Source organism: Lysinibacillus telephonicus (assembly GCF_003966145.1).
Lineage (GTDB): Bacteria > Bacillota > Bacilli > Bacillales_A > Planococcaceae > Ureibacillus > Ureibacillus telephonicus.
Map to the genome: position 1 here is coordinate 1 of NZ_RXNR01000032.1, position 46,622 is coordinate 46,622.

Sequence of the window (46,622 nt, forward strand, 5' to 3'; positions counted from 1 at the left end):
TGACTTAATTTTATCAGAAGTGGTCCTTATTTTTTATTTAAAATAATCAAAGCCGGTGAAATTTTACTTATCGTAAAATTTCACCGGCTTTTTCATCAGAGACGGGTTTTGTCCCAGCCTCATTTCCATTTATGTTTTTAACCCTTATTTAAGGAAGAGTGACAACAAAGTCTTCAAATACAAAATCCGTATCTTTAAAAGGGGGGAGTTCAGTTATTACTTCTTTGCCTGCAGCATCGATTTCCACACTACTTCCTCCCTGATGGAATTTAAAATACGGAATAACTGTTAATGTCTTAACATCAGCTGTAACTGAATCAAATAATCGTGTACCCGTCATTTGTTCCTTTCCATTGATTGTTTGAATTTTGCTGCTACCTGAATAAGACAATAGTTCTTTTCCTTTATCATCGATTACTTCAAAATCTAAATATCCATTAGACAAGTAATTTTTTTCTGCATCTGAACTTGCACTAAAAGTAAATTGAAACCCAGTTGGACCTATTTTTAAATCTGTAACAGCAAGTTCAATTCCTTCAACTTCCTGGGAATGATTAATGGCAACAGATTGAACATTTGCTTTTACATTGACTGGAGTCGAAAAATCCCACTGCTTGCCGTCTTTACTTATAAAAGTAACTCCAAGTGTAAATTCCTCAGGTAAATCATCAATTGAATCTATGTTAATAATGCCAGTTCGATAGTTTGGTGATATTTCCGTCTCCCGATAAGTACTAGCATTTGAAAATCCTTTTCCATTTATAGTGATGTTAGGTCCAGAGGATAAATAAAATTCCTCAATCGGATTGTCAGATGTCATTGAAAATCCTATCGTTAAACGTGTCTCGTCATAAAAGACTTCGTCGAGTGTAATAGACATTCCGCCAATACTCTTTGTCGCACCTACTACATTTGTTAAACCTTGCTCATTTACATGCTCTAACCCTGGCTCCCCAGACTCACTAAATACTGTTCCTATAATCGGAATCTTTGAAACAATATTCGCCATAGCAGGAGAAAAAGATGCTGAACTCATTAGCAAACCAAACCCAACAATAGCAGCACTAGCGCAATAAGCAGCTTTCTTTCGGAAAGACCTTCTTCTTTTCTGCTTATTTGTTTGAACCGTTTTTAATATGATTTCATCCAATTTATCAACTGGAACTTGGATACTATCAATCTCTTCTTTAAACAACCGAATTTTGTCTGTCATCAAAATATACCCCCTTCAACTTTGACCTTAGTACTTCTAATCCGCGCCGAATATTCGTTTTTACCGTACCTTCAGGACAGTTAAGAAATGCAGCTATTTGCTTAACTGTATAATCCTCGTAAAAACGCAGCAGCAAGACCGTTTTGTATTTCTCCTCAATTTCATCCATAGCCTGAAGAAGATCAAGCTGTTCTTCATTTTGTAAATGCTCAGTAGTTCCTATATATTCAAGAGCTTCATTACTTAGTGAAACTAACTTTTGCTTCTTCTTTAATGCTGCTATCGCTGAATTAATTAAAATTTTCATTACCCAAGTTGAAAAATAATCGTTATTTCTCAGTGTATGAATCGAAGTAAGGGCTTTACAAAGACTTTCTTGAAACACTTCGAGAGCATCGTCTTCATTTCGCATATACATATATGCCATTCTATACATCTTTTCTTTTTCTTCGTGGATCAATGTTTGAAATGCTTCAAAATCTCCTTTCTTAGCACGCTTTACTAACTTTAATTTTCTTTCCAATCCACACCCTCCTTTCTTCTTACTTATTAGAGAAATTGGTGCATCAAAATGATTCAAATTTAATAAAAAAAACGGCATCCATTATTGGAAGCCGTTTTTTAAAAAGACTTAATTTTGTGATCGCCTTTTCACTTTTATAAGAAACAATAAACATATTATTATAACGATTAAAATAATGATAGGTACAACGTTGGTAAATAAATTCCTCCAATGAAAAGGCGCTTTTTGGATATATACTGCCTTTTGCCACACACCGTCTTCTACTTCAACAGCAATTACAGAAGAAGTTGGTATGTCATTAATTTTAAAATACTTTGTACCTTTTGGATAACTATTTGAAGCATTTCCATAGTAATCTCCGGACATATCATTCGGTCTTGTTTCTACTTCCCCAATACTCTCGCCTATTTCACTTTCTAGGAGTTTTTCTTCGGTAACTTTATAAACTTTCCCATCCCATACAACAAATGCATATGCCCAGCTGAGAGCCTGAACAGACGATGAATACATAAATATAAATAGTAAGAAAAACAATACTACTTTTTTCAAAGTTACCAACTCCCCTTTATGAGCCAATCCAAATTAATTGCTTCATATATATCATTCTACAAAAAGAGCATTTTTCCTTGATTAGAATAAAAACAATCTATAAATGAAGATTAAACTTTACAAATATTAGTTTTTGAATAGCTAAAAGGAATCCCCAAGAGGCAACTCCTGCTAAAAATGCAATAAGGAAGGAAAAGGAGTTTTTCAACATCACATATATGACAAGCAACATTATAATCGTTGCCGGCAACCCGATAATAACTCCCATTGTAAAAGTTTGAATTTGCTTTATTGTTTCACCTTGTATAGTTAGCCAAAATATACTGAGAAGGCTGATTAGCGGCAGTGCTGCGATAATACCGCCATAAAGAGGGAATTTTTTAGCAAACTCAGTTACAAGTGCAATGATGACAGCTGACGTAAAAAGTTTAATCCATACCATTATTTCGCTGCCTCGCTCAACAACCGAAATGCTTGTAAAATTAACTGTTGATCCTCTTCACTTAGCTTATTCAATGTTGCTTGTAATTTTTGCTCATCTAATTCAGTGTTTTGCTTAACGATTTGTAACCCTTCCTCAGTTAACTGCAAGTAAACTTTTCGTTGATCCTCTTCTGAGCGCTGTTTTATAATCCAGCCATGATTCACGAGCTTTTTTACATGTTCTGATGCCGTGTTATGCGAAATCCCCAATGCTTCTGATAAAAAACGAACGGTTACGGAATGTTCTTTTTGAACTATTTGCAAAATCCGTACGCTTTGGTGGGAAATCATCTGTTCATGCTTTGGATGAAGATGATAATAAATATCCGTAAAATAAGTGTTAAGTTCCATATAGCACCTCTCAATTACATCGTTACAACAGATTATATCGTATAATGCGATATAATTGAAGCTTTTATTAATCTTAAGTACTATAAAAGCCGAATTTCTCCGTATTAGAACGAGAAATTCGGCTTTTTCAATCTCTAGCTTCACTTGAAAGAATTATTTAATATAAACTTTAATAGTTTGAGTTTTATCGTCAATTGTTAATGTAAGATTGAATGAATCACCTATAGTAAGTCCATCTTCACCTAACTTAATTGTCATACTAGTAGTACCATTTGAAGAAACGATATTTTTATCATTATCTGAAATAATATCAGTAATAATCGGTTTAATATAGTCCGAAGTTCCGTCATAGAATTCTACTTTGCCAGTAGAATTATTAATTGAAATAGGTTTATTATTATACTGATCCTTTATTTCAATTGTTCCTTCTTCAACAAGCTCTTCAATGATTTCGCTAGCTGTTAATATTAGATCTTCAGAAACATCATTATATTCAATTTCTATCTCTTCTAAAGTTTTTTTAGTTAGTCCACTAGTATCATTAACCTTGAAACTATTTGCGATTGCATCTTCACGAGCAAGAGTTAAAGTATATCTAATCGTCTCTCCTGTGTCGTTGATTGTAACAACAATATCAGCTTTATATTGATCCGTTTCATTATCTAATATGTCATCAGCTTCAATTGTTGCAGTATCTGCAGTTACTTTTTTGCCATCGGTACTTAAATATTCGCTTTCAGCATGTATATTATATTTACTGTTTGGAATATCAACTTCACGATCTCCGATGAGGCCAACTACTTTGATTCCTGCATCATCGACTTTGACAAATTCATCTCCACCGTATAGAAGTTTATCACTCTTTACTTTAAATGAATCGAAATCTTCCATTTCAATTGAACGGAAGGTAACATCAAATTTATCTTCAATTACATTCCCTTCAACATCACGAGCTACTAACTTAAATTGGATTGTAGCACTACCTTCTTCATGAGACTTTACCACGAATTTATGTGATGTATTCGTAACAGTGAAAATGTCTTTATTAGATGAAGTTGCACTTATTTCATAGTATTGGTAGCCGTTCACACCACCAGGCTTTTCAGCAGTACCTACTGATTTTTTATTAAAAACGCGACCATATTGATCTTCCAGAACTAACTCTTCATCTCTTGAATCACCTAATAAAACATAATTATGAACTAAACTTTTCACACTTGTGATTCTTGCTGGATGTGCATTAGGTTCCACTAGTAATGTTAATGTATTTTCAATCCCTGATTGATCTACTTCGATATCAATATCGTAATCTTCTGCTTCATCGGTGAAATTATCAGCAGTTTCAAATTTTAAATATACTTTTTCTTTTTCTTTTACAAAAGTAAACACACTTGAAGCCTTGCCTGATAATTTGGTTAGACCGCTATCCCAATCGATGATAATTTTTTCATCCTTTAAATCTTCATTCAACGCTTTTATATCTGTAATTAACTCACCATTTTGATCAGTTGCAGTAACAGGTAATTTTACAGTTTCATCACCAGCAATCACTTCACCTGGTGAACTTAGTTTAATCTCATATACTTCAGAACTGTGTTCAACCGTGTAGGTTTTACTTGTGATCTCACCTGTAGCCTTCGCACGGAATTCTACAATATTTTCTCCGCCAACTAAATCTTCTGGGTCATCAATTACTAATTTCAATGCAAAATAGTATTCTCCATCAACATTCATAACTTCGATTTTATCTTCGTCTTCTAAATCGAAAATATCCTTATTTGATACACTTGCACGAATTCCTCTTTGTACTTCATCTAAAATTGTTGTATCGCTTGTTGAAGATGAAGATTTAACATCATCTGCAAATTCAGCATCAATATCGACTCCATACTGATCTTTAACATTGAAAAGTAAGTAAAATTCTTCTACTGCATTTTGACCAGCAGCGTCTTTAAGGTTTTTAGTAGTTAATTCTTTATTGCCTGAATTATAAATACTTAATAATTCTACTGAACCCGGCTCACTTATGTCTGATAATTGTACATCTTGATTTACATCAATCTCAAAGTCACCATTTTTATATGTAAATTCTACTGAACCAGTTTTATCATCATCTTCGTCTTTTTCAACCCATACAATGAATTTTCCATTTTCAACAGTGATATCATCTTTGTTAACATCGATACCACGAACTCGTTCATCCACAAAACGGTTAGCATTAATATTTTTTGTTATATCTTCACCGTATTGGTTTAAGGCTTCAAAAGCGATTACTGCTTGGTTATAATCACCTTTTGTTTTACCAGTAAACACTAATTTATTTGATAAAAAATGAATATCTGATACCTCTTCACGAGATGTTGTTACTGAAGCAGTTAAATCTTTTTTTGCAACACCACTTACTGTTAAGCTATAAGTTCCGTCAGAGAATTTATGGTCAACTGTTATAACTGCTTTCGTTTTTTCTTCGTTCCACTCAACTTTGCCTACTGTAATCGCCGTAGTACCACGAGTTACTGTAAATTTAGCAGTGTCTGCGGATGTTACTGCACCGTCAAATTCAACTGTTAATTGACTTACAGCAGTTGCCGCTAATGATTTAATTGTAACTTCAGCAGCTGGTTTAGCAGAAGCATTTAATGTACGATTTAAAAATGATGCAAATTGTGCACGAGTCACCGTTTTTTTCGGTTGAAAGTTGTCTACGTTAGAAATGCCAATGTTACGCAAAGCTTGAATTACTCCACGAGCTTCTTCCTTGGCTGCTGCCAAGTCAGCAACAGTTAAGCTTTCCGAACCTGCTGCTAATTCCACTAAAGATTTGCCATAAACCACTTTGTAGGCACGGTCAAAAGTAAGAGCCATGTTTTCACGAGTAATGCTGTCTGCAGCGTTTAAGTTGCCGTCAGTGCCGATGAATATACCGTTATCTTTAACTAGTGCAGCATATTTCACCAATTCTTGGTCAACTGCATCTACAGCAACATCATCGAAACGTTGAACTGTATTATAATCAGCTGGGAATTCGAAACCTTGAGATTCGACCCATTTACCAAGCATTTTAACAACCTGACCACGAGTTAATTCCGCGTTTGGTTTAAAAGTTCCGTCCTCGTACCCATTGATAATGCCAGCTTCAACTAATGCGCTAATATTCTCGGCATGCGAGTTTGCTGCATCAACATCTGGAAATGTTGATGCAGCCGAAACAGCTGGTACAATCGCAGACGCTACTAAAGAAGCTGTTGCCGCAGTTGATAGGAATTTTTTGTATTTTTTTGGTTGGTTAGTCATTAGAGAAATTCCTCCTGTATTTACTAGATTTAATAATGTTATCGATTCGTATTTAATTACCACTTATTCTATGTATGACTTCTCAGTTGATATTGATAATCATTATCATTAAGAATGATTATAGCATTCCTTTTGTTTTCGTCAATACTTTCCAAATTTTTATTTTCTAAAAAATTGTTTTAAAGAATGCTAGAAATCAAGCTAAACTGTACATATAAGAGTAATTCGAATTTCTCATTCTATTATGTCCCGATAAGGGGGGAATTCAAATAACAAATCGAAATTTTTAACCAATTATTTACAATCTGTTTAATTATATAAGGTTGAATCTATTTTTACATGATGCTTTATCACTACACTTGTTATAGTACTTTATTTCGAACTAATAGTTTTAATACTGCATAGCCAAGGACAGCCCCTACAAATGAACTTGCAATAAAGGCTGGAAGTAAGCCAAATAATGTTGTATCCTGCCCTAACAATAATACTCCAATCGGATAAGTAGCCATCGCTCCTAAAATACCCGTCCCTATAACTTCCCCTGTTGCTGTCAGCTCTAAATTTTTTGTTTTCGTATATAGTACGCCAGCTAACAAAGCACCAATCATGCTGCCTGGATAAGCAAATAAACTCCCAGTCCCTAATAGATTTCGCAATGTTGATGTTAAAAAGGCTTGTATTACAGCATATGCAGGTCCTAGCAATACAGCTGAAATAACATTAGCTAAATGTTGAATTGGGAATGCTTTAGCAAATCCAAGTGGAATATAAATTGTTGTGCTAGCTGCTGTTGTTATTGCCGAAATAATTGCTGTGTAGGTAATCCTTTTCGTTTTATTCATCCATCTTTCCCTCTTTCTTTTGTTAAGCTAAACCACTATCCTGATTAGGATCACAATTCTTTCAACAAAAAAACTATTTACAGAACGTAAATAGGGAAAATGGCAAAAAACGTGTACACTTCCCTACGTTAGTCCTAACTAAATCAGGTTCAAAGGGTACTTCTCAGCCTGTTGGCGCCCCTAGTGTTTAGCTATTTAATTATATTTATCTTAACAATTCCCAGGAATTTTACAACATTATCTAAAATAACTTTGGTTTTTCCCTAATGTTGTTGGGGTTAATATACTTTGTTATTTTTACGCGGTTTCACATACTTTTTACGCGGTTTTTTGTTGTTTTTACGCGGTTTCACATACTTTTTACGCGGTTTTTTGTTGTTTTTACGCGCTTTCGAGCGATATTTACGCGCTTTTACTGCTTTTTTACGTGCTTTGTTATTTTTACGCGGTTTCACATACTTTTTACGCGGTTTTTTGTTGTTTTTACGCGGTTTCACATATATTTTACGCGGTTTTTTGTTGTTTTTACGCGCTTTCAAGCGATATTTAAGCGCTTTTACTGCTTTTTTACGTGCTTTGTTATTTTTACGCGGTTTCACATATTTTTTACGCGGTTTTTTGTTGTTTTTACGCGCTTTCGGACGATATTTACGCGCTTTTACTGCCTTTTTTACGTGCTTTGTTATTTTTACGCGGTTTCACATATTTTTTACGCGGTTTTTTGTTGTTTTTACGCGGTTTTTTCACGTTCTTCGGACGATATTTAAGCGTATTTACTACAATTACATTTTCAATTTTTATGTAGTTTTGTAAATATTTAAATGTTAGAATCATTAACATATTTCAAAATGAAAGAGGTAAAAATTATGGAGACTTGTGCAGATGTTTTAATCGTTATCGATTTGCAAAATGGCGTATGTTACAGTGGAGATCATTTATTTGATTTAGAAATTTTACTTACTAAAGTAAATAATAGAATCGCCTTATATAGAAAATTACATAAACCAATCATTTTTGTTCAGCACTGCGATGAAGATTTGGTGCCTGAAGGAGAACTTTGGGCTATTAATGCCCATCTAGATGTACAAGAACAAGATTTTTTTGTAAGAAAAACTCATGCAAACTCTTTTTACAAAACGAATTTAAAAAATCTTTTAGACCAATTAGCTGTTCACCATATTGAATTTTGCGGCGCCCAAACAGAATACTGCATGGATGCTACGATTAAATTTGCACATGGATTAGGATATAAAAACTTCATGGTACAAAAAGCAACCTCTACTTTAAATAACCCATATATGTCTGCCAAAGAGACAATAGATTTTTATGAGAATATTTGGAACCACAGATTTTTAGAATTGATAGAAGATGAATCTTAGAGGATTCATCACTTTTTTTATGTAGTACATGAAATCCTATGCAAGCAAAATAAGTGTAATATTGTGTAATCGCGATAAAATTATTTAATTTTAAATCCCAAAACGCATTACACCGTCAGCATCTCTGGACGGTGTAAAAATAAAATTGTTTAATTTTTGGTGCAATTGCTGAATAACACGTCTTAGATGTTACAATAAGGTCGTTTGAAACTCTCAGTTTTATTCAACAATAGCGCCCGATGTTGAACAACTTATGGAATTTCTTTATGTTTTATAGCATCAAGATTATTAACTCCCATTTGTTCAAATCTAATTACTAACCAAGGAATCACTATAAGTGTAATTTTATACTTGTATTTTCAACTTGAACTTTTAGTAAAAAAAGCACAATTCTTTTTAAAGAATGGCACTCCCAAAACGATTCCATATACAAATTGTTACTGATGAAAGGCTATTAGCTAAAAAAGGAATTTCATCTGCTATAGATCCAGATGCCCGATTTGGACGTAAGTCCATATCAAAATCCTTTTTCGGATATAAAACACATTTAACAATGACAGAAGAAGAAATTATTACAGATTTAGTTGTTACATCTGGGAATGAAGATGATGGAAGGCAATTACAGACTTTAGTAAATAACTCTCGAAACAAACATCTGACTATAAAAGAAGTTTTTGCAGATACAGCATACTCATCAAAGGATAACTTATCTTTCCTACAAACAGAAAACATAAAGGCCAATATTCCACTAAATCCAATTGTTTACGGTCAACGCAAAGGGACCCATAAACGAATTGAACATAAAATGCTGAACTTAAGAACGCACATAGAATGACCAGGGCAAAATACCGTGGTCTATTTGGCATGAAAATGCAAGCGTATCTCACTGCATTTGTTGTAAATGTAAAAAGAATGATAAAACTACAGGAAGCCAACTAAGGGCTTTTTATAGGCAATAATGACAAAAAAGTCTCTGGTAATAAAAAATTTAAATTACTAGAGACTTTTTTGTAGTATTTTTTAAAGTTTCTTTCTTTTTGCAGTGCCCTCTTTTAAAAGAATTACGCTCGATTATGGGAGCCGTTAATTAAGCTAAAGTAACTGTTACTTCAATAACGGTTTTTGTTAGACTCATTTTGAATCCCACATTTAATCCTCTAAATAATCAAATTTTCTCGCGTGTTCTACTTCCCGAATGGAAACTTGACGTGTTAATTCATCTGTTTCAGAGATGTGGTAGGAATCCCATTCGTCATTAACGGCAATTTCTTCCGGGTCTTCGTATAATTCATCATAATTATCAAAATCCCCTTCAAAATCAGACGGTGTTTCGGATGTTCCATATTTTGCTACAACTTGAAACGTATCTTCATAATCATGAATATCATCCTTGTCATCTCGGCCAGAAAAAGAATTGTCAACTGGAGGAAGAATCACCTGCTCTTCAACCGGTCGATCTGTTGGTATATCTTTTGCATCCGTATGTTCAATACAAAAAGAGGTATAGGGCAGTGCCACCAATCTTTCATATGGGATATCTTGAAGACAAACTTCACATACGCCATAGGTTCCATCCTCAATCTTTTGTAAGGCAGTATTTACTTTTGCTAACTCATCATCGTCATGGACTTTTAACGCCATATCTTTTTCACGTTCGTATAATTCGGTACCTAGATCTGCAGGATGATTATCGATTGTTGACAACTCATCAACAGAATCCCGTAGACTACCACGTTCTAAATATTCATCATCTGTATCCATTTTTCGTTGGAGCGAGTATTTTTGCTCAATTAGCATATTTTTTAACTTTGTTATCTTCTTCTCGTTTAGAATAGTCATCACGTCCTTTTTATTATTATGAACAAATTTTGATTGGAGTATTTGTCTAAGGAAAAGTTTAAATAAAGACAAGAACAATTTATAAAATTCACAACATCTTCAAGGCTTTCAACTAGAAATCAATTATCTTTAAAGGCGTTGCTTCAACATCAACCCTTAAACGGAAAAAGACACATTCCTTGTAAAGAAATGTCCCAGATTGTTGAATATCAAAAAATAAAGCTGTTAAATGGTAATAATAAAAACGAACGCTCATCCTTTTTCAAGAATAGCGTTAGTTTAGATTTGGAATTTAAATTAATGATTTTATACTCCGAAGGTAGGACTCGAACCTACGACCAATCGGTTAACAGCCGATTGCTCTACCACTGAGCTACTTCGGAAAGGTGTTATGGCCTTTATTTCCTACTTGATTATACTTGCCAAACATAAATCAATTTATACTATTAATTCTTTTTGTTAAAGAGTTTCTGTAAATCCTTGTTTTTCAGATATTTCCCTCGAGGATTTTATACTTCATTACGGAGAGCAATCCATTCGATTATTAAGATATTCTTTTAGTTATCAAAAATAATAAAAACCCAGAATAATTTATGAAAAAGCGAAATTATTCTGACGTCAGATAAGCGTAATTATACAACTTCTCGTTAATCTATAATATGTTTAATTACCGCTTGTTATTATGGTTGTCATTGTTGTTACAGCCAAATCTTCAGCAAACTCCTCACGGTTGTTACGGTTGTCAGCATCATTTTTTTGATGGTTGTTACGCTGGTTGTTGTTGTTTCACCTCCACAATTAAATATAATTTGAAAGTTTATTACTATAGGTAGGCAATTAATAATGGGTATACAATTCCATGCTTTTAACTTCGAATTTACTCCAAGGTTGTTTTCTCCACTGATTGAGTGATGAATACTTTACGTCTAATTGTTAGTATGTTTTTCATGCTTCTGGTATCAATTGTAGCTAAAGTAGTTTATTCCGCAGTATGGCTCAATTGTTGAATAACATGACTGGAGTTTTTTATTATAAATTAAACGACTTTACTGTAAATTAATTATATATCTGTACAAATATCTTATCGGAAAATTTTATTAATAAAAAACTACCAAAAATCAGTATACCCGCCCTAAATAGCCTTTTTTTAAGGTGACAAAACTGTTTAATCCTATAAACAATTAGTGTGATAATTAAGCCAAATAAAAAATGTACATAACTAAGTTGATTTTAGTTATGTACACTTTTATCTTTTCCCTAATGAGGCTTAGCAGTTCCCTAACAAATTAAAGTGTTGTCTGTTGAACTTCTTCTTTTTTATCTTTCGACATGAACCAACCTACTGCAGCAATTATGATTAACACTGCATAGAAGATTAGTTTCCATTCAGTAGAGTGAGCAAAATCATGGGATATAACCCCGATTTCAGGGTGACCCAGCGTTAACACCGCTAGCTTTACTCCTACCCATCCAACAATTGCAAAAGCTGCTATTTCAAGACCTGGTCTCGATTGTAGCAATTTAACAAACAAGTTTGCTGCAAAGCGCATAATGACTAAACCTATAAATCCACCAATAAAGATGACAAGGAACTTTCCTCCGTCCATTCCACCAATCTGTGGGAGATTTGTGTTTGGAAGTGTCATTGCAAGGGCTACCGCTGCGAGAATAGAGTCGACTGCAAAAGCGATATCAGCTAACTCAACTTTTATAACTGTGCCCCAAAACCCTGACTGTTTCTTCTCTTTTTCTTCTGTCTCCTCTTGCTCTTCCTTCTTTTTAAACACCAGTTTCCTCACGATATGGTTAATAGCAATGAATAGAAGATATAATGCTCCGATTGCTTGAATTTGCCATACATCGACAAGGAAGGAAATAATAAATAATGAAGCGAAACGGAAAACAAAAGCTCCAGCTAACCCATAAAACAGTGCTTTTTTCCTTTCTTGTTCTGGAAGATGCTTCACCATAATCGCTAAAACAAGTGCGTTATCAGCTGCAAGCAATCCCTCAAGAGCAACTAATAATAATAATACCCAACCATACTCCATTAAAATCGATATATCCAACGTATTAATCCTCCTTAGGATAGTTTATACACAAATCCATTTCCATTTCTCAAATTTAATTCAAAACACTTACGAAAATTAATTTATCCTACCTTCATCTATCATCTCCATTTCAAAAAATTCACATATTGAATGTTCTAATTGATCTGACTTAGATTTATATAAACAAAAAACCTTTACCAGACATGGTAAAGGTTTTAAAAAAACAAAAGACCTTTACCTTATTTAGGTAAAGGTCTTGCTAACAATGAGTTCATTGCCAACGAAGCCGGGAAGAAGAAATCTTCCGAAATGACGACTTGGTTGTAAAAGCTACTCCCCTTTAGGAGAACTATTCAAATATTAACTTAAATATATGATAATAATGATCCTTTGTCAATAGTATATCAAAAATTACATTTAGGACTACAAAAGGGATAAATTCACATTCAAATTTACCCATAAAGTTTTTTTAGTATCATTTTTAATTGATTTTGGACCTAATCGGATGTTGATTTTAACTTTATTTTTATAAAATGGTAATTTATACCTATCCCCTTTTTAAGAAAATATGTAATTATAATTTATATATTATATTGTAAAAAAATGTAATTGTATTTAGAAGATTTTATTTACTGGAATTAGAACATTTGGATTATGTTTAAGCAGGAACAGATTTAACTAATGACTGTTAATTCAAGAGATATCTCATCTATACAACATTATTCCATTGATAAAAAGTAGGGGGAAGGTTAGAATGATTGAACATATTGCTAAATGGTTATTGCTTGCTATACTTATCATCTCATCAATTAGTTTGGTTATTGTCTTTCAATTAGATTACGTAGCTGAGGCGTTAATTGCTAGGGCGCTTCCATTATCTATTGTGATTGGCCTTTCTTCAATAGCTACTTCCATAATTTTTCGGAAATAGAATAATTATATGTATTAAGGGAGCTTTTTAGGGACCTTTCACTTTTTAAATGTATAGTAAATATAGATGATTTACTCAGGGGGGCGTGTTATTGTTCATCCAATATAATATCTTGACTTTATTTACCTCAATTTGTTCAATTATTAATTGAACATGTTCTACCTCATCAACTTAAGATTCTAATATAACTTTTCAGTCTTTTGATAATTTTTATCACTCCCATTAATAAATGACAATGACAAATTTTTAATCAAGATAATGAATTACGATTTGAATAACGATAATTATAGCGGTATCCATATTATCATTTCGCTTATAGTCAAAATGGATTGTTTAGGATTATCTGAATATCTCCACTCAAAAAATGCCTTTACTGCAAAATCAATTGTAGTAAAAATGACTAGTACAATTAGAGAAAGTATTGCAGGATATTCCTGAAGCTCTATAGAGTAAAAAACTAGTAGAATTAAAATTATTGATGAAGAAATTCTAATTCCCCAATCCACTTTTTTATGTAATTCGTTTATATGGTTATATGAAAATAGTTTCTTTTCCTCTTTTTCAATATTGAATATTTTTCTTAATACCAACTTAACAATTGCAATTAGAATAAATATTCCTAATGCACTTAGTGCAAACAGTAACCAAAACATTATTTTCCCCCTTAATTATTTAGAAAGGCTAAATGTTTTTTTTCTATTAATCTATGGATTATCATCAGAAGGAAGCAAATGAAATAGACGATACATGGTGCGATAAACCATGCAAATATTCCAGGAGTAAATGATAGATATAAACTAATTGGAAAAGACCAAATGAAAGCAATTAGCATAAAATATTGTTTATACATTACAGAAGAAATGAATGCTAAACAGGCAGGAAGGCACAACATAACAAATGTATTACCTGCGACATCAGCAGTTGATGATGTATAAGGGTTATAAAAAACCAGTACGATCCACAATAAAATACTAAAAACACTAGCAGTAACGCCCAAAACCAATGCTGCTATTTTCACTTAATAACCCCCTCTTTTTAATCTATATTTCTAAAAGTTTAATTTCCCGTTGTAATAGAGAAATTAACAACACCTATCTTTTATTAGCTACTTTATTGCAAATCAGCCTTAAGATATCCACTGACAACATACCTTCATCTAAGAATTTCAATCAACTACAACTCTTCCCCTTTATTATATTAAAAACTAGGGCCGTAAAGTAAAAATATGGTACTAATAATTTAATAAAATAAAAACAGTCCCATTACTATACGAATAGAACTGCTAAAGGTAAGCTATTTATTGTTTTTCAAGGATATCTTTTATTTTCTTCAAGTCTTTCATATTGGCTTTCCTCATCATGGTGGCAATAAATGGAGAGAGTAGTTTATTAAAACCCGTAGGATTGCCTTTATTTGATAGTGTCATACGCGTTCTTTTATCATCAATAGCCTGCCAGGTATAAGTAGTTTCCATTGGGAAGGGACCATTTACAGTTTTCATGACTAATTTCTTTCCTGGCTTGAATTCGACAATCTCATAGACATAAGCAAGTTCACGTCCAAGAAACTTTGCTTTAAACGCAATTTGTGATCCTAAAGCGAGTGGTTTCGGCGTTTTCCATTCTGCTGAATGAATATTAACATACCATTCTGGTGCATGATCTGGGTTCGCTGCATATTCTGACACTTTCGAGATTGGGCTATTAATGGTTATTTCAGTAAATACATCCACCATGTTTTTAACTCTTTTCTACGTAATTTTTTAATAATGTGCCAAGAAGATAATCCCAGCCTTCTAAATGCTCTTGTTCCCATTGCTCATGAATTACTCCAGAAGCTGTGTGAGAAAGTTGAAGCAGTGTTCCTCCATCTTTTTCCAGAAGGCGGTAAGTATAGGCGCTATTTACAGCTCCTTTCATGCCAAGATGACCAAATAGGCGAATTTCTGTAGGAAAGTGGACATAGTAAACTTTGCCCCATACAGCTCCCTCATTTTCGCCCCAGTTTTCAATAAACTTTCCACCTGGAACCGGATCAAATGTAAAGAAAGAGGATATCCCTTTAGGAGCGATACGAAACTCCCACCAATCCCCCACATTTTTCGTTAATGCCTTAAAAACCTCTTCACGCGATGCATCGATAAATTGCTCTAGTTCAATGCGAAATTCACCCATATTAATTTTCCCTCCTTTTTGTTCCACTGTTGAACATAAATTTATAGAGAGCCTGCCGACTGCATCTATTTCCCTGCCCAGTTGTTTTACATTTCTTGAAAAGGTATCGCGTTTAGTAATTGTGTAACCTAAAAGCAATAGGATGATGAAGCATAATCATTCAACTATACTTATATAATTCCCAAACAGCGATTTTCACATTCCAACAATAAAAAGACGCTATCTCATTTGAGACAACGACCTTTTTCTAAAAATATTTGTTAGTGCATTAGTTCCTGTATTTTACTTACTACTAGATGAGTAGCAATAAATGCTAGAAAATAAACTATTACTTGCATTTCTTCAGGCACTAATGCTAAACCTCGAATCATGGCAGTTATTAAAAAAGGAATTAATATTATACATCCTAAATATACTTTTAACCTTAAATTCATTTTAACGACCCTTTCATTTTCAAAAGAGGATTTGGATAATCATACTAAAATTTATCATTTTGGTATATTAGTAAACATATTTTTATAAATTCAAAATGACAATCGAAAAAAGAAGCCCTTTTTGAACAAAATTGTTCTAAAGGGCTTCATATAGGGGGCATCAAAACTAGTTTTTTTAATTCTCAAGTTTAAACTTCATATACATTTATTTATGCAAACTTCTATTCCATGCAATCGCTTCGTTCGTAATTGCTTCCCAATTTTTTGATTGGAGCCATTCTTTTTTTATAAGATCACTGCCAGCTCCGACAATTTGTGCTCCTGCATCTATATATGATGATGCTGTTTCGAGATTAATACCACCAGTTGTCATAATTTGAATATGCGATAATGGTCCCTTTACATCTTTAATGAACTTGGTTCCTAGAGAAGAGGCTGGGAAAAGCTTTATTATTTTTGCTCCTGCACTATATGCAGTTTGCATTTCAGTTGGTGTAAATACACCTGGAATAACTGGAATATTCTTTTCAAGACATTTGTTGACTACATCCAAATTTAATGATGGGGAAACGATAAATTCTGCACCTGCATCAATAGCTTTTTCACAATCTTCCACTGTTAAGACTGTTCCTGCACCAACTACTAAAGTACCGTCATTTTGTTGCTTCACTTCACGAATCATTTCAACAGCGTTTTCAGAATCCATTGTAATTTCTACGGCTTTTATTCCACCATCCTTCAACGCTTTCACTAGTTCTTGGCAAAGCTCATACGGTATCTTTCGCAAAACTGGTATTAACTGAATACCTTGTAATTTACTATACACGGCCATCTTCCTATCGTTCGATATTTTCGCGTGTTCCTAAAAATACTTCAACATCTTCTAAATAAGGTAACCCTTCATTATCTCCTTCAACTTGAACAACCATTGCTCCAACAGCATTTGCTAAATGAATAGATTTTTCTACAGACCAATTTTGGATAATGCCGTATAGAAAAGCTGCATCAAATCCATCACCAGCTCCTACTGTATCGACAACCTTATTGACTTTAAACCCTGGTACTTGTATAAATCTACTATTCTCTAAATAGGACGCTCCGGACGCTCCATCCTTTACAATTACATGCTCAACATCATAGTTTTGGAGCGCTAGAATTATTTCTTCTTCATTTGCCGTCCCGAATAAAATTTCTAACTCTTCACGGCCTGTTAATAAAAAATCAATATAGGGCAAATAGGATAACAACGTTTCCCGCGCTTGTTCTTTTGACCAAAGCTTTAAACGAATATTCGGATCTAAAGATACTTTTACTCCATGCTGTTTCGCTATTTTTACCGCTTCTAAAATTATTTGGCGATTTTGCTCTAGTATTGCAGGAAATACTCCTGTGACATGTAAAATTTTCGTCTTTTTAATATAATCAATTGGCAACTCATCAATTTTAAATGTTTCTGTTGGCGACTTATGGCGGTAATAGAATGTTTTACTATCTCCAGAAGCATGTACTTCTTTAAAATTTAAGGATGTTGGGTAGCCCTCAATTAGTTTAACTTCCGAAACATCTATTCCTTCACCACGGACAGTATTAATAATATGTCTCCCAAATTCATCTTTTCCTAGTCGGCTAATCCATCCTGCTTTTAATCCTAAACGTGCACAGCCTATTATTACATTCAATTCGGCCCCGCCGATTTTACGCTTAAATTCACTCACATAGCGCAATGGACCTTTTTCAGATGGATCAAATGTAATCATGCCGTCTCCAATTGTAATAATATCCATTTCATTACCTCACTCAACTTGATTTAACGTCCCATCCAGCCTCCGTCTACAACTAAAACATGACCAGATACATAATCTGAGGCACGGGATGCTAAAAATACTGCCGTTCCTGCTAAATCATCAGCCTGACCCCAACGTCCTGCTGGAATACGTTCTAAAATAGATTTACTTCGTTCTTCATCATTACGAAGCGCCTCAGTGTTATTAGTAGAAATATAACCAGGTGCAATTGCATTTACTTGGATATTATGCGATGCCCATTCGTTTGCCAATGCTTTTGTCAATCCTGCAACAGCATGTTTACTTGCTGTGTAGCTCGGTACATTAATGCCTCCTTGGAATGACAACAACGACGCAATATTAATAATTTTCCCCGACTTATTAGCAATCATTTGATTACCAATTGTTTGACAAAGGGTAAATACTGAATTAATATTCACATCCAACACACGATTCCATTGTTGTACATCATGTGCAGCAGCTGGTTCACGATAAATGATACCTGCATTGTTTACTAAAATATCAATTTTATATTTATCTAAAATTGGCTGAAGATTTGATTTTAAATTTTCTACATCGCTTAGATCAATTAAAAATGTTTCATAAGTGCCTTGCAATTCAGTAATTTTATTTTGTGTTTCTTGCATATTATCTTGGTGGCCAACTAAAATTAGGTGTGCTCCAGCAGCTGCAAGCCCCACCGAAATAGCTTGCCCAATCCCTGTACGTGCTCCTGTAACTAATGCAGTTTTTCCTTTTAAAGAAAAATAATCTAAATGAAAACTCATATATCTTCTCTCCTTTTCTACTTAATAGAAGCTCTAAATTCCTAAGTATATGTTGTTATCTTCCTAACCAGCCGCCATCGATTGCAATTGTAAAACCATTAATATAATCTGAAGCACTGGATGCTAAAAAGATGACAGCACCTTGCATATCCTGCCCTGTACCCCAACGTCCAGCGGGGATGCGTTCTAATATTTGGCGGCTTCTCACCTCATCATTAATAAGCGCTTCATTCATATCTGTTGCCATATAACCAGGTGCTACACAATTTACATTGACACCTTTAGATGCCCATTCATTTGCTAAAGATTTTGTGAATTGCATAACAGCACCTTTACTTGCAGCATAGGCTGGAACTGTAATACCACCTTGGAATGATAACAAAGAAGCTACATTAATAATTTTTCCTTGCCCTCGTTCTAACATTGGCTTGCCAAAAACTTGGCATAAGCTAAATACAGCGTTAGCATTTACATTCATCACATGTTGCCAATCATCTTGAGGGAACTCTACTGCTGGATGTCTTTTTTGAACACCCGCGTTGTTTACTAAAATATCAATTTTCCCCAGCTTTTCTTCTATTATATTTAGAAGCTCTTTATGCAATTGAATATTACTAATATCAAAAGCAATCGAAACAGCTTTCACACCAAATTTCTCTAACTCTTTTACAACTTCCGGACTTTCCGCTCTTGAAATTATTGCTACATTGGCTCCTGCCTCAGCTAAGCCTAGTGCGATTTCCTTTCCTAATCCGCGGCTGCCGCCTGTAACCACAGCATTTTTACCAGTCAAATCAAATAATCGGTGCATCGGTCTCCTCCTAAAATGCGTATAATACTTTAATAGCATTCGTTGGTGTTGTTAATAATTCGAAGCCTTCCATTGCTTGTTCTGGACTTAAAACATGTGTAATAATTTCTGAGAACTGTGGAACCTCCGTCAATAAATTTAGCGCTAATTCAATATCTCGTTTTGTATAAACCCGAACAAATTGAATAGATAACTCTTTAAACATGCCTTGAATTAAATTCATTTCTGTTGGCTTCTTATATGCTGCAACAATAACAATTGTCCCTTGTACTTTTACTATTTCTGTTACTTGCTTTATTACCGCTGGATGACCTGCACAGTCAAATACATAATCAATTCCCGCATTATTTGTAATACTAGCTAACTCTTTAATAACATCATCTTTCAAAGAGTTAAATGTTTTAAACCCTAATTCTTTAGCCTTTTGTTGGCGAAGCTCATTCGCTTCAATAATGATTACCTCTGATGCTCCATATGCTCGTAGTGTTAAAGCCACACATAAGCCAATCGTTCCGGCACCGTAAACAACCGCACGATCTCCGACTAAAAACTTCGCTGTCCTAACGGCATGTACTGCTACTGCTATAGGCTCTGAGAGTGCGCCTAGCTCTAATGATAGATTTTCTGGCAATGGGATGACTTTATCCTCTTCTACCGCTACATATTCTGCCATTCCACCATCTACATCAATACCAACTAATTTCAAATCATTGCAAACATGAGATTGTCCAGTGGTGCATGGAATGCAGGAGCCACAGCTAATTAAAGGGTTAACCGTTACTTTTGTTCCAATCGGGTATTTAGGGTGTTCACTTTCAATCGTTGCCGAAAATTCATGTCCTAAAATAAGTGGTGCTTTTGCTCGAGGATGTGTGCCTGCAAATATATTTAAATCCGTTCCACAAATTCCTGCATATGCGTTTTTTAATAAAACATACCCTTTAGGCACATTCGGTTTATTTTCTTCTCTACACTCCACTTTATTAGGTGCTGTATAAACAATAGCTTTCATGCTTTTTCGTCCCTCTCTTTATAAAATTGCCTTACATGATATAGAAAGGCGACCAAAAGTACCACTTATACCTTCGGGCGCCTATTACATTGTTATTTAATAAGGCCAAATAACTTTGGTAACCATAGTGAAAGTTCCGGGATATATGTTACTAATAAAAGTACGCCGACCGTTACTGCAAAGAACGGTATTAATGGACGAATTACTTGTTCGATTTTCAATTTCGCTATACGCGCTCCGATAAATAGCACTGGTCCTACTGGAGGAGTTATTGTACCAATACTTAAGTTGAAAACAACCATAATTCCGAAATGTACTGGATCCATACCAAACTGCGTAACGATTGGTAAGAAAATCGGAGTGAAAATTAAAATAGCTGGTGTTGGATCCATAAAAGTACCAACGATTAAAAGAACAATATTCATAATTATTAAAATAACGATCATATTATCCGTAAAGCCTAATAGGGTATCGGCAATTAACTTAGGTATACCAGTAAAAGACATTACCCACGACATAATTGTAGAAACACCAATTAAGAAAATAACAATCGCTGTTGTACGCGTTGACTCCATCAAAATTCTAGGCAATTCTTTTAATTTTATAGTTTTATAAAAGAATGATAGTAACAATGAATAAACTACTGCAATTGCTGAACCTTCTGTTGCAGTAAATACACCGCCAATAATACCCCCAATTACTATTATGATCAGCAACAAACTTGGGATGGCATCGATAAATACTTTTAATGCTACATTAAATGGAACTCTTTCATTTCCTTTATAACCTTTTTTCTTTGCTATTACATAAGCAGCAATCATACATGCTATTCCCCATAAAATACCTGGGACATATCCTGCCATAAATAATGCCGCAATTGAAGTTCCACCACTTACTAAAGAAAATACGATTAGAGTATTACTCGGTGGAATTAACATACCTGTTGGTGCCGATGCAATATTAACTGCTGCACTAAAAGAACGATCGTATCCTTCTTTTTCTTGCATTGGTGCCATTGTTGAGCCAACCGCTGCTGCTGCAGCAACAGCAGAACCAGATATTGAACCAAACATCATATTGGCCAAAGTATTTGTTTGGGCTAATGACCCTGGCATTCGACCGGTTAAAACTTTAGCTAAATTTACTAGACGCATCGCAATTCCACCGTTATTCATAATAACCCCTGCTAAAATAAAGAAAGGAATTGCTAGCAACGTAAATGAATTTATTCCTGTAAACATTCGCTGTGCTGAAGTTTGAAGAGCATTTGCCGGATCTAATATAGAAAACATAGCCAGCATAGACGCAATTCCAACACTAATACTAATTGGTGCACCAATTATTAGAAAAAATGCTACCCCTGCAAATAAAATTAAAGCTGCTACCCCTGCAGACATCATCGTTTATACTGCCCCTCTCTTGTAATTACACAACTTCCAATGGCTTTTTATTTTTCAAAATAGTGTAAATATTGTAAATACAATAGAAAATAATAAATATTCCACTTACCGGCATAACTGCATATAAGTAACCGACTGGTATTTGCAGTGCCGCAGACAGTTGCTCCCATGCCAATTTTGTTATAGTTAAACCACCAGATAGTAAAACAAGAGCGGAGAAGAAAATAATACTTATTTCTATAAATATTTGAACAACCATTTTAATTTTTACTGGTAATGCATCTTGGATAAATTCAATGCGCATATGTCCATTTTCTCCGAATACAAATGCTGCACCAAATAGTACTAACCATACAAAACAATATTTTGCTAATTCTTCTGAAAAAGCACTTGGATTGTTTAATACAAAACGTGTGAAAACCTGCCACGTAACAAGAAGAACTAATGCGCCGAATAATACGACGCATATAGATGATAAAATTTTATCAAGCACTTTTTTTGTTGTTTCCATATGAAATCACCACCACTACTATTTAGCTGCTTCACGAACTTTTTCATATAACGCTTTTGCATTGTCAGTTGTTAACTTCTCTTGAACAATTGATTCTGTCGCTTTACGGAATAACTCTACATCAACTTCGTTGAATTTTGCTCCTGCAGCCTCTGCATCTGCAATTGCTTTTTGAACATCTTCATCCCACATTTCAACTTCACGGTCAATTGCCGCTAACAATTCTTCTTTAAAAATTTGTTGATGTTCTTCACTCATACCATCAAATAATTGAGAATTAATAAGTAGGTAGTCTGGGAACATTAAATGTTTTGTATATGAATAGTAAGGTGCGATTTCAGCATGTTTAAGGTTTGCATAAATTAGTTCATTATTTTCCCCACCATCAATTACGCCTGATTGTATTGCAGTATATACTTCACCTTGCCCCATTGGTGTACCTGTACCACCCATTTGTTCCATCATTTTAATATTTGTATCAGATTCGATAATACGAATTTTTAAACCATTTAAATCTTCTGGTGTATTAATTGGTTTCTCACTGTTGTATACATTGCGTACTCCTGAATGGAATGCACCAGCAACAAATATTCCTTGATCTTTTAGTGAAGAATATAAATCTCCTACCACCTCTTGATTATTTAAAACTGACATTTGATGTTCAGCCGATTCAAATACATATGGCAAATTAAATACAGCAAAATCCTCATTGAAGTTTTCTAGTAAACTACCTGCAACAATTGACATTGCAATTGTTCCTGTTTGTACTAATTCAATCGTTTCACGTTGTGCACCTAGCAATTCATTAGGAAAAATTTCGATTTCATATGCTCCATTTGTACGTTCTTTTAATTTTTCGCCAAACTCTTGCATCGCTTTATATTGCGGATGGTTTTCCGGTTGGTTAAATGCAACTTTTAATACTTGAGCTTCACCATTTGAAGTTCCTTCCGCCTCAGTAGTAGTTGCTCCTTCATCGCCGCCACAAGCAGCTAAAATAGATAAAACAAGTGCCATAACCCCTAAAAATATTAATTGTTTGTATGATTTTTTCATCTTGGTCCCCTCCAATATGAGTTTTAGTTAAATTTTATTAACAGGATAGTGAAGTTTCTCATTCTTCACATATCTCACTGCTTCTTCTGCAACTTTTCTCTTTAATTCCTGAGCAGCTTGTTCTGAATACCAAGCCATATGCGGTGTACAAATAAATTGCTCTAGTGACAGCAGAGGAGAGTTTGAATTAATCGGCTCCTTTACCGAGACATCTAGTGCAGCGCCCGCGATTTTGTAGGAAGCTAATGCTTCATATAAGGCATCTTCATCAACAATGCCACCTCTTGACACATTGATTAAATAACTTGTAGGCTTCATTTTCTCGAAAACGCTTCCATTAAATAGATTCATAGCATTATCTGATGGACAGTGTATGGAAATAATATCAGCTTGCTTAATAAGTTCCTCAAACTCTACGAATTCAATAAACGATAAGCTAGAATCATGTCTTTTTTGCTGTTCCGAAATATCGTAGGCAATTACTTTACATCCTAGTGCATGTACTTTCTTTGCAAACACGGAACCTATTCGCCCAACACCTACAATACCTACGATTTGCTCGCTATGACGATAGATGGGAATACTCTCTTGATAGTCCCATACACCATCTTTTACTAAGCGATTCATTTTCGTTATTTTTCTTGTAAGCGCTAGCATTAATGCTAAAGCATGATCTGCAACTTCATGTGTACCATAGTCAGGAACATTGCAAACTTGAACTCCATATTTTGTTGCCGCCGTCAAATCAATATTGTTAACTCCTACACCGTAGCGAACGATTAATTTTAAATTAGGCAATTGTGAGAGCACCTTTTCAGTAAACGGTGCGTACTGATTAATAATGACAGTTGCTTCACTGCAATTTTGAATTAAATCGTCTTCTGTTTGATTTTGCTGCAGCTCATATAAAATATTATTTCTATTAAAAATATCTTGTTCTATTTGAATATCTGCATGATCACAATCAGAAATAATAACTTTCATAAGTCATCACCTTTTGTGTTTATTTCAAATCCTTCATTTCAACATGGTCCATATCATCAAAATCTAAGTTTTCTCCGCACATTCCCCAAATGAACGTATAATTTTTTGTACCGATGCCGGAGTGAATCGACCAGCTAGGTGATAAAACAGCTTGTTCATTTGCTATCACAATATGTCGAGTTTCGTTTGGCTGACCCATTAAATGAAACACTCGCGTGTCTTCTTCCATATCAAAATAGAAATATACTTCCATACGTCGTTCGTGAGTATGGCAAGGCATTGTGTTCCAGCCACTGCCCTCTTCTAAAACAGTCATTCCCATGCTTAATTGACAAGTTTCTAATACATCAGGATGAATGTACTGGTTAATCACTCGTTTATTCATATTGCTGTCAGTTCCCATAGGACGCTTAATAGCTTTTTCCTGGTCGATTTTTAATGTTGGATATTTGGCATGGGCTGGGCAGCAATTTATATAAAATTTTGCTGGATTACTAGAATCAATCGATTCGAAATATAAATTTTCTGTACCTTTTCCAATGTATAGTGCCTCTTTATGTCCAATTTCAAAGAGCTCATCGTCACAGAGAATTCGTCCTGGACCACCGATATTAATAACACCCATTTCACGGCGTTCTAAAAAATACTTTGCGGCTAGTTCCTTGCCTGCATCTAAAGTAACCTTTTGATCGATTGGGTAAATTCCCCCGTAAATAATTCGATCCACATGGCTATAATGCAATGTCGCAGCATTTTCAACAAATACTTTTTCCATTAAAAATTCTTCTCGTAATTTCTCAGTTGTGTAATGTTTCACATCTTCAGGGTGATGTGCATAAACAATTTTCATAATTTCTCCCCCTTGGTTTAAAAGAAAGCGTTATCAGAAACAAAAAAACGTTCCACATAGTAGAACCTCGTTCCGTTTTATAAACATTATATGCACAAAAATTATCAATTACAAGAAAAAAATGATTTTTCCGCAAATTTCGACAATCATTATTAACGTTTTGACATTTCATTTACAAATCTATAGAATTTCGAATATGATTGTTAAGGATTACGAAAATATTAGAAATGGTGGAGAAATAGAATGGCAACCGTACAATCTATTGAACGTGCTTTTATCATATTAGAACATTTATCTGAGCATCCAAATGGTATGCAAATTACAAAATTGGCATCTGAAACTGGATTATCAAAAAGTACCGTTCATCGATTACTCGCGACACTAATTGAGTTGCAATATGTAAAGAAAGATATGGAGACTGATCGATATTACATAAGTTATCGAGCATTATATTTAACGCGTAATATTTTGAGTAATTCAAGTTTAATCCCTGCTGCTAAGCCTTTCTTAGAAAAATTAGCTAATGAGATTAATGAAACGGTGCACTTATGTGTGGAAGAAAATGAAGAGGTAGTATATATCGATAAAATTGAAAGCAACCAAACAATACGAATGTATTCTCGTATAGGCAGCCGCGCTCCAATGTACTGCACTGGTGTTGGGAAAATGCTGTTATCAGGAAAAGATGACGAAGCTTTACGCGAAGTGATTTCAAGAATACAATTTACTAAACGAACAGATTATACTATTTTAACACCCGATGATTTACTTCAAGAAATTAGTGCTATTCGAAAATCCGGATATGCACTTGATAATATTGAGAATGAAGAAGGCATTCGATGCATTGCTGCTCCTATTTATGATTTTTCCGGAAAAATTATTGCAAGCTTCAGTATTTCCGGGCCTAGTACACGAGTGACAATGGAGAGAATTGATAAGGAATTAGCTGAAAAAATATTAGATGCCTCCCGAGCTATCTCTTTTCAACTAGGGTATGTGCAATACTAATGAAAATAAATAAAGAGCTTAGAAATTGAAAAACTGCTCCTTATATGTGGTTAGGAGCAGTTAGGTTATTTTTTTGCTCTGTATGCTGTTGTTTTATGCGCGTGGGATTTTACGCGTTTTTTATTTACGCGTTTTACGTGAATTTGATTACTTTTTACGCGGTTTGCTGTTGTTTTTACGCACTTTGGATTTTTTACGCGGTTTCTCGTTTTATTTACGCGATTTTGTTTTGTTTTACGCGAGTTTGATTACTTTTTACGCGGTTTGCTGCTGTTTTTACGCGCTTTGGATTTTTTACGCGGTTTCTCGTTTTATTTACGCGGTTTCGTTTTTCTTTTACGCGAATTTGATTACTTTTTACGCGGTTTGCTGCTGTTTTTACGCGCTTTGGATTTTCTACGCGATTTCTTGCTTTATTTACGCGGTTTCGTTTTTGTTTTACGCGATTTTGATTACTTTTTACGCGGTTTGCTGCTGTTTTTACGCACTTTGGATTTTCTACGCGATTTCTTGCTTTATTTACGCGGTTTCGTTTTTCTTTTACGCGAGTTTGATTACTTTTTACGCGGTTTGCTGCTGTTTTTACGCGCGTGGGCTTTTACGCGTTTTTTTTGATTATTTACGCGGTTGCGTTTTTCTTTTACGCGAGTTTGATTACTTTTTACGCGGTTTACTGCTGTTTTTACGCGCATGGTATTTTTTATGCGGATGCCAATTAATAACAAGAGTAGGCCAAAACCCTATTAGCTAGATAACTCTCGTTTTTTATCAAATCAGATTCCAATATATCTTTATACTTTTAAATATTCTAAAACTGATACTTCTGTATCCAAGAATTTTTGAAAGGCAAAAAGGGATTCACTTAGTGTTTCCGTACTAATTTCACGTAAAATAAAAATAATATGTGAAACATCCTCTCCCATAGGCCAACTATCTAAGTGTTGAGGGGGATGAATTATATGCTGAACTCCATTCAAAACAATTGGACCTTCTTCTCCTACATCCAATAATCCTTTAACACGTAAAACAGACTCACCTTCCGCATGAAGCAACATACTTAACCATAATCCAAAAGCTACCCAATTTAAAGGTTTCGAGAAAGTAAAAGAGATGGATTGAATATCGTTTGAATAATGATTTGTATTAGAAGTTTCATTTACATTTATATTAGAAATGCCAATAGATGATTTGTTTAATTTAACGATATCTGGATTAACATCTCCATTTTTAGAATAAATAATTTCACAAGTTGGATTAATTCCTTTTACATTAGCAACTAATTCATTTATTTCTTTTTCAGATGCAATATCTATTTTCGTTACAATAACTTTATCAGCAACTGAAAGTTGTTTATAAATTTCTGGATTGTTTTTTAAATGTATTTTTCCATTCTTCGCATCTATTGTAGTAATTACACAATCTACAACATAGCGGTTTTGCAATAATGGGTTTGACATTATTGTAAATAGAATCGGGGCTGGGTCGGCTAAACCTGTAGTCTCAATAATCACTCGATCAAAAGTTTCTTTACCACTTTCATCAGCATATAATAAATCTTTCAACTCTTCCTTTAAATCTTCACGAGAATTACAGCAAATACAACCACCATTCAATAAAACAGTTCTCTCTTCTACTCGCTTTATTAAGTGATGATCCAATCCGACTTGTCCAAACTCATTTACAATAACCGCATAATCTTCTTTAGATTCTTTGTTAGATAATATTTTTTGAATTAAAGTTGTCTTCCCACTTCCTAAGCAACCTGTTATAACAGTTACAGGTTTTTTTCCATTATACTCACTCATTGTTTCACCCCTTTTTATTTTTCATTGTTGAAATCAAATACTCATCCAAAGGATTAATAGCCTTTCCTACTAACTCTTGAACGTCATGCCATAAAACACCTAAATCATGCACAATCCGGGTATTTCCTTTTGCATCCTCTAATATAAATTTACTACCATTCCAATCTCTTATTTTTAATTTATATAATGCTAAAATTTCATTACATAATTGTACACGCTTTAATCGTTCTCTTTGGCGTTCACGTTGTCCTTCCCCTATTATAACTTCACCATTAGTTGACTCTTTTCTTTGATCTGTCCAGTGAACTTGTGTAATAAAATCGCTGCATAGAATACACATATTTTCATCTCCTTTAAAGCATTAATCCGCCTTCCAAAAGGTAGGCGGATTATAACGTTATATAGTTACAGTATCTTTACGTGGATTGCGTTTAGCAAAGTCATCTGCAATTTCATCAAATGTTACCCAACGAATATTTTCATGTGAGTTAATATAATTTATTAAACGTTCGTGCATTTTAAGAACTTGTGGGCGACCGCTTACATCAGGGTGAATCGTCATTGTAAAGACTGCATAGTCCATGTTTTCATATACCCAATCAAATTGATCTCTCCACATTTCTTCGATATCTCGCGGATTTACAAATCCATGGCTATTAGGTGATTTTTTAATAAACATCATTGGTGGTAAATCATCTAAGTACCAGTTTGCTGGTATTTCAATTAAATTTGTTTCATTTCCTCTTACTAATGGTTGCATCCACTCACTTGCTTTTTTAGTATAATCAATATTAGTCCACTTATCTCCTATTCGAACATAATATGGTGTAAAGTCATTATGCATTAAACTATGGTCATACTTAATACCATGCTTATGCAATAACTCATTTGTTACAGTTGAAAACTCCCACCAAGGTGCCACATAGCCAGTTGGTCTTTTGCCAGAAAGCTCTGTAATAAGATCGATTGACTTTAAAAGTACTTCTTCTTCCTGTTGAGGTGTCATTGCAATCGGATTTTCATGAGAATAACCATGGGCCCCTACCTCATGACCGCGTTTTACAACCTCCTTCATCTGCTCTGGAAACGTTTCAATGGAGTGACCAGGAATAAACCAAGTTGTTTTCAAATTATATTTATCAAATAAATCTAATAAACGGATTGATCCTACTTCCCCAGCAAATAAACCACGTGAAATATCATCCGGTGAATCTTCTCCTCCATATGATCCTAACCATCCCGCTACTGCATCTACATCTACACCATAAGCTACTAAAATCTCTTTTTTACTCATACTATCATTCTCCTCCTACAAAAAAATATTTAAAAAAATATAATTTTCTGATAATTAATCCTAATATTCATTTTGATTATTAGTCAATCATCTTTCAGAAAAAATAATAAATTATGCAAATTCGCATAACTTCTATGCAATTTTGAACATTGTTTTTGATTTTTCTGAATTATATAATATTGAAAATATAATTAGTGAAGGAAGGATGTATATGCTAAATTCTATTTCCAATTTATCTACAACCGAAATTGAAAAACATTTAAATCTAATCCCCATATCAGTTCTCATCTTTAATCGTCACCATAAACTTAAACATCTCAATAATGTAGCCCAACAAGCCTTAAAAAAAAATCCGAAGTTCATAACTCCAGAAAAAATGGATATTTTCCTAGATGAAGTTTTTAGAAAAGCATCCCCTATAACTCAATTGATAGAAATTGAACAATCTCAATATCGTTATTATTATGTTCCATTAAAAAATGACAAAAGTGAAGTTTTAGAAGTCATTGTCTACTTTGATACAAATATCCCTATACAAAAAGATTACGAAATATATAAAGAAGAAAGCGAAGATTTAAAGGCACTTTTTGAAAGTTCTTATGACGTTTTATATGTTTCAGATAATAAAGGCAATACTTTAAGAGTAAGTTCTGCTTGTAAATACTTTTGGGGAGAGACAGCTGATAATTTAATTGGGAGAAATGTTATTGACTTAGAAAAACAAGGGGTATATACCCCTTCAATAACAAGATTAGTATTAGAAAAAGGAGAAAAAATTTCTGCTATACAAACAACTAAAAAAAATCGCAGACTGTTAGTTATCGGTACACCAATAAAGGATGATAATGGAAATATTATACGCGTAGTAAATGCTTCTAGAGATATAACAGAAATAGAGTTACTTCAAGAAGAAATCGAACAAATGAAGTCTCTAGTTGAAGATTATCAGTTGGAGATTGCTCAGCTTCAACAAACTATTAATGATGAACGGAAAAATATTTATCAAGGTAAAACAATGGAGCCTTATTTAGATTTAGCAAAGAGAGTAGCTAAAGTAGATGCAACACTTTTAATACTTGGAGAATCTGGTGTTGGAAAAGAAGATTTCGCAAACTATATTCATGAGCTAAGTAACCGTAGAGATAAGCCATTTATTAAAATAAACTGTGGCGCAATTCCAGAGAGTCTATTGGAATATGAATTATTCGGCTATGAAAAAGGAGCATTTCCAGCTGCAACTGAAGGTAAAATTGGGTTATTTGAGTTTGCTAATAACGGTACTGTATTACTCGATGAAATAGCAGAAATCCCCTATACTCTTCAAGTGAAGTTGTTAAGGGTTCTTCAAGAACAAGAAATTAATCGGATTGGGAGTACTAAGCCTATCTCCATTAACGTTCGGATCATCGCTTCTACAAATAAAAACCTTTTAGAAGCCGTTAAAGTAGGGCAATTTAGAGCAGACCTTTATTATAGATTAAACGTAATTCCGATTACGTTGCCCCCACTACGTGAACGAAAAGAAGATATATTACCACTTGCTAATTTTTTCATCTCTCAATTTAATCAAAAATACGGAACCAATAAACATCTCTCTCCACAAATTGCTACTACTTTAGAATCCTATAATTGGCCAGGAAATGTTCGAGAGTTAAAAAACCTGATTGAACGTTTAATTGTTATGAGTGAAAAAGAAGAAATCTCCCATGAATTATTAAATTTACTCCCCAACTCTGAGAGTAAATCTGAGAAAGTTGTTCAAGTTCATGAAATAATTCCTTTAAAGGAATGTATTGAATTAGCAGAGAAAAACCTCTTAAAATTAGCATCTCTAAAATTTAGATCCACTACAGAAATAGCAAAAGCATTAGAAGTAAACCAATCTACTATAAGTAGAAAGATTTCAAAATTAAATATCGAAATAAAATAATATAGGTGGTACTCACATTATTCCTGCCAAACAAAAACAATCTATGCAATTTTGCATAGATTGTTTTTGTTTTATGCAACTTTGCATATCTGAAAAAAAAATAAATAAAAAAGTTTTCAAAAAATTTTTTTCCCTTAAGATAATCATTATTAAAATTTTTAGAAAATTTTTAAAAAGGAGAAATTACTATGATTCAACTTACGGAACTTACCCCTGTTCAAAAAGATGTAAATGCACCTGAAGGGTATATGAAAGCTACAATATTTAAAAGCGTAGGTAATTTAGAGCTTGTTTACAAAAAGATTCCTAAAGCAAAACCTGGAGAAGTTGTGATTAAAACTACTGCTACAACAATTTGTGGAACAGACATTCATATCGTCCATGGCGAACATCCAGTTGAACCTAATCGAACACTCGGGCACGAGCATGTGGGGATTGTTTATGAAGTAGGTGAAGGTGTAGAAGGAATCGATGTCGGTGATCGTGTTATGAGTGGGTCATGTACACCATGTGGAACATGTTACTACTGTCAAAAAAACCTGCCTTCACAATGTATTGGTCCTAACAATGATTTTTCAAATCCTGGAGGTTGGCGTTTAGGAAATACAGTGGATGGTACTCATGCAGAATATTTTATAATGCCTTATCCCAAATATAATATTACAAAAATTCCAGACAATTTAAGCGACGAAGAAGTTTTACTTCTAACTGACATTGGTTCAACTGGAATTGCTGCTGCTGAAAATGCGGATATTCAAATCGGTGATACTGTAGCTGTATTTGCTTGTGGTCCCGTTGGTTTGTGTGCAATAGCCGGTGCTCGTTTAAAAGGTGCCAGTAAAATCATAGCAATTGATGGAAATGAAAAAAGACTTGATTTAGCCAAAAAAATGGGGGCTGATATTGTCTTAGACTATTCCTTAATCAATCCTGTAGAAGAGATATTGAAAATAACAGATGGTAAAGGTGCCGATGTTGCTATCGAAGCATTAGGTAAAGAAGAAACATTCCAAAATGCTTTAAAAGTTATCCGTAGAGGCGGCTGTATTTCAAGTGTGGGCATTTATTCTGGCCATATTCAAATTCCTATTGAACATTTCGCTGGAGGAATGGGCGACCATAGAATAATTACAACACTTTGTCCAGGGGGGCGCGAACGTATGTCGCAATTAATGACTCTTGTTTCTCAAAATAGGATTGATCTCACCCCTATGATCACTCATCGATTCCATATTGATGATATTTTGGAGGCATATCAAATATTTGAAAATGCAGATGATAATATCATTAAACCAATTATTACATTTTAAAAGTTGCAAGCAGATGAAGGAGACTGTATGAAAAAAGATATTTTTAAAGTCGCAGCTATTCAAATGAACTGTGTACTTGGTAACAAAGAAGAAAATTTAAATAAAGCCTATTCCCTTATTACAAATGCCGCCAAAAAGCAAGCTAAACTGATTGTTTTACCTGAATTATTTAGTACAGGCTATCGTGTTGAAGAGAAAGATTTGGAGTTAGCCGAAAGGTTTCCTGGAGATACGATAGATTGGATGAAAAATATAGCTAAAGAATTAGATATTATTTTGGTTTCCTGTATAACTGAAGAAAGTATTGTTGACGGTGTTTTATATGATACAGCTGTAATCGTTGATAAAAGTGGGTTACAGTGCTCCTACCGGAAAATTTACTTATGGGACCAAGAAAATGTACGTTTCGCACAAGGACAAAATTATCAAACTTATTCAATTGAAAACCTCAATATTGGTCTACAAATTTGTTATGAAGTTGGATTCCCTGAAGGTGCACGGATTTTAACACTACAGGGCGCTAATTTATTAATCTATCCATCAGCATTTGGCAATGCCCGATTATATGCTTGGGATATCGCTACAAGAGCAAGAGCTTTAGAAAATGGTTGTTTTGTGATTGCAGCTAATCGTATTGGTACCGAAAAAGATGAAACCACTTTTGGGGGCCACAGTAGGATTATTGATCCAACAGGAAAAATACTTGCAGAAGCTTTAGATGATGAAGAAATTATAATTGCTGAAATAGATTTATCTCTAGTAAAGGAGCAAAGAAGAACTATTCCTTATTTAAGAGATTTAAATATTCCATTAGTAATCAGTGAGTTTAATAAATTTAAATAATTAGGAGGAATGTAAATGGAAAAAAACTCTTTAATAACAAAAGATATAGTCCCTACACTAAAAAAAGATCGAATTATTAGTGGGTTTGGGTTTTTAAATATTTGGGTCGGTATGGCTGTAATCATTGCGACATTCCAAATTGGTGCAAACGGGATTGAATCAATGTCATTATGGAAACTAGCCGGGGCAATTTTCATTGCTAATCTATTAATAGCTATCGTTGCCAGTCTAACAGGAGATATTGGTGTAGAACACGGACTATCATTTTCTGCATATTTACGTGCTCCTTTTGGAATTACAGGTGTACAATTCCCTTCTCTAAGTAAAGGGGTAGTAGCTTGTATTTGGTTTGGTATACAAACCTATTTAGGATCTACAGCTATAAATTATATATTTGCAAGCATCACTGGCTTTGACTCATGGTTCTTATGGTATGTAGTCTTTGCAGCAGTACAAATAATTAATACAGCTGCAGGAATTAAGGCTGTAGACCGTTTTGCAGTAATAGCAGCTCCATGCATTATTTTAATTTCAATCTGGATATTCTTCCAAATTAACGGTATTGCAAAAGAGGCGAATCTAAATATTTTCACTTACGAAGGTACATCTAATCAAACAACATGGATGTATATTATGGCTGCCAACATGGGTTTCTGGTCCTTGTTAGCAGTTGATATACCAAATATTACACGTTATTTGAAAGCACCAACTAATGAGAAAAGATGGTTTAAACGAAACAAAAACAGCTATATTCCACATCTATTAGCATTGCCAACAGTCCAAACTTTCATGGGGGTTATTGGAGCAGTAAGTTTCTTAGCAACAGGTAATTGGAATCCTATAGAAGTAGTACAAGAAATTGCAACAGGTTGGTTAATGGTTGTAATTTTATTGATGGTTGTTTTAGCTCAGTGGTCTACAAACTCAGCTGCAAACCTAATTCCAGCTTCATTAACATTTGTTAATGCTGGTGCTAAATGGAATTTCTCTTATGCATGGGGAATTGTTTTAGCTGGTGTTATCGGAACGTTATTCCAACCTTGGGCTATCTTAGATCAATTATCCAACTTCTTGGGATATTATGGTGCAACAATGTCGGCATTAGCTGGTGTTATGATTTGTGATTATTATATTATTCGTAAACGTCGTTTAAATGTAAAAGATTTATATAATCCAAAAGGTCAATATCGTTATAATAAAGGAATTAACTGGGCTGGCATGATTTCTTGGTTAGTAGCAAGTGCTGTTGCTATCTATTTCTTAGAATATATGTACCTAGTAGGATTCCCATTAGCAGTAGTACTATACTATAGTCTTATGAAATTCTGGTATTTAGAGAAATACCCCCAAGCAGAAGTTGAATCTAATTTCTCTGATGACTACTTAGGTACTTCTGCTAATCGCGATTGGATTATCATTAATGATTTAAGAAAAGAAGAAACAACAGAAACAGTAAATGAAGATAACATTCTAGTATCTAAATATTAGTGTAATATAAATTAACTTTAGGAGGGGTTAGATGCGTCTAGAAGGTAAAGTTGCTATCATAACTGGTGCAAATAGAGGAATCGGAAAAGAAATTGCATTAGCTTATGCTCGAGAAGGTGCTCATTTAATTTTAAACACTTTTCAATTAACTAATGAAGAGCAGCAATTAGTAGAAGAACAATTTAGTGCATTTAATCAAAAAACTATTCTAATAGACGGTGATATTACAAACCAATCAACCATTAATAAGCTAACTAGTACTGCTTTAGAAGAGTTTGGAAAAATTGATATTTTAGTTAACAACGCAGGCATCCTAACACAAGCACTCATTCAGGATATGACCGAAGATACCTGGGATGAAATGATTAATTTAGATTTAAAATCTGTTTTTTTAACTACACGTTCTGTAGTGAATCAAATGATTAAACAAAAATCTGGAAGAATTATTAATATTGCCTCTCAAATCGGGCAAAAAGGTGGATATGAATTAAGCCATTATGCAGCGGCAAAGGCTGGTGTAATAGGATTTACTAAATCTATAGCTATTGAATTGGGTCGATACGGCATTACAGCTAACTGCATTGCACCGGGTCCAATAGAAACTGAACTAGTAGCCGGAATCGACGAAAGTTGGAAAAAAAATAAAAAAGCAGAGCTTGCTCTCCCACGCTTTGGACAAACATACGAAGTTGCTCCAACAGCTGTCTTTTTAGCTGCTGAACCGGATGGAAATATTTACACTGGTCAAACACTTGGACCAAATTGTGGAGATGTAATGCTTTAACACCTATAAAGATATATCAATACTTAAAAAAAAGCTCTTTTGGAGCAATAGCAAAACAGTTTTCGAGTCAACTGTTTCAAACAAAAAGTAAGCAGTCTCATCATAATGTTTTGAATAATTGAAGCTATATAACCTAACCTAATTCATCTTTTATAATCATAATAAGCATTCGGAATCTTCCCCATCCCGAATGCTTTTCTAAACTACTATAAAACTATGAAACTACTTCTTTTTTATCTCTACGGATCCACGCAATCACGATTGCAATGATTAATGCAAAGCCTAGATATCCCATTGTTGAATAAACTTTTCCAACTAATGTCGTAAAGCCGACTAAGCTTGCAATAAACCCGACTAAACCTACAACGACAACTGTTGGCTTAAATACTTTATGATCTGGTGCAACAAATCGCACGGTAAATGCGTAGAACATCCCTACAGCTGTATTGTACATCATCCCAAGAAGGGCAATGGCCATTAATACGCCAACTGTTGGATGGATTTGTTTCGCTAGTTCCAGCGTAGGCATATCTACACCATCAACAACATCTAATTTCACAAACATCGTTAAGTTGATTAAAATGATTAATACCCCTAGCATAACGCCACCTAAAATGCCACCAACACCAGCTACTTTACTATTTCTTTCAGTACCGCCCATTACGATTAAAAGGGCTGCTCCTGCTGCAATATTATAAGATACATATAGCAATGCACCCATAAACCAGTTGGAAGCTGCACTTGCTTGATTTTGAGCAATTGTATTTGCCTCTGAAATCGAAATATCCATCGTAAATAAAGAGTAGATTAAGATAATGAAAATAACGACCATTAAATATGGGGTAATAATTGCGATTAAGTTTAATATATTTTTTAAATTTAATAAAAGTGTTCCAATAGTTAATGCAACCATAATAATGCTTCCTACCATTGGACTGATCCCAAACATTTGATTAAATGTAGAGCCTGCCCCTGCAAACATTACGACTGCCACTCCAAATAGGAAGAATGTAATAAGGAAGTCCAACACTGCCCCAATATATCGACCACCAATATAGTAAATAACCCCTTTATGTGATGCTGTTTGCAGTTTTGAACCGAGCTGTGCCAACGTCATTCCTAAAAAAGCAAAGGCGATTGTTGCAACGATTCCGCCCACAATACCCATAATTCCAAAGCTCGTAAAGTACTGCATAATTTCTTGACCTGATGCAAAGCCAGCTCCAACAATCAGTCCGACAAATGCACCACCAATTTGTAAACTTTTCTTCATAAATTCACCTGCTATATTTTTTATTTAAATAATTTAAAAATTCTGACAAAATAAGCGTCGATTTTCCCTTAAGCATCTTTATCTACATTCATTGGAGGTTTAACCTCCAATGAATGTAATGAATGAACTCAGACTAAGAACGCCACGCGGTTACTCGTCGCAAAACTACTTTTGTGGCAACGTATGAGTGACCAACATCGTGTTGGTCCTAAGGAAACTTCATTATTTATATGTCTTCTTATCAACCGTATAAGATTCAATTGTTTCTACGTTTACTTTGTAGCCGATACCCGCTGTTTGCGGTACATGAATATAGCCGTTTTCTGCAACAACTTCCGGCTCGATAATATCTTTTTCCCAGTAGCGGTTAGAACTTGCTGTATCTCCAGGCAAAATAAAGTTTGATAATGTAGTTAATGCAACATTATGTGCACGTCCAATGCCTGACTCAAGCATACCGCCGCACCATACAGGAATACCTTTAGACTCGCAGTAGTCATGGATTTTCTTTGCCTCTGTTAAACCACCAACACGACCAATTTTAATATTGATAATTTTCGTTGCACCAAGCTCTACTGCTTTACGCGCATCCTCAAGAGAGTGGATGCTCTCGTCTAAGCAAATTGGCGTTGTCATTTGTTTTTGCAAAATTGCATGGTCAATAATGTCGTCAGATGCTAAAGGCTGTTCAACCATCGTTAAGTTAAATTCATCTAATTGCTTTAATAGTTCTGCATCTTCAAGTCTGTAAGCTGAGTTTGCATCCGCCATAATAGCAACATCCGGGAATTTTTCACGCAATGTACGCATAACTTCTATATCCCAGCCTGGCTTAATTTTTACTTTAATGCGTTTATAGCCTTCTTTTACATACTCATCTACAAGAGCTACTAAATCATCGATGCTCTTTTGAATACCAATACTAATTCCTACTTCGATTTTGTCTTTTGTGCCGCCAAGTGCAGATGCCAACGATTGATTCGTTTGTTGTGCATAAATGTCCCAAACAGCACCTTCAATTGTTGATTTCGCCATATTATTTTTGCGGATTGGCTCAAAAATTTCATTTACTTCATCTGGATGGGAAATTTCTTTATTTAAAATGAGTGGGATTAAAAAGTCCTCCAACATATGCCAGTTCGTTTTTAAAGTTTCTTCATTGTACCAAGGTGCGTGGAATGCAACCGATTCCCCCCAGCCAACTGTACCGTCTTCATCCTTAGCTTCTAGAAGTAAAAAATCTTTATTTGTAAATGTACCAAAGCTTGTTGTGAACGGTGCTTTTAACTTCATTTGTAAATGACGAATTGTAATTTCAGTAATTTTCATATTAGTACCCTCCAAGTGCTAATGTATCTTTCTTAACAAAAATATAGTCGTTCCAATGTTCGTTCTTTTGAATTCGTACGGCCGTGAAGCCTGCAGCAAATACTGCTTGGAATACTTTACGCGATTCCATTCGCCAATGCACCGCATGTTCCTGACTTGTTGCTTTTACGCTTTGAAAATCCAAAGGTACAGGCAATGAATACGCGTCCGCAGTTAAGTTTTCAAGTGCTGCTATTTTTAAAGTTGGTAAACCCGCTTCATCGAAAATGATTTCACCGAGTGGCTGAGGATTTTCAATAATTGGTTCAATTTGCTTTTCAACATACTCGCTTGTTAAATGCCAATGTACTTCAAAGCGGTCAGATGGCAACCCTTTATTGAAGCCATCCTGCATTTCTCCGTAGCAATTTTCGATATATGTATGACAAATGCCGTTCAGTTTTGTCAGATTTAAGTAGCCGTTGCGAGTTTCCAGCGGATCATATGTCCAATGCATGCTGTTATAGCCTTTTGCAATAGCAATTTCACGCTGTGCTTGCTTTAACTGTTCGCCTATTCTCTGTGACCTGTAAGCTTCATCGATTCCAAGCATATGTGAACATAGGTAGACTTTGCCGTTTTTAAATCCTGTAAAACCGTAGCTAAAACCAACTAGCTTTTCGCCATCGTAGGCCCCAACCATAATGCCGCCATTTTTCACAGCTGTTAAAGTTTGGTGAGTTGGAATAGGTTCAATACCCCATACTTGTTTTTCAAGCTGTTGAACTTGTTCCATTTCTTCTATTGTTGTTAATTCTTTAATCACTATCATGTTTAATCTCTTCTTTCTACTTGCTGTAATGCAATAAGGAGTGCTCTAGTAATAATGCGCACCCCAACAGGCAACTGCTGTCTGTTAAAAGTCATTTGTGGATGATGAAGTCCTGGTGTAACGCCGCATCCGAGACCAAGCATAGTCGTTTTTAAATGTGGTCTTGAATAGGAATAGAAATGGAAATCCTCTCCCCCTGGCGTAATAACATCAGATGCACAATGTTCCTGGCCGACCGTTTCAATAATCGCCTGCTTCATTATCGCTTTTGCATCATTATGAACTTGAGCAGCGACAATATGTGCATCTACATTAGTTGAAATCGTTGCGCCATATAATGTGCTCACTGCTTTGACTGCCTTTTCAAAACCTCTCGTTAAGGCATCCATCGTTTCATTCGTTTGTGCACGTGTATCAATGCTAAATGTTGCAGAGCCTGGAATTATATTTGTAGATGTACCCCCTGCTTGAAGTTGTGTCATTTTAATTGAACCCGACTCTGCTGGACTAATCCAAATGCGCTTCAAAGCATCAACTAAAGCAGCTGCTACTTCTATTGCATTTATTCCTTGTTCAGGCCGTGCACCGTGCGCTTCCACTCCTGTAATCGTGCCTGTAAAGAGCTTTGCAGCACCGTGATATAATGCAGGTGAATGGACGCCATCTGGGAGCTCTACTAGCGGACGAACATGTACGCCAAATAAATATTCCAATGAATCGACAATCCCTTTTTGAACGATGGCTTTTGCTCCGCCCGCCTTTTCTTCGGCTGGCTGGAAAATTAGTCGAACAGCTCCTGGCAATGATTCTTTCTTTTCCTTTAGTAAAAGTGCCACACCGATTGCCATTGTCATATGTCCATCGTGTCCGCATGAGTGATTTGCTTTAAATTCACCATTAACTTCTTGCCATAATGCATCGATATCAGTACGGAATCCAACTTTCGGTACTCCTTCCCCAATATCAACGTAGAGGCCTGTCATATCTTCAAAGGTATGCGGCTTAAAACCCTCTTCTTTAAGTAAAGCTGCTAAGTAAGCTGTGGTATTTGTTTCTGCCCAGCTCACTTCTGGGTTTGCATGTAAATGCTCAAACACCTTTTGCATACGTTCAATTAATTGTTGTTCTTGCATATTCATCAACTCCATCGATTTGCAATAAAACTATTTTGGAAATCATCAAATTTTACACGTTGTTGATTATAATACTCTACGTCATGAGACATCATGCCTACTACGAGTGTATTTAAAAATGAAATAAGAGCAGGCATCATATCAATTGTCGATAACTCGGTTTGCTGCAAAACAAATGATTCATTTGCAAATGCATGAATCGGTGCAACATTTGAATCTGTAATCGCAACTGTATAAACACCACGCTTTACGAATTCCTCCGTAATTTGAATAGGCTCCTTATAATAGCGATGCAATGAAATAACGATGGCCAGTGATGTTTCATCTACTTCCTGTAGTGTTCGAATAAGCATGCCCGTTTCTGTTTGAACAAGCCTCACATTCGGGCGAAGCATATTTAAAGTAAACTGAAACCATTGAGCTGCAAAACTTGAAGCACCTTCCCCGACTAGATAGATGTTTTTTGCTTCATGAAATTTTTTCGTCGTTTCATGAAATTGATCCAGATCTATTTGTTTAGCAATTCTGACAATTTCAGCACTAGTTTGCCCCATCACCTTTTCACAAAGCTGCTGTTCCTTGAAAAGCTCTTCTTTGGATGAAACATAATTTCCTAATGTGCTATTGGTGTTGTTCTCAAATAAATACATCGTCAGCTCTTTTTGCAGCTGGGCATAGCCATTTAAACCAATGGCATAGCAAAAGCGAATAACGGTCGTTTCACTAGTACCCGCAAGCTTTCCAACTTCTGCCGCAGAATGAACCCCAACATACGTAGGATTATTTAATACAAAGTTCGCCACCTTTTGCTGCGACTTTGATAACGAATTATAATGTTGTTCAATTCTTTCTTTGATTGTTCCCATATCGTTTAGAGGAAGCCTCCCCTTTATTTTTAACTATTTTGAAGTCTAGGCTTCATAAATATATTTAGTAATCTAACACGAATAAAAATGAGATGCAAGAAGTTTTCTGAAATTTCTTAGTTATTTGTTATTTAGTTTTTTTGCAATTAAGCATGAAAGCATTTTAAAACAAAAAAAACGTTAATAAGCGAGCAACTTGACTCCATTAATGTTTTAAGGGAAAATGAAGCCTTTTATTTCGAGCACTTCAAAATACTTTTAACAAAAATCTCCTCTCCTCTTTTCCAATCTTACAATCCGAAATAGATCCACGCATTTCTTCAATACTAGGATAAAAAAAGTAAATGACGACAAAATAACTGTATTATGAAAATGCATTCTTAAAGGATGATAAAATGTGAAAGCAAGTTGGACTCTCTATTTAAATGATATAAAAAATATCGGCAGAAACTGGGTTGCAGCTGTATTAATCGGTGGACTAATCCTCTTACCATCGCTATATGCATGGCTTAATATTGAAGCATCAATGGATCCCTATGGTCAAACAGATCAAATTCCGATAGCAATAGTAAATGAAGATAAAGGGACCGTTGTGCGTGACCAGTCCATTCATGTAGGAAATGACATTGTCGCTTCATTAAAAGAAAATAAGTCGATGGACTGGCATTTTGTTAATCGTGAAACAGCAATAGACAAGCTAAAGTATGGAGATTATTATGCTGCAATTATAATCCCTTCAAACTTTTCAAAGAAATTAGGCTCAGTCATCAGTGACAACCCCGAAAAAGCTAATGTTGAATACTATGTGAATGAAAAGCTTAACGCGATTGCACCTAAAATTACGGAAAAAGGTGCAAGTGTGATTGTCCAACAAATCAGCAATAATTTTATATCCACTGTAAATGGGATTATCTTTGAACTGTTTAATGAAATAGGGATCGAATTAGAGAAGAATTTACCAGATATTGAAAAGTTTGAAAGCTATATTTTTACAATGGAAGAAAATCTACCAGAAATTTATAAAATAATTAATGACACGACGAAGGATGCAGAGTATGCTGAAAAGCTTATTCATCAAGCACAAGGAGTAATTCCAAAAGTAAGTGATGCCTCATCCAATGGTATACAAATAATTGATAATACGTCCCACCTTTTACAAGAAGCTGAGGTACGTATGGATGAAATTGTACCGCAAATTGATAAGGAATTAGTCAAAATACAAAGTGTATTGGCAGACACAAATAACTTTGTAAAAAATATTGATACTGCGATTTTAAACCATCCTGAAGGAAATCAAATAAATGATGTTATCAATGAAAGAGTAAATAACTCGCTCCAATCAATTGATAACATTTCAAATATTCTTACTCATCTTCAACTTAATTCAAATGGGCAAGAGAATGGTGAAGAACCAAATGGCAACGAAAGGATCAACGCGATTATCAGTGAATTAGAGCGGATTAAACAAAACTTATACGAGCTACAGGGACAAGCGAATGAACAAGATTCGTTTCTAGAAGACAGGCAAAAGAAAATTGACGGATGGCTATCTAACATTGCGGAAAAAACAGAAATGGCCAACTCCCAGATTGATACATTCATGAAAGATTATAATGAAAGGATAAAACCAGCTGTAAACGAAAAAGTAAATAATGCAAAAAAAACACTAGCACAAGCAAGACAAATATTGTTATCGATCCAATCAACAATACCTGAAGTAGAAAAGATGCTGAACCGTACAGCGAATAATTTATCAAAGGGAAAAGAGACTCTCCGATATGTGAGCAAAGAATTTCCATATGTGAATGATAAAGTGAATGAATTGGCAGATCGATTAAGAAATATACAAGAAGAAGCCGATATTAACGAAATCATCCAACTGCTACAAAATGACCCTGAAGCAGAACGAGGATTTTTTGCAGAGCCAGTTGTACTGAAAGAGTATAAATTATTCTCCATCCCGAATTATGGAACTGGGATGACCCCATTTTATACGGTGCTCTCTATATGGGTCGGGGGATTGTTGTTAATTTCATTACTATCCACGGAAGTTCACCCAAATGAAGCATATTCAGGTAGAACAATTTACTTTGGTCGAATGTTCACGTTCATGACTATAGGATTTTTCCAAACAATCATTGTGACATTAGGAAATATTTTTATACTGCCTGTGGAAATCAGTGAACCATTTTGGTTTGTTGTTTTTGGGCTATTTTGCAGTCTTGTATTTATTATGATTGTATATACACTTGTTTCAGTCTTCGGAGATGTTGGGAAGGCACTTGCGATTATTTTATTAGTACTTCAAATCGCGGGGTCTGGTGGAACGTATCCTGTTGTCCTATTGCCCGAATTCTTTCAAATAATTAACCCTTTTCTACCATTTACGTATGCAATTAGCCTAATGAGAGAAGCCGTCGGAGGCATAATTTGGGAAAAGGTAATGTATGACGTATTATTTCTCTTACTTTTTGGATTAATCGCACTTGTACTAGGTGGATTTTTAAAAGAAATGATAAATAAACAGACAGATAAACTAAAGGAAAAATCAAAAGAATCGGGGTTGTTCCATTAAGCTTTAAAATGGAACAGCACCAATGATTAATTAAGCTGACATCCATATTCCAGTATGATTTGTTAGGCATTTTGTTGATAAGTCATTCCGTGTCTGGCCATTGACTGTAGGAATGGCTTTTTTATTTTGCCTGAAATTATTCTTATGACTACAATATCATAAAATATAAACTTGTAGTCTAGCGAAAATGCATCCTTTTAATATGATTTTTCGCAACGATAGAATTCTACTTCTCTACTTTAAATAGGGCTATTTCTTTACAAAAAAACTTGTTTTATGAATGTATTTTAGCACCAAAAACGTAATGTTATTTTGATTTTGGAATGGGTTTTGGCTCTAAGGATTTATAGATAATGAGAGATTTTGATAAAGTATTCTTCGGAACCATTAAACAACCCTTTTCGGTGCTGTATAGACAAACTAAATCGAATATATAGATAGAGGAGAGTTTGTGCTGAAATCTATTTCAATATTAATAAAATAGATTATTTTAAATTGGATTAAAAAAACAGAAGAGTGTTGAAAAGAAAACGAAAAAGTTTACTGAAAGTAAAATATAGAAACAACAGTAAATAAAATTGCATAAAAGGTTCATGGGGGAAATTTAATTTTAATAATACCAAAAAAATAAATATTTTACATAATAAGGAATATAAGGTAAAATTTTTATAAACCTATAATCTTACAAATAAGGGGGGTATGTAGCAATCGTTTTATATTGTAGGTTACTTTATTAACGATAGAATTAGAGATGAATGAAAATGAGATTCAAGAGAATGACAATGCTATTATTAGTAGTATTAATGTTCTTTTCCTTTAATACACAAGGTTTTGCAAAGGAAATTAATAGAGGAGAAGTCCAAACAAAACTAACCGATGAAATTATTTTATCTTTAACTGAAGATGATCTAGATAATATATACAATATTTTAGTAGATTATAAAGAGAATAATCCTGATGTAACTGAGGAAGAATTAGATAAAATCGCTACAGAATTTTATATTGAAACTTATAACAAAAAACAAATTGATATCAAGCCTCTTGGTTATTATGATGATCTTTTGGAAAGTTCGACAGGGATGAATTCACAGGAGGTAGCACTCTCGAAACAATATCCGTCAGATTTACCTGCGGTATATACATCTTCAAAAATGGCAAACAACGAAGCTGGTAGTAGATATAGTAGCGGTGCTTATTTAGGAAATCAAGATGCTTTTCGTCACACTGCATGGAATGCTTTGTTGGTACAACGATTTTATCGATTAGGCAAAGGTTCAGTTTCACAAGTAATAGCCAAGACTAAAATGTGGACTGATGCCCATGAAAACGGAGCAACAAAACCAGATGGGCTTTCATCATCACAATTTGCAGAAGACAAGCGTATGGATTTACTAAATAATGCTGCTGGTAGAGTTATAGGAGAGACTTACTACGATTCATCGGAAGCATCAATATTAACTAGAGTTCAATATTATGTTGATAATGGTTGGTGTCAAAGAATAAAAACAGACAGTCAAATGGGTTACAGCTTTGATCAAATGAAGGCAATTTCAACTTGGACCCTAAGATCAACCAATACAGTAGGGAAAAAATAATAAGTAACAAATGGGGGTTAACGTGAAAAATAAGAAATATTTAAAACCTGCTCTTTTTGTAGCTTTAGTATTGACCGTACTAATTTATGTTGCTTCAAGTTTTATTTTTAGGGGAGATATAAAAATCACAGTACACAATGATACATTTTCCGAACAATCAATTTGGCTTTCACCCGAAGAAGAACAAATATATATAATACCACCGGGTGAGAAAAGAAATATTAAGTATTCAACGGAAGAAATTTCAATCAGTTTAATGCTAAATTATCATGATATTGAAGGAAAGCCAAAGTCAATTATGTTAAGTGAATATGTGGAAGCACATGAGCAAGGAACTGTAATAGTTGAGATGAAGCAGTTAAACCCTAATGAAGAAATTGTCCTTGAAATATCAGACAAAATTAAATAAGTTCATATTTATGTTAGACCTATGCTGGTGTTACTCTTAGAATATGAATGAAGCAATTACTTTCGTGGTTTTATAATTTACAATAACATCACATCTCTCTTGTTCAACTATCAGAAAAAAACGTAGCTAACTTTCATTACCACTGAAGTCCTTGCTGGAATTTAATGGACCAAGTCAATCTAAAATGAAGTGCTCCCCAATAGTGTACTGCACCCTTTCAGTAGATAGTAGAAATAATATAAACTGAGTTACACGGCTTTAACCCTGTAGGGCTAAGGCCGTTTAGTTTTACTTGAAATAATTCTTTATCGTATACTGTCTTACGCCACATTTAGGACAGATTTCAGCTAAATCTGAGATAACCTTAGAACAATGTGTACAATTAAAGTTACAACACAACCTTTATTAAGAATTAAATCGTCCACTTTAAAAAGTGGACGATACATCAAAATTAATAATTCATTGTTTCTAGTACAGCTCCTAATAATCCAAAACCAAATGATAGGATAAACCAAAGGACAATTGACACAAGTGCCCAAATTAATGCAGATTTAGCTGCTCTAGGTTTATTATCTTTCCATACAAAGAACATTACAATCCCTAGAATTGGTATACAACAAAAAGAAATTAAATTAACTGCAATGTTCGGTTTATCTTCACCAGAAGATGAAGTCTCCTTTACTCTAACACCACACTTCGGACAAACCTCTGCGTATGCTGATATTTGATCGCCACAATTTGGACAATACATAATTTAATGCCTCCCTAATATGTATTTTTAGAAACTTATGGATCTACGTCAAGTTTTTGGACACAAAAAGATTAAGTTTTTTTGCACAACAACCATTCATGGATTGTTCCACATCCCAAGTAGATTGTCAAAGTGAAAAGAGCCTTTGACAATCTACTT

General features: G+C 34.5%; 47 protein-coding genes, 1 tRNA gene, 2 pseudogenes and 1 riboswitch. Of the genes and pseudogenes, 14 read left to right on the top strand and 36 right to left on the bottom strand.

Annotated elements, in window-relative coordinates; all coding sequences use genetic code 11:
• Nucleotides 1–148: 148 nt before the first annotated feature.
• The 9 genes from EKG35_RS11990 to EKG35_RS20955 form a co-directional block, all read right to left on the bottom strand.
• Complete coding sequence (locus EKG35_RS11990) at nucleotides 149–1,213, bottom strand: DUF4179 domain-containing protein (RefSeq protein WP_126294699.1); 1,065 nt, start codon at nucleotides 1,211–1,213, stop codon at nucleotides 149–151.
• Nucleotides 1,188–1,736 (bottom strand): sigma-70 family RNA polymerase sigma factor, encoded by a 549-nt coding sequence (locus EKG35_RS11995; protein WP_246020334.1) that lies wholly within the window; start codon nucleotides 1,734–1,736, stop codon nucleotides 1,188–1,190. Before EKG35_RS11995 ends, EKG35_RS11990 begins: the two co-directional genes overlap by 26 nt.
• A gap of 108 nt (nucleotides 1,737–1,844) precedes the next feature.
• A complete protein-coding gene (locus EKG35_RS12000; RefSeq protein WP_126294701.1) occupies nucleotides 1,845–2,285 on the bottom strand; it encodes a hypothetical protein in 441 nt (146 codons plus the stop codon).
• A gap of 97 nt (nucleotides 2,286–2,382) precedes the next feature.
• Entirely contained in the window at nucleotides 2,383–2,727 is a 345-nt protein-coding gene (locus EKG35_RS12005; RefSeq protein ID WP_126294702.1) for a DUF3147 family protein, read from the bottom strand.
• Nucleotides 2,727–3,119: a MarR family winged helix-turn-helix transcriptional regulator gene (locus tag EKG35_RS12010; protein WP_126294703.1), complete on the bottom strand. Its 393-nt coding sequence runs from the start codon at nucleotides 3,117–3,119 to the stop codon at nucleotides 2,727–2,729. Before EKG35_RS12010 ends, EKG35_RS12005 begins: the two co-directional genes overlap by 1 nt.
• Nucleotides 3,120–3,272: 153 nt before the next feature.
• Complete coding sequence (locus EKG35_RS12015; protein ID WP_126294704.1) at nucleotides 3,273–6,413, bottom strand: S-layer homology domain-containing protein; 3,141 nt, start codon at nucleotides 6,411–6,413, stop codon at nucleotides 3,273–3,275.
• 362 nt (nucleotides 6,414–6,775) lie between these two features.
• On the bottom strand, nucleotides 6,776–7,255 hold the full coding sequence (thiW, locus tag EKG35_RS12020; protein WP_126294705.1) for an energy coupling factor transporter S component ThiW: 480 nt from the start codon (nucleotides 7,253–7,255) through the stop codon (nucleotides 6,776–6,778).
• Nucleotides 7,256–7,358: 103 nt separating this feature from the next.
• A riboswitch (TPP riboswitch) is annotated at nucleotides 7,359–7,447 on the bottom strand.
• A gap of 86 nt (nucleotides 7,448–7,533) precedes the next feature.
• Entirely contained in the window at nucleotides 7,534–7,854 is a 321-nt protein-coding gene (locus tag EKG35_RS12025) for a hypothetical protein (RefSeq protein WP_126294706.1), read from the bottom strand.
• 49 nt (nucleotides 7,855–7,903) lie between these two features.
• Nucleotides 7,904–8,095, bottom strand: coding sequence for a hypothetical protein (locus tag EKG35_RS20955; RefSeq protein ID WP_126294707.1), 192 nt, complete (start codon nucleotides 8,093–8,095; stop codon nucleotides 7,904–7,906).
• A 26-nt stretch (nucleotides 8,096–8,121) separates the two neighbouring features.
• On the opposite strand from EKG35_RS20955, the gene EKG35_RS12035 reads away from it, so the two are divergent.
• From EKG35_RS12035 to EKG35_RS21155, 3 genes and pseudogenes are all read left to right on the top strand, one after another.
• Nucleotides 8,122–8,634, top strand: coding sequence for a cysteine hydrolase family protein (locus EKG35_RS12035; protein WP_126294708.1), 513 nt, complete (start codon nucleotides 8,122–8,124; stop codon nucleotides 8,632–8,634).
• Nucleotides 8,635–9,064: 430 nt separating this feature from the next.
• Nucleotides 9,065–9,406: pseudogene (locus tag EKG35_RS12040) on the top strand (transposase); the annotation flags it as partial.
• Nucleotides 9,407–9,424: 18 nt separating this feature from the next.
• Nucleotides 9,425–9,573 (top strand): annotated as a pseudogene (locus EKG35_RS21155) (transposase); the annotation flags it as partial.
• A gap of 210 nt (nucleotides 9,574–9,783) precedes the next feature.
• Here EKG35_RS21155 and EKG35_RS12050 read toward each other — a convergent pair.
• The 3 genes from EKG35_RS12050 to EKG35_RS12060 form a co-directional block, all read right to left on the bottom strand.
• On the bottom strand, nucleotides 9,784–10,467 hold the full coding sequence (locus tag EKG35_RS12050; RefSeq protein ID WP_126294742.1) for a TraR/DksA C4-type zinc finger protein: 684 nt from the start codon (nucleotides 10,465–10,467) through the stop codon (nucleotides 9,784–9,786).
• A gap of 317 nt (nucleotides 10,468–10,784) precedes the next feature.
• Nucleotides 10,785–10,856: transfer RNA gene (locus tag EKG35_RS12055), tRNA-Asn, on the bottom strand.
• A gap of 903 nt (nucleotides 10,857–11,759) precedes the next feature.
• Nucleotides 11,760–12,542 (bottom strand): TerC family protein, encoded by a 783-nt coding sequence (locus EKG35_RS12060; protein WP_126294711.1) that lies wholly within the window; start codon nucleotides 12,540–12,542, stop codon nucleotides 11,760–11,762.
• Between the two features lie 736 nt (nucleotides 12,543–13,278).
• Between EKG35_RS12060 and EKG35_RS20960 the strand changes: the two genes are divergently transcribed.
• The gene (locus tag EKG35_RS20960) at nucleotides 13,279–13,455 is read left to right on the top strand and encodes a hypothetical protein (protein WP_185807739.1); all 177 of its coding nucleotides are present in this window, start codon (nucleotides 13,279–13,281) and stop codon (nucleotides 13,453–13,455) included.
• A 284-nt stretch (nucleotides 13,456–13,739) separates the two neighbouring features.
• Here the strand turns inward: EKG35_RS20960 and EKG35_RS12065 are convergent, their stop codons facing one another.
• From EKG35_RS12065 to kduI, 15 genes are all read right to left on the bottom strand, one after another.
• Nucleotides 13,740–14,108 carry a DUF4181 domain-containing protein gene (locus EKG35_RS12065; protein WP_126294712.1) on the bottom strand — a complete coding sequence of 123 codons (369 nt, stop codon included), beginning with the start codon at nucleotides 14,106–14,108 and terminating at the stop codon, nucleotides 13,740–13,742.
• An 11-nt stretch (nucleotides 14,109–14,119) separates the two neighbouring features.
• Entirely contained in the window at nucleotides 14,120–14,473 is a 354-nt protein-coding gene (locus EKG35_RS20755; RefSeq protein ID WP_148103515.1) for a hypothetical protein, read from the bottom strand.
• 279 nt (nucleotides 14,474–14,752) lie between these two features.
• Entirely contained in the window at nucleotides 14,753–15,190 is a 438-nt protein-coding gene (locus tag EKG35_RS12070) for an SRPBCC family protein (protein WP_126294713.1), read from the bottom strand.
• Between the two features lie 4 nt (nucleotides 15,191–15,194).
• Nucleotides 15,195–15,629: an SRPBCC family protein gene (locus EKG35_RS12075; RefSeq protein ID WP_246020335.1), complete on the bottom strand. Its 435-nt coding sequence runs from the start codon at nucleotides 15,627–15,629 to the stop codon at nucleotides 15,195–15,197.
• Nucleotides 15,630–15,889: 260 nt separating this feature from the next.
• Nucleotides 15,890–16,063 (bottom strand): hypothetical protein, encoded by a 174-nt coding sequence (locus EKG35_RS20965; RefSeq protein WP_185807740.1) that lies wholly within the window; start codon nucleotides 16,061–16,063, stop codon nucleotides 15,890–15,892.
• 205 nt (nucleotides 16,064–16,268) lie between these two features.
• Nucleotides 16,269–16,889, bottom strand: a complete 621-nt coding sequence (locus tag EKG35_RS12080; RefSeq protein ID WP_185807741.1) for a bifunctional 4-hydroxy-2-oxoglutarate aldolase/2-dehydro-3-deoxy-phosphogluconate aldolase — start codon at nucleotides 16,887–16,889, stop codon at nucleotides 16,269–16,271.
• Between the two features lie 10 nt (nucleotides 16,890–16,899).
• The gene (locus tag EKG35_RS12085; protein WP_126294715.1) at nucleotides 16,900–17,847 is read right to left on the bottom strand and encodes a sugar kinase; all 948 of its coding nucleotides are present in this window, start codon (nucleotides 17,845–17,847) and stop codon (nucleotides 16,900–16,902) included.
• A gap of 23 nt (nucleotides 17,848–17,870) precedes the next feature.
• Nucleotides 17,871–18,635 (bottom strand): 2-dehydro-3-deoxy-D-gluconate 5-dehydrogenase KduD, encoded by a 765-nt coding sequence (kduD, locus tag EKG35_RS12090; protein ID WP_126294716.1) that lies wholly within the window; start codon nucleotides 18,633–18,635, stop codon nucleotides 17,871–17,873.
• Between the two features lie 55 nt (nucleotides 18,636–18,690).
• A complete protein-coding gene (kduD, locus tag EKG35_RS12095) occupies nucleotides 18,691–19,446 on the bottom strand; it encodes a 2-dehydro-3-deoxy-D-gluconate 5-dehydrogenase KduD (protein ID WP_126294717.1) in 756 nt (251 codons plus the stop codon).
• Nucleotides 19,447–19,456: 10 nt separating this feature from the next.
• The gene (locus tag EKG35_RS12100) at nucleotides 19,457–20,458 is read right to left on the bottom strand and encodes a zinc-dependent alcohol dehydrogenase (protein WP_126294718.1); all 1,002 of its coding nucleotides are present in this window, start codon (nucleotides 20,456–20,458) and stop codon (nucleotides 19,457–19,459) included.
• Nucleotides 20,459–20,550: 92 nt separating this feature from the next.
• Nucleotides 20,551–21,855 (bottom strand): TRAP transporter large permease, encoded by a 1,305-nt coding sequence (locus EKG35_RS12105; RefSeq protein WP_221766332.1) that lies wholly within the window; start codon nucleotides 21,853–21,855, stop codon nucleotides 20,551–20,553.
• Between the two features lie 28 nt (nucleotides 21,856–21,883).
• The gene (locus tag EKG35_RS12110; protein WP_126294720.1) at nucleotides 21,884–22,369 is read right to left on the bottom strand and encodes a TRAP transporter small permease; all 486 of its coding nucleotides are present in this window, start codon (nucleotides 22,367–22,369) and stop codon (nucleotides 21,884–21,886) included.
• 18 nt (nucleotides 22,370–22,387) lie between these two features.
• A complete protein-coding gene (locus tag EKG35_RS12115; RefSeq protein WP_126294721.1) occupies nucleotides 22,388–23,425 on the bottom strand; it encodes a TRAP transporter substrate-binding protein in 1,038 nt (345 codons plus the stop codon).
• Between the two features lie 27 nt (nucleotides 23,426–23,452).
• Complete coding sequence (locus tag EKG35_RS12120; protein ID WP_126294722.1) at nucleotides 23,453–24,409, bottom strand: C-terminal binding protein; 957 nt, start codon at nucleotides 24,407–24,409, stop codon at nucleotides 23,453–23,455.
• Nucleotides 24,410–24,428: 19 nt separating this feature from the next.
• The gene (gene kduI, locus EKG35_RS12125; protein WP_126294723.1) at nucleotides 24,429–25,259 is read right to left on the bottom strand and encodes a 5-dehydro-4-deoxy-D-glucuronate isomerase; all 831 of its coding nucleotides are present in this window, start codon (nucleotides 25,257–25,259) and stop codon (nucleotides 24,429–24,431) included.
• Between the two features lie 243 nt (nucleotides 25,260–25,502).
• Between kduI and EKG35_RS12130 the strand changes: the two genes are divergently transcribed.
• On the top strand, nucleotides 25,503–26,267 hold the full coding sequence (locus EKG35_RS12130) for an IclR family transcriptional regulator (protein ID WP_126294724.1): 765 nt from the start codon (nucleotides 25,503–25,505) through the stop codon (nucleotides 26,265–26,267).
• Between the two features lie 285 nt (nucleotides 26,268–26,552).
• Nucleotides 26,553–26,882: a hypothetical protein gene (locus tag EKG35_RS12135; RefSeq protein WP_126294725.1), complete on the top strand. Its 330-nt coding sequence runs from the start codon at nucleotides 26,553–26,555 to the stop codon at nucleotides 26,880–26,882.
• Nucleotides 26,883–27,058: 176 nt separating this feature from the next.
• On the opposite strand, the gene EKG35_RS12140 is transcribed toward EKG35_RS12135, so the two are convergent.
• Genes EKG35_RS12140 through EKG35_RS12150 form a run of 3 tightly spaced genes read right to left on the bottom strand, consistent with a single transcriptional unit; the run spans nucleotide 27,059 to nucleotide 29,366 of the window.
• Nucleotides 27,059–28,072 (bottom strand): CobW family GTP-binding protein, encoded by a 1,014-nt coding sequence (locus tag EKG35_RS12140; protein WP_126294726.1) that lies wholly within the window; start codon nucleotides 28,070–28,072, stop codon nucleotides 27,059–27,061.
• A 4-nt stretch (nucleotides 28,073–28,076) separates the two neighbouring features.
• Nucleotides 28,077–28,412 (bottom strand): hypothetical protein, encoded by a 336-nt coding sequence (locus EKG35_RS12145; RefSeq protein WP_126294727.1) that lies wholly within the window; start codon nucleotides 28,410–28,412, stop codon nucleotides 28,077–28,079.
• Nucleotides 28,413–28,469: 57 nt separating this feature from the next.
• Complete coding sequence (locus EKG35_RS12150) at nucleotides 28,470–29,366, bottom strand: polysaccharide deacetylase family protein (protein ID WP_126294728.1); 897 nt, start codon at nucleotides 29,364–29,366, stop codon at nucleotides 28,470–28,472.
• Between the two features lie 211 nt (nucleotides 29,367–29,577).
• On the opposite strand from EKG35_RS12150, the gene EKG35_RS12155 reads away from it, so the two are divergent.
• The 5 genes from EKG35_RS12155 (at nucleotide 29,578) to EKG35_RS12175 (ending at nucleotide 35,721) form a co-directional block, all read left to right on the top strand.
• Nucleotides 29,578–31,296 carry a sigma-54 interaction domain-containing protein gene (locus tag EKG35_RS12155; RefSeq protein WP_185807742.1) on the top strand — a complete coding sequence of 573 codons (1,719 nt, stop codon included), beginning with the start codon at nucleotides 29,578–29,580 and terminating at the stop codon, nucleotides 31,294–31,296.
• Nucleotides 31,297–31,484: 188 nt separating this feature from the next.
• Complete coding sequence (locus EKG35_RS12160; protein WP_221766331.1) at nucleotides 31,485–32,606, top strand: zinc-binding dehydrogenase; 1,122 nt, start codon at nucleotides 31,485–31,487, stop codon at nucleotides 32,604–32,606.
• 27 nt (nucleotides 32,607–32,633) lie between these two features.
• Nucleotides 32,634–33,449: a carbon-nitrogen hydrolase family protein gene (locus EKG35_RS12165; RefSeq protein WP_126294730.1), complete on the top strand. Its 816-nt coding sequence runs from the start codon at nucleotides 32,634–32,636 to the stop codon at nucleotides 33,447–33,449.
• A 15-nt stretch (nucleotides 33,450–33,464) separates the two neighbouring features.
• Nucleotides 33,465–34,937 (top strand): NCS1 family transporter, encoded by a 1,473-nt coding sequence (locus tag EKG35_RS12170; protein WP_126294731.1) that lies wholly within the window; start codon nucleotides 33,465–33,467, stop codon nucleotides 34,935–34,937.
• A gap of 31 nt (nucleotides 34,938–34,968) precedes the next feature.
• On the top strand, nucleotides 34,969–35,721 hold the full coding sequence (locus EKG35_RS12175; RefSeq protein ID WP_126294732.1) for a 3-oxoacyl-ACP reductase family protein: 753 nt from the start codon (nucleotides 34,969–34,971) through the stop codon (nucleotides 35,719–35,721).
• A gap of 214 nt (nucleotides 35,722–35,935) precedes the next feature.
• Here EKG35_RS12175 and EKG35_RS12180 read toward each other — a convergent pair whose 3' ends face one another.
• From EKG35_RS12180 to EKG35_RS12200, 5 genes are all read right to left on the bottom strand, one after another.
• Nucleotides 35,936–36,994 (bottom strand): YkvI family membrane protein, encoded by a 1,059-nt coding sequence (locus EKG35_RS12180; protein WP_126294733.1) that lies wholly within the window; start codon nucleotides 36,992–36,994, stop codon nucleotides 35,936–35,938.
• 222 nt (nucleotides 36,995–37,216) lie between these two features.
• Complete coding sequence (gene menC / locus EKG35_RS12185; RefSeq protein ID WP_126294734.1) at nucleotides 37,217–38,323, bottom strand: o-succinylbenzoate synthase; 1,107 nt, start codon at nucleotides 38,321–38,323, stop codon at nucleotides 37,217–37,219.
• Nucleotide 38,324: 1 nt separating this feature from the next.
• Nucleotides 38,325–39,134 (bottom strand): GNAT family N-acetyltransferase, encoded by an 810-nt coding sequence (locus EKG35_RS12190; protein ID WP_126294735.1) that lies wholly within the window; start codon nucleotides 39,132–39,134, stop codon nucleotides 38,325–38,327.
• Nucleotides 39,135–39,136: 2 nt separating this feature from the next.
• Nucleotides 39,137–40,273 carry a M20 peptidase aminoacylase family protein gene (locus tag EKG35_RS12195; protein ID WP_126294736.1) on the bottom strand — a complete coding sequence of 379 codons (1,137 nt, stop codon included), beginning with the start codon at nucleotides 40,271–40,273 and terminating at the stop codon, nucleotides 39,137–39,139.
• Nucleotides 40,273–41,133 (bottom strand): MurR/RpiR family transcriptional regulator, encoded by an 861-nt coding sequence (locus EKG35_RS12200; protein WP_126294737.1) that lies wholly within the window; start codon nucleotides 41,131–41,133, stop codon nucleotides 40,273–40,275. Before EKG35_RS12200 ends, EKG35_RS12195 begins: the two co-directional genes overlap by 1 nt.
• 397 nt (nucleotides 41,134–41,530) lie before the next feature.
• Between EKG35_RS12200 and EKG35_RS12205 the strand changes: the two genes are divergently transcribed.
• The 3 genes from EKG35_RS12205 (at nucleotide 41,531) to EKG35_RS12215 (ending at nucleotide 45,712) form a co-directional block, all read left to right on the top strand.
• Entirely contained in the window at nucleotides 41,531–43,708 is a 2,178-nt protein-coding gene (locus EKG35_RS12205; RefSeq protein WP_126294738.1) for a YhgE/Pip domain-containing protein, read from the top strand.
• 776 nt (nucleotides 43,709–44,484) lie between these two features.
• On the top strand, nucleotides 44,485–45,303 hold the full coding sequence (locus EKG35_RS12210; RefSeq protein ID WP_126294739.1) for a DUF6973 domain-containing protein: 819 nt from the start codon (nucleotides 44,485–44,487) through the stop codon (nucleotides 45,301–45,303).
• 22 nt (nucleotides 45,304–45,325) lie between these two features.
• Nucleotides 45,326–45,712 (top strand): hypothetical protein, encoded by a 387-nt coding sequence (locus EKG35_RS12215; protein ID WP_126294740.1) that lies wholly within the window; start codon nucleotides 45,326–45,328, stop codon nucleotides 45,710–45,712.
• A 451-nt stretch (nucleotides 45,713–46,163) separates the two neighbouring features.
• On the opposite strand, the gene EKG35_RS12220 is transcribed toward EKG35_RS12215, so the two are convergent.
• On the bottom strand, nucleotides 46,164–46,463 hold the full coding sequence (locus EKG35_RS12220; RefSeq protein ID WP_126294741.1) for a zinc-ribbon domain-containing protein: 300 nt from the start codon (nucleotides 46,461–46,463) through the stop codon (nucleotides 46,164–46,166).
• Between the last annotated feature and the right edge of the window lie 159 nt (nucleotides 46,464–46,622).

Coding starts and splice junctions, on each gene's coding strand:
- EKG35_RS12105 (WP_221766332.1), bottom strand. CDS start 21,855: ATGTCTGCAGGGGTAGCAGCTTTAATTTTATTTGCAGGGGTAGCATTT.
- EKG35_RS12075 (WP_246020335.1), bottom strand. CDS start 15,629: ATGGGTGAATTTCGCATTGAACTAGAGCAATTTATCGATGCATCGCGT.
- EKG35_RS12160 (WP_221766331.1), top strand. CDS start 31,485: ATGATTCAACTTACGGAACTTACCCCTGTTCAAAAAGATGTAAATGCA.
- thiW (WP_126294705.1), bottom strand. CDS start 7,255: ATGAATAAAACGAAAAGGATTACCTACACAGCAATTATTTCGGCAATA.
- EKG35_RS12165 (WP_126294730.1), top strand. CDS start 32,634: ATGAAAAAAGATATTTTTAAAGTCGCAGCTATTCAAATGAACTGTGTA.
- EKG35_RS11990 (WP_126294699.1), bottom strand. CDS start 1,213: ATGACAGACAAAATTCGGTTGTTTAAAGAAGAGATTGATAGTATCCAA.
- EKG35_RS12110 (WP_126294720.1), bottom strand. CDS start 22,369: ATGGAAACAACAAAAAAAGTGCTTGATAAAATTTTATCATCTATATGC.
- EKG35_RS12145 (WP_126294727.1), bottom strand. CDS start 28,412: ATGTGTATTCTATGCAGCGATTTTATTACACAAGTTCACTGGACAGAT.
- kduD (WP_126294716.1), bottom strand. CDS start 18,635: ATGAGTTTTCATTTAGATTATTTTTCTTTAAAAGGAAAAACTGCATTA.
- EKG35_RS12140 (WP_126294726.1), bottom strand. CDS start 28,072: ATGAGTGAGTATAATGGAAAAAAACCTGTAACTGTTATAACAGGTTGC.
- EKG35_RS12130 (WP_126294724.1), top strand. CDS start 25,503: ATGGCAACCGTACAATCTATTGAACGTGCTTTTATCATATTAGAACAT.
- EKG35_RS12115 (WP_126294721.1), bottom strand. CDS start 23,425: ATGAAAAAATCATACAAACAATTAATATTTTTAGGGGTTATGGCACTT.
- kduD (WP_126294717.1), bottom strand. CDS start 19,446: ATGCACCGATTATTTGATTTGACTGGTAAAAATGCTGTGGTTACAGGC.
- EKG35_RS12190 (WP_126294735.1), bottom strand. CDS start 39,134: ATGATAGTGATTAAAGAATTAACAACAATAGAAGAAATGGAACAAGTT.
- EKG35_RS12005 (WP_126294702.1), bottom strand. CDS start 2,727: ATGGTATGGATTAAACTTTTTACGTCAGCTGTCATCATTGCACTTGTA.
- EKG35_RS12100 (WP_126294718.1), bottom strand. CDS start 20,458: ATGAAAGCTATTGTTTATACAGCACCTAATAAAGTGGAGTGTAGAGAA.
- EKG35_RS12070 (WP_126294713.1), bottom strand. CDS start 15,190: ATGGTGGATGTATTTACTGAAATAACCATTAATAGCCCAATCTCGAAA.
- EKG35_RS12155 (WP_185807742.1), top strand. CDS start 29,578: ATGCTAAATTCTATTTCCAATTTATCTACAACCGAAATTGAAAAACAT.
- EKG35_RS12010 (WP_126294703.1), bottom strand. CDS start 3,119: ATGGAACTTAACACTTATTTTACGGATATTTATTATCATCTTCATCCA.
- EKG35_RS12180 (WP_126294733.1), bottom strand. CDS start 36,994: ATGAAGAAAAGTTTACAAATTGGTGGTGCATTTGTCGGACTGATTGTT.
- EKG35_RS12195 (WP_126294736.1), bottom strand. CDS start 40,273: ATGAATATGCAAGAACAACAATTAATTGAACGTATGCAAAAGGTGTTT.
- EKG35_RS12065 (WP_126294712.1), bottom strand. CDS start 14,108: ATGTTTTGGTTACTGTTTGCACTAAGTGCATTAGGAATATTTATTCTA.
- menC (WP_126294734.1), bottom strand. CDS start 38,323: ATGAAAATTACTGAAATTACAATTCGTCATTTACAAATGAAGTTAAAA.
- EKG35_RS12210 (WP_126294739.1), top strand. CDS start 44,485: ATGACAATGCTATTATTAGTAGTATTAATGTTCTTTTCCTTTAATACA.
- EKG35_RS12085 (WP_126294715.1), bottom strand. CDS start 17,847: ATGGATATTATTACAATTGGAGACGGCATGATTACATTTGATCCATCT.
- EKG35_RS12175 (WP_126294732.1), top strand. CDS start 34,969: ATGCGTCTAGAAGGTAAAGTTGCTATCATAACTGGTGCAAATAGAGGA.
- EKG35_RS12220 (WP_126294741.1), bottom strand. CDS start 46,463: ATGTATTGTCCAAATTGTGGCGATCAAATATCAGCATACGCAGAGGTT.
- EKG35_RS12120 (WP_126294722.1), bottom strand. CDS start 24,409: ATGAAAGTTATTATTTCTGATTGTGATCATGCAGATATTCAAATAGAA.
- EKG35_RS12200 (WP_126294737.1), bottom strand. CDS start 41,133: ATGGGAACAATCAAAGAAAGAATTGAACAACATTATAATTCGTTATCA.
- EKG35_RS20965 (WP_185807740.1), bottom strand. CDS start 16,063: ATGAATTTAAGGTTAAAAGTATATTTAGGATGTATAATATTAATTCCT.
- EKG35_RS12150 (WP_126294728.1), bottom strand. CDS start 29,366: ATGAGTAAAAAAGAGATTTTAGTAGCTTATGGTGTAGATGTAGATGCA.
- kduI (WP_126294723.1), bottom strand. CDS start 25,259: ATGAAAATTGTTTATGCACATCACCCTGAAGATGTGAAACATTACACA.
- EKG35_RS12015 (WP_126294704.1), bottom strand. CDS start 6,413: ATGACTAACCAACCAAAAAAATACAAAAAATTCCTATCAACTGCGGCA.
- EKG35_RS20960 (WP_185807739.1), top strand. CDS start 13,279: ATGATTGAACATATTGCTAAATGGTTATTGCTTGCTATACTTATCATC.
- EKG35_RS12035 (WP_126294708.1), top strand. CDS start 8,122: ATGGAGACTTGTGCAGATGTTTTAATCGTTATCGATTTGCAAAATGGC.
- EKG35_RS12170 (WP_126294731.1), top strand. CDS start 33,465: ATGGAAAAAAACTCTTTAATAACAAAAGATATAGTCCCTACACTAAAA.
- EKG35_RS20955 (WP_126294707.1), bottom strand. CDS start 8,095: ATGTTAATGATTCTAACATTTAAATATTTACAAAACTACATAAAAATT.